A 56,673-nucleotide genomic window follows, 5' to 3' on the forward strand; every position below is an offset into this window, starting at 1 on the left:
GTGCCGGCCGGGCTGGTCAGCGCCATGATGCGCCGCGACGTGCCCCAGTCCCTGAAGGCGCTGCGGCGGGAATGCGAGGGCGGATGAGCGATGTCGAGCGCCAAGGGGAACCGGACGGCCTGATGCTGTTCGACGGCGTCTGTCATCTCTGCGACGGGACTGTCCGCACCGTGCTGGCCTGGGATCGACATGGCCCGATCCGCTTCACCCCGATCCAGTCGATCTACGGACGCGAGTTGGCCCTCGCCCACGGCCTGGACCCCGATACGCCCGAGAGTTTCCTGTTCTTCGACCACGGCCGCCCGCTGCGGAAGACCGCCGCCATCGCCGCCCTGCTGCGCCGCCTGCCCGCGCCCTGGCGCTGGCTGGCCGTGATCGACGGCCTGCCACGAGGCCTGACGGACATGGCCTACGACTGGATGGCGGCCAATCGCTACCGGCTGTGGGGCCGCAGCGACCGCTGCATGGTCCCGACGCCGGAGCAGGGCGCCCGGTTCGTGCTGGACCGTCCCTAGAAGAGGGCCGCCACGCTTTCGGCGCTGTAGGGCTTCTGCAGCACCGGGGCGTCGCGGAAGCGGTCGGGGAAGGCGGCGCTGTCGCCGAAACCGGTGCCGAAGGCGAAGGGCACGCCGGCCGCCTGCAGGGCCTCGGCGACCGGGAAGCTGGTCTCCTGGCCGAGATTGACGTCCAGGATGGCGAACGGCGGCAGGGCCTCGGCCAGGGCGTCCATCGCCTGGCCGACGCTGGAGGCCACGGTGACCTGCTTGACGCCCAGCCGGGTCAGCATGTCCTCGAGATCCAGCGCGATGATCATGTTGTCTTCCAGCACCAGCATCGTCTCGGGCGCGCGGACCGGCGTGTCGGTGCGGCGCGGCTGGGTCACGGCGGCGGTGACGCCCTCGGTGGTGACATAGCGTCCGGGGATGCGGATCCGGGCCTGGAAGCCCTCGGGCCGGTAGTCCAGCGCCACCTCGCCGTTCAGGTCGTGCGGGATCGAGTGCTCGATGATCGTCGAGCCGAAGCCCCTGCGGGTCGGCGCCTTGACGGGCGGGCCGTCCTTCTCGCGCCAGTCGATGATCAGGTCGCCCTTGGCGTCGCGCGACCAGTCGATCGTCACCTGGCCGCGCTGGTCGCACAGGGCGCCGTACTTGGCCGAGTTGGTCATCAGCTCGTGGATGACCAGGGACAGGATCGAGAACGCGTCCGGCGCCAGGGCGGTCGGGGCGCCGTTCAGCTTCACGCGCTCGGCCTTGGTGGAGAGATAGGCCTCGGCCTCGGCGGTGATCAGGTCGGAAAGGGCGCCGGGGCCCCACTGGTGGCGGGTGATCTGGTCGTGGGCCCGGGCCAGGGCCTGGACGCGGCCGCCGACCACCTCGGCGAACTCCTCGACGCTGGAGACGCCGGCCCGGCTCTGGCTGATCAGCCCCCGGATCAGGCCGAGGATGTTGCGCACCCGGTGGTTCAACTCGGCGATCAGCAGTTCCTGGCGCTGGTTGGCGCGCTGGCGCTCTTCGTCGGCCAGGTCGGTCAGGCGGAAGACGATCTCCAGCAGGCTGGCGCGCATGCTCTCGGCCAGCGACCGCTCGACCGTGGTCCAAGGCCGGCTCTGGCCGCGCACGGTCTCTTCCCAGGCCTCGAAGCTCTTGCGCGGGGTCAGGCGGTCGCCCAAGGGCCCCACCTGGACCAGCTTGGCCGGCTTGCCCGCCCAGACCACCGTCTTGGCCTCCTCCTTGCGGAAGAAGATCAGGTAGTCGCGCGGGGCCCGCGACAGCGGCACGGCCATCATGCCGGCGGCCTTCTCCGACCAGGCGGCGGCCGACGGCAGCAGGGCGCTGATATCGTTGGTGGCGAACACCGAGTGGGTGTCCTTGTCGCGCAGCACCCGGACCAGGGTGTGGACGTCGCTGGCGTCGGGCGTGGAGTCGCGCAGGGTCAGCCGCCCCTCCAGCCACAGGGCCAGGCCGTCGCAGCTGACCAGGCGGCAGAGGTCGTCGAGATAGGGGCTGAGGCTGTCGGCGCCGGCATTGGCCTTCACCACCGCGTTCATCATGCGGTCGTGCAGGTTGCGGGCCTCGGCCATGCGCCGGGTCTCGATCTCGCGCTCGCGGCTCTCCAGGTTCAGCGAGAACAGCTGGCCAAACAGCTCGGCGGCCGTGCGGCGCTCGTAGCTGATGTGCTTGGGCGCGTAGTGGTGGCAGGCGAACAAGCCCCACAGCTTGCCGTCGCGCAGGATCGAGATCGACAGCGAGGCGGCCACGCCCATGTTGCGCAGGTACTCGATGTGGATCGGCGAGACGGCGCGCAGCATGCTCATCGACAGGTCGACGGGCTCCCCCGAGGGGCTGACCTGCGGGATGATCGGCGAGATCTCGGCGTCGACGTCGGCGATGATCCGCAGCCAGCTGCGCTCGTAGAGGGCGCGAGCCTGGACCGGGATGTCCGAGGCCGGATAGCGCTGGCCCAGGAACGAGCCGATGCCCGGCCGCACCGACTCGGCGATCACCTCGCCGGCGCCGTCGTGCGCGAAGCGATAGACCATGACCCGGTCGAACTCTGTCAGGGCCCGCACCTGACGGGCGGCCTCGTGACAGAACTCCTCGAAGGTCGGGCGCGCGGCGATGCGCGTGGTCATCGAACGGACCGCCGAAGCAGGCTCGATCAGAGTGTCGGGATGGCTGGGCTCGCCCTCAATGATCAGCAGGCGGCCGGAATAGTGCAGGGCGAGGTCGAAATCCTCGCCGCCGTCGACCAGGGGCTGGCCGAACATGCGCTCCACCGCATCGGCGCCACGCATCACCTGCAGGCGACCGCGGATGTTGTGGATCGCGTGACCGCTCATCACCTGGGTCAGCGGCCGGCCCAGCAGGTCCGCCGCCGCCACGCCCAGATAGCGCAGGCTGGTCGTCGAGGCGTGGACCACGACCCAGTCGGAATTGACGGCCAGCAGCACGCCGAACGGCTGGACCGAGCCTAGGATGTGGATCGGCTCCCGGTCACAGTTCGTCAGGTCGACCTCAAACCCGGACATGGGCGCCAGTTCGGACATTCAGGCTTCCAGGTGAAGGGGCCAACCTCTCGAACGCGTCCGAGAAACATCGGAACCCATATCGCGCTCCGGCCTCGGCCGCGTCTGTCCGAAACCCGACTTTGGGTATCGCTTCCAGCCAAGCCACGAAGGATCGCCACAGCTCCTGGCCCTCGCCATGGGTCAGATAGGCCAGCGGCAGGCCGGCGTCGGCGCCGCGCACCTGGCGGGCCAGGAACCGCGCGCCCAACCTCGAGCCCTCCAGCACATAGAGCAGGCCGGCGGCGAAATCGCGGTCGGGAACCGTGGCCGACGCGAACGGCGGCGCCTCCAGCCCCAGGGCCGCGAGATCGCGGGCCAGGCCGGCGCGGCGGGCGCGGTGCGCCCAGTCCGGCAGCCACTCGGCGACGCCTGCCCGCTCCAAGGCCAGTTCCAGCGGCGCCAGGGCGGCGGCCGACGCCGAAAGGAAAGCGCCATAGCCCAGGGGCGTCTCGATGCGCCAGCCGGCCACGGTGGCGTCCAGCGCCGCGTGACTTTCGGTGGTCGCCGCACGCAGGCGGTCGCGGAGCGAGATGTCGGACAAGCTTTCCCCCGGTACGCACGACCCTACGGCGGGGGCGAAACGACCAACTGTAACACAAGCGGAGTTCAATGGTTCCATCCGCACATGACAGCTCGGTAAGGTTTACCCGCGTTCGAGCGGTGCTAGGGTCGCGCCACACTTTCCAGGAGACCTTCGCGCATGATCCGCACCGCCAAGCTCGCCCTCGTGGCGGCCGCCCTTTCGACGACGGCGCTGTCACCCCTGGCCATGGCGGCGACGAAGGCCAAGCCCAAGCCCGCGGCCGCGGCGCCGGCGGTCTCGGCCATCAAGGTTCCGCCGATCGTCTATCAGCAGCGCGTGCTGGCCAACGGCCTGAAGGTCTACACGTCGCGCGACGCGACCACCCCGAACGTGTCGGTGCAGGTCTGGTACGGCGTCGGCTCCAAGGACGATCCGCACGGTCGTTCCGGTTTCGCGCACCTGTTCGAACACCTGATGTTCAAGGCCACGCGCAACATGCCCAACGAGACGCTGGACCGCCTGACCGAGGACGTCGGCGGCTTCAACAACGCCTCCACCTGGGACGACTTCACCAACTACTACGAGGTGGTGCCGGCCAATCACCTGGAGCGCCTGCTGTGGGCCGAGGCCGACCGCCTGAAGTCGCTGGTCATCGACGACGCGGTGTTCGCCTCCGAGCGCGACGTCGTGAAGGAAGAGCTTCGCCAGCGCGTGCTGGCCGATCCCTACGGCCGCTTCTTCGCCCTCTCGATCCCGCAGCAGTCGTACACGACCCACCCGTACCAGCGGCCGGGCATCGGCTCGATCGAGGAGCTGGACGCGGCCACGGTCGACGACGTCCGCGCCTTCCACCAGACCTATTATCGTCCGGACAACGCGGCCCTGATCATCGTCGGCAACTTCGACCAGGCCAAGCTGGACGCGATGATCGACCAGTACTTCGCGCCGATCGCCAAGCCGGCGGGCGACATCCCGAAGGTCACCGTGGTCGAGCCGGCCCGCACCGGTCCCAAGACCGTCAACACCTATGGCCCCAACGTGCCGCTGCCGGCCCTGGCCATCACCTGGCAGGCCCCGGCCGCCGCCGACAAGGACACGCCAGCCCTGGCGGTGCTGGACGCCGTCCTGTCGGCCGGCAAGTCCTCGCGGCTCTATGACAGCCTGGTCTACGAGCAGAAGATCGCCCAGCAGGTGTTCTCCAGCGCCCCGAACAACGCCCAGCCGGGCCTGTTCTACGTCGGCGCCATCATGGCCGGCGGCAAGACGGTGGCCCAGGGCGAGACGGCCCTGCGCGCCCAGGTCGCCCGCGTCCGCGACGGCCTGGTCACGCCCGCCGAACTGGCCGAGGCCAAGGCCGGTCTGCTGGCCGACGCCGTCCGCCGCCGCGAGGAGATCGACGGTCGCGCCTTCGCCATCGGCTACGCCCTGGAGACCGAGGGCGACGCCGCCACGGCCAACACCAGCCTGGCCAAGCTGCAGGCCGTCACCGCCGCCGACATCCAGCGCGTCGCCCGCAAGTACCTGGCCGACGACCGCCGCACGGTGATCCGCTACCTGCCCGAGAAGGACCGCCCGGCCGGCGAGAAGGACGTCACGCCCCCGATCCCCAAGGTCGCCTCGGTCAAGTACGACGGGCCGGTCACGACCCTGGCGCCCGAGGGCGATCGCGAGAAGATTCCGGCCGTCGCCGCGCCGGTTCCGGCCGCGCTGCCGACCCCGGCCGAGAAGACCCTGGCCAACGGCCTGCGGGTCATCGTCGCCAAGTCCAGCGACCTGCCGCTGATCACCGCCGACCTGACCGTGAAGGGCGGGGCGAGCTCCGACCCGGCCGGCCTGGCGGGGACCTCCAGCCTGACCTCGGAGCTGCTGACCGAGGGCACCACCAGTCGCTCGGCCACCCAGATCGCCCGTGAGACCGAGGCCCTGGGCGCCAATCTGGAAGCCGGCTCGGGCTGGGAGGCCGCCTCGCTGACGCTCAGCGTCACGGCCAACAACGCCGCCCCGGCCATGACCATCATGGCCGACGTGGCCCAGCACCCGGCCTTCTCGACCGAGGAGCTGGACCGCGTCCGCACCGAGACCCTGGACGGCCTGTCGGTCTCGTACCAACGCCCGGGCTCCCTGGCGGCCTTCGCCACCGCGCCGGTGCTGTACGCCGGCTCGGCCTACGGCCACGTGGCCGGCGGCACGCCGGGCTCGCTGCCCAAGGTCAAGCGGACGGACCTGGCCAAGACCCACGCCGCCTACTGGCGTCCGGACAACGCGGTGCTGGTGCTGACCGGCAACCTGAGCCCCGAGGCCGGCTTCGCCCTGGCCGAGAAGGCCTTCGGGTCGTGGAAGAAGCCCGCCACGCCGCCACCGGCTCCGCCGGCCGCCCCGAGCGGCTACCAGCCGCGCAACCTGGTCATCGACCTCCCCGGCACCGGCCAGGCGGCCGTGGTGCTGGCCAAGCCGGCCATCACCCGCGCCGACCCGAACTACTACCAGGGCGTCGTGGCCAACACGGTGCTGGGCGTCGGCTATTCCTCGCGCCTGAACCAGGAGATCCGCATCAAGCGCGGCCTGTCGTACGGCGCCGGCTCCAGCCTGACGCCGCAGGGACGCTTCGGCGGCTTCTCGGCCCGGGTGCAGACCAAGAACCCCTCGGCCGGCGAGGTCGTCACCCTGACCCGCGCCGAGCTGACCCGCCTGGCCGCCGAGCCGGCCTCGGTCGGCGAACTGGCGGCGCGCAAGTCGGTGCTGGTCGGCGGCTTCGGCCGCGACCTCGGCACCTCGGAGGGCCTGGCCAACATCCTGGGCAACCTGGCCGTCTACGGCGTGCCGCTGACCGAGATCCAGAGCTACGCCGCCAAGGTCGAGGCCGTGACGCCCGCCGAGGTCCAGGCCTTCGCCAAGGACAAGCTGGACCCGGCCCAGATGAGCGTCATCGTCGCCGGCGACGCCAAGGCCATGGGCGCGGACCTGACCAAGGCCGCGCCGAACGCCACGGTGATCCCGGCCGACAAGCTGGACCTCGACGCGGCCAGTCTGCAAAAGTAGGGAAGCTTTAGGTCCCACGATCCGATGAGGTCTCATGGACGAGGTCGACATCGCGATCGTGGGCGCCGGCGCCGCCGGCCTGGCCGCCGCCGAGACCGTGGCCGCCAGCGGCTTGACGGGCGTCCTGCTGGAGGCCCGCGACCGCCTCGGCGGACGGGCCCACACGATCCAGACCGCGATCGGCCCGATCGACCTGGGCTGCGAATGGCTGCACTCGGCCGACCAGAACCCGCTGGTGGCCAGGGTCGAGGCCCTGGGCCTGACCATCGACAAGACCCCGCCGCCCTGGGCCAACATCGCCGACAATCCGGTGTTTAGTCGTAGGGAGCGCGCGGCGTTCGGCGAGGCCTTCCAGGCGCTGGACGCCCGGATCGAGGCGGCCGCGCGCGACGGCGGCCCCGATCGCCCGGCCTCGGACCTGATGGACCCGGACAGCCCCTGGAACCCTTTGCTGAACGCCTTCAGCGCCTTCTACAACGGCGCGGAGTTCGACCAGGTCTCGCTGCACGACTACGCGGCCTATGACGACACCGAGGTCAACTGGCGCGTCGCCGAGGGCTATGGAACGGCCATCGCTCGCCTCGCGCCGAAGGCCCTGCCGACGCGCCTCTCCTGCCCGGTGACGATGATCCGCCACGACGGCCCGCGCGTGACGCTGGAAACGGCGCTCGGCGACGTCTCGGCGCGCGCCGTGATCGTCTGCGTGCCGACGACCATCCTGGCCACCGGAGCGCTCCGCTTCATGCCGGCCCTGGCCGACAAGCTCGACGCCGCCGCCGGCCTGCCGCTGGGCCTGGCCGACAAGGTGTTCCTGACGCTGGACGAGCCCGAGATGTTCCCGCCGGAGACCCAGGTCTACGGCGATCCCCACACCACCGCGACCGGCGCCTACCACCTGCGCCCGCTGCACAGGCCGATCATCGAGGTGTTCCTCGGCGGCGCCCATGCCCGGTCGCTGGAAGGCCAGGGTCCCGGCGCGGCGGCCGCCTTCGCGATCGACGGCCTGGCGGAGGTCTATGGCGGCGAGGTGCGCCGGAAGGTGCATGTGCTGGCCGAGACCCACTGGGCCGGCGATCCGTTCGCCGGCGGCTCGTACTCGCACGCCCTGCCCGGCCACGCGGGCGCGCGAGCCGTCCTGGCCGCGCCGGTCGACCAGCGCCTGTTCTTCGCCGGCGAGGCCTGCAGCCCGAACTTCTTCTCCACCGCCCACGGCGCCTGGCAGACGGGCCAGACGGCGGCGAAGGCGGCGATAGGGGCCCTGACGGGCGGCTAGGCCCTACGTCTTCGCCAGCAGGTCGCGGATCTCGGTCAGCAGCTTCTCTTCCGGCGTCGGGGCCGCCGGCGCCTCGGGAGCCGACTCGGCGGCGTCGGCGCGGCGGATGCCATTGACGACCTTGACCAGCAGGAACACCACCATCGCGACGATGAAGAACTGGATCAGGGTGTTGATGAAGGCGCCGTACTGCACCGAGACCTTCTCGATCGCCTCGGTCGCCGGGTTCTCGGGACGCAGCACCCATTCCAGCTTCGAGAAGTCGAGGCCGCCGGTCAGCAGGCCGATCGGCGGCATGATCACCTGGTCGACCAGGCTCTTGACGATGCCGTTGAACGCCGCGCCGATGATCACGCCGACGGCCAGGTCGATGACGTTGCCGCGGGCGATGAACTCGCGGAATTCCTTGACCACGCTCATGACAAATCCCTCGCTGCCTCGATAAGGAGGCCGGAGGCTGGCGTCATTCGCGCGCCAGGGCAAGCTTCAGGAGAACAGGCTCAAGCCTACTCGTCGCCGTCCGCGTTCAGGCGGGCGCGCAGTTCCTTGCCGCTCTTGAAGAACGGCACGTGCTTGGCGCGGACCTCGACGGCCTCGCCGGTGCGGGGATTGCGGCCGGTGCGGGCGGGGCGCGAGCGGACCGACAGGGCCCCGAAGCCCCGCAGCTCCACGCGACCGCCGTCCTCCAGAGCGCCGATCATGCGCTCGAGAATCACGCCGACCACGCGTTCGACGTCCTTCTGCGTCAGGTGCGGATTTTCATTCGCGAGCCTGGCGATGAGTTCAGACTTGATCATCGATATCCCCGGAACACCCTTGGAGGAGAAGGGCGCGGAGGGGACCTTTGCCCAACGACGGCTGAGTCTTCAAGGGGTTGCGTGCGATTCACGAACGAGGTTCGGTTAATGCACGGCGCGCGGCAGCCGAAAACCTGGACGGTTCCGACACCCGCCGCGCGCCATTCGGAAGACCTCACGAACCCTTCGGCGCGCGGATGATCTCGGCCTCGGCCGCCAGGCGGCGGGCGGCCTTGTTGGCCTCGTCGACCTCACTGAACGGCAGTTCGCGGCCCGTGCTGCGGCTGGTCTGGGTGAATCGCGCCACGCCATCGCTCAAGCCCGCCGTCCGGGCGATGTCGCTATTGGCCACGCGCCCCGACCAGGTCAGGCCCTTCACTGAATAGCCCGCCCCTTTGTTGGGCAGCACGATCTCGACCACGGCGCTATTGTAGGTCGGGAAGGGCGTCATATAAGGCGCATCGGCGTTCGGTCCGGGTTCGCGGCGCGGGAAGGTCATGGCCTTGCCCGATCCTGAACCGGGGAACTTGTATTCCCGGGCGCCGACGTCGTCGTTCATCCGCCAGTCCATCTCGGACGCGCCGGTGATCACCACCTTCCCGACGCCGTCGGGACTGATGTCGAAATCGATCTTCTCGATGGTCAGCCAGCTGTTGCTGCTGGAGAACTGTTGCTTAAGGCCGCGCTCGACATCGGCGCGCGGCGCGGTGCGCAGCGCCCGCGCCATGGCCAGGCCCGCGTCCCCCCGAAAGATCATGCTCATGGTCGTCGGCGCCGGCTTGTCGAGACCGCCCGAGGCGTCGATGCGGATCACGCCTTCGGTGTCCGGCTTGGCCAGCGGCGTCTGGACGATCTCCTCGAGCGACGCCCCCGCCGTGCGCAGCGGCAAGGCCCAGCGGAACGGCGGCGGCCGCAGCCCGTCGATATCGCCCAGGTCGCCCGATCGGGTTCCATCCAGCCAATAGCTCCTATCCCCCAGGCGGGCGCGAACGATCACGTGATTGAACGGCGCGGCCGAAGGCAAGCGCGCGTCCAAGCCGTCGCCGCTGGTCGTGGACACCAATACCGGCTCGGCCTCGACTCCCAATTCGCGAAGAATGGCCAGCAGCAGTACGGTCTTGCCCTTGCAGTCGCCGAAACGCCGCGACCAGGTCTCGTCGACCGAAGCGGGTTTGTAGCCGCCATCGCCCATGCCCAAGAACAGGTAACGGGTCTTGTCCTCGACTAGCTGCAACGCCTTGAAGGCCCGGACCTTGGGGTCCGTGCTGGCGGCGGCGATCCCGGCGATCTCGGCCCGCAGCGACGAGTCGGCCGACAGCTCGGACGCCTTAGCGTAGAGCGGCGCCATGCGGCGAGAAATGTCGTCCCAGCCGGTGTAGGTCGTGGCCTCCAACATGCCCAGGCGCTGGAAGCGAAGTGGCGCTCCGATCGGGGCCTTGGGCGTCCTGGCGGCGGCGACATCGACCAGCAGCTCATTGGTCTTGCCGGACTTGACGACCCTAGGCTCGGGGAAGGCCGTCGAGGCCTTCCAGGTCAGGGGCGTGCCGTCGGCCCACAATACGCGGACTCGATAGCGGCCAACCGCGCCCGTCCAGCCCATACGCTCGAAGTCGTTGGTGCGGCCGCCGACCAGCGGATCGCGGTGCTCGTAGGTCCAAGCCCAGTCGACGATGTCGCCGACCTGCAGGTCCTTGATCTGGATCGAGGCCGTCATGCGACCGTCCAGCATGGCGCGCTCAAGGTTCTTCTCGCGGCGTAGGACCAGCACGTCCTCGCCGTTCTTGAGCAGATCGATGCGCTTGCCGTCACGGACGATGGCCAGGGCGTGGAGCGTGACCTTGTCGCGGACGGGGTCCCAGGTGACGGAGCGCGAACCGCCCTGCAGCGCCTCGGGCTTCAGGATCTTGACGACCCGGCGGTTGTAGAAGGCTGACCCGGTATTGTCGTGCTGGGACTGGTTGTCGTCCAACAGCAGCTGGGTCGAGGGGGCTTGGTCGTCGACTGGCGGGGCCGGGATCTCGGCCACCTGCACCCACTTGGCCGGCGGACCGTAACTGGGCTTTTCATCGGCTCGGGCCGCACCGGCCAGGACGACGACCGACACAGCGGCCAGAGCCGCGAACCTGAAACCCCGCACCCACGCCTCCCCGAACTCAACCTCAGGCAGTTGTGGCAGGGATTTTCCCGAAAGGGAACGGCGCAAAAGAAAACGGCGGCGGGATCGCTCCCGCCGCCGCGACTTCAACTCCGATGGAGCCGAAGACTATTCCTTGGAAGCGCGCTCGCGGAGAGCGGCGCCCAGGATGTCGCCCAGCGAAGCGCCGGAGTCCGACGAGCCGAACTGCTCGATGGCTTCCTTCTCTTCGGCCATTTCCAGCGACTTGATCGACAGCGACACGCGGCGAGCCGCCTTGTCGATGTTGGTGATCTGAGCGTCGACGCGGTCACCCACGGCGAAGCGCTCGGGGCGCTGTTCCTGACGATCGCGCGACAGGTCCGACTTGCGGATGAAGGCGGTCATCGGGGCGTCGTCTTCACCGAAGCGAACTTCGATGCCGCCCGAGGTGACTTCCGTGACGGTGACGGTCACGGTCTGGTTCTTGCGGAAGGTGTCGCCCGACATCGGGTCGCCGGCCAGCTGCTTGATGCCCAGCGAGATGCGTTCCTTCTCGACGTCGACGTCGAGAACCTTCGCCTTGACCACGTCGCCCTTCTTGTAGCGGGCCATGGCTTCTTCGCCCGGGACGCTCCAGTCGATGTCCGACAGGTGGACCATGCCGTCGATGTCGTTGTCGAGGCCGACGAACAGACCGAATTCGGTCGCGTTCTTGACTTCGCCTTCGACGGTCGAGCCGACCGGGTGCGCTTCCAGGAAGGCTTCCCACGGGTTGGCCAGGGCCTGCTTCAGGCCCAGCGAGACGCGACGCTTGGACGGATCGACGTCCAGCACCACCACGTCGACTTCCTGCGAGGTCGAGACGATCTTGCCGGGGTGGACGTTCTTCTTGGTCCAGGACATTTCCGAGACGTGCACCAGGCCTTCAACGCCGGCTTCCAGCTCCACGAAGGCGCCGTAGTCGGTGATGTTGGTGATGCGGCCCGTGAACTTGGCGCCGACCGGGTACTTGGCTTCGACGCCATCCCACGGATCCGACTGCAGCTGCTTCATGCCGAGGCTGATGCGCTGGGTGTCCGGGTTGATCTTGACGATCTGGACCTTCACGGTGTCGCCCACGGCGAGCACTTGGCTCGGGTGGTTGACGCGCTTCCAGCTCATGTCGGTGACGTGCAGCAGGCCGTCGATGCCGCCCAGGTCGACGAACGCACCGTAGTCGGTGATGTTCTTGACGACGCCTTCGCGGATTTCACCCTCTTGCAGCTGCGACACCAGTTCGGTGCGCTGCTCGGCGCGGGCTTCTTCCAGGATGGCGCGACGCGAGACGACGATGTTGCCGCGCGGACGGTCCATCTTCAGGATGGCGAAGGGCTGTTCCTTGCCCATCAGCGGACCGACGTCGCGGACCGGACGGATGTCGACTTGCGAGCCCGGCAGGAAGGCCGAGGCGCCGCCCAGGTCGACGGTGAAGCCACCCTTCACGCGGCCGACGATGGCGCCCATGACGGGTTCGTTGCGGGCGTAGACGCCTTCCAGACGGGTCCAGGCTTCTTCGCGCTTGGCCTTCTCGCGGCTGATGACCGCTTCGCCCATCGCGTTTTCGAGGCGTTCCAGGAAGACCTCGACGGTGTCGCCGGTCTTGATGGTGGCCTTGCCGTTCTCGTCGACGCCGAATTCCTTCAGCTGGACGCGACCTTCGGTCTTCAGACCGACGTCGATGATGGCGAAGTCCTTTTCGATCCCGACGACCTTGCCCTTGACGACGGTGCCTTCCGCGAAGTCGCGGCCGCCCATCGAGTCGTTCAGCAGCGCTTCGAAATCGTCGCGCGTCGGGTTGAAGCTCATATCGTCAGCCATGCTGATCTTTAGTCTCGTAGGTTGGGGGAAGCCCTGTGGTGAGCGCCGCTGGAGAAAGCGGTTCTCGGGATTCCGGATGAAGTGGGTTGTCTGCGGATCCCGCGATGTTCTCTCTATCGCGGCGAGGTCGGCGGTGGATTTGCCCTGAAAGCCAGACCTTGGATCAGGCCTTCCAGCGGGCGCGCGCGTCCTCGACGATACGGCGGGCCGCATCGAAGGCCTGCTCTATAGTCATTTCCGACGTATCGAGCAAGACGGCGTCGTCCGCCTGCGACATCGGCGAGTCCTTACGGCCGCCGTCGCGTTCGTCCCGGCGCAGGATGTCGGCCAGGATTTCCTCGTAGGTGACGCCTTCGCCCTGCCCCACCAGCTGTTTCCAACGACGGTCGGCGCGGATCGCGGCGGTCGCCGTGACGTAGAGCTTAGCCGGGGCCTCGGGGCAGATGACCGTGCCGATGTCGCGGCCGTCGATCACCGCGCCGGGCTCCTGGGCCGCGAAGCGCACCTGGAAGTCGCGCAAGGCCAGGCGGACCGGCGTGTGGACGGCGACGCGGCTGGCCAGCTCGCCGGCGGCGCGGGTGCGCAGCTCGGGACGGTCCAGCTCCGAGGCCTCCAGGGTCTCGGCCGCGGCGGTCGCCGCCGCGACGTCGTCTAGGTCACCGCCCTGCTCGGTCAGCTTCACGCCGACGCCGCGATACAGCAGGCCGCTGTCCAGCACGGGAAAACCGTAGAGCGCGCCCAGTCGGTTGGCGATCGTGCCCTTGCCCGAGGCGGCCGGCCCGTCGACGGCGATCACGAAACCCATGTGTCAGGCCTCGCCCAAGGTCGCCCCAAGCCCGCGCATCAGGTCGGCGAAGGCCGGGAAGCTGGTGGCGATCATGCCGGGCTCGTCCACCGCCACCGGGGCCTGGGCGGCCATGCCCAGGATCAGGTGGCTCATGGCGATCCGGTGGTCGCCGTGGGTCTCGACGGTCGCCCCGCCGCGCGGCGGTTGGCCGGTCCCGCGGACGATGAAGCCCTCCGGCTCTTCCTCGACATCGACGCCGCAGGCCTCGAGGCCCGCCGCCGTCAGGGCGATGCGGTCGCTTTCCTTGACGCGCATCTCGCCGACGCCGCGCATCACCGTCTCGCCGAAGGCGAAGGCGGCCGCGACGGCCAGGATCGGATATTCGTCGATCATCGCCGGGGCGCGCTCGGGCGGGACGACCACGCCCTTGAGCTTGGAATAGCGGGCGGTGACGTCGCCGACCTCTTCGCCGCTGGCGACGCGCCGGTTCGTGATCACCAGGTCAGCGCCCATTTCCTGCAGGGTCGTGAAGAGGCCGGTGCGCAGTTCGTTGAGCATCACGCCCTCGACCGTCACTTCCGAGCCGGGGACGATCAGGCCGGCCACCAGCGGGAACGCCGCCGAGGACGGATCGCCCGGCACGGCCACGTGCGTGCCGGTCAGCTTCTGGCCCTCGGGCAGGCGGATGTGGCGGATGGTCTTGTCGCCGACCTTGCGGTCCTCGACGATCACCTCGGCCCCGAAGGCGCGCAGCATGCGCTCGGTATGGTCGCGGGTGGCTTCCGGCTCGATCACCTCGACGCCGCCCTCGGCGTGCAGGCCGGCCAGCAGCACGGCCGACTTCACCTGGGCCGAGGCCATGGGCAGGGTGTAGTTCAGGCCGCGCAGACCGCCCCCCTTCAGGGTCAGGGGCAGGCGGCCCTTGTCGCGGCCCAGCCAGGTCGCGCCCATGCGGGCCAGCGGATCCAGCACCCGGCCCATCGGACGGCCGCGCAGCGAGCTGTCGCCGGTGAAGGTGGCGCACATGGGGAAGCCGGCGGCCGCGCCCATGATCAGGCGCACGCCGGTGCCGGCGTTGCCGCAGTCGATGACGTCGACCGGCTCCTCGAAGCCGCCCTTGCCCTCGATGCGCCAGCGCCCGACGCCTTCCTGCTCGACCCGCGCGCCGAAGGCCCGCATGGCCCGCGCGGTGGCGAGAACGTCGTCGCCCTCCAGCAGACCCTCGACCGTCGTCGTCCCGGTCGCCAGCGCGCCCAGGATCATCGATCGGTGCGAAATCGACTTGTCACCCGGAGCTCGCACGATCCCTCGCAGAGCGCTTCCGGGGGCGCTCTTCAATCCAGCCGACGACATGCCGAAACCGGCTCCTTAGTATTTGGTGGTTTGCGCGAAGGGGTTTGCTTTTGACAGCGGGCTCTCGCCATGGCAAGTGACCCGCCGCTTTTCCCATCAGGATCAAAGGGTCGCCACCTTGGCCAATCCCGACTTGGGCGCAAAACAAATCTGCCCCAACTGCCAATCGAAGTTCTACGATCTCAACCGCCGCCCGGCCGTCTGCCCCAAATGCGGTGAGCAGTTCGACCCGGAAGAGGCCCTGAAGTCGCGTCGCGTCCGCGCCCGCGCCATCACGCCGGATTACGACTCCGACGATGAAAAGGAGACGCCGGCCCCGAAGGAGGTCGACGGCTACGAGGACGAGGTCGACGAAACCCCGGAAATCGACGAGGCGGCCGAGGCCGACGTCGTCGAGACCGACGACGAGGACGCCGAACCCGGCGCCACGCCGGCGGCCGGTGACGACCTGGGCGTCGATTTCGCCGAGGACGAGGATCTCGCCGAGGACGAGGCCGACGACGTTCCGTTCCTGGAGGACGAGGACGACGAGGACAATCTCGACGACGAGATCGAAGGCCTGCCCGGCGAGGGCGACGACGACTGATCCAGGCGATCGCCTTGATGGATAGCCGGCTTCGGATCCCCGAAACCGGCTATCCACAGGGGTTTGAGGGGCTGCGACACTTTTCTCGAAAAAAGTTCGAGAAGAGGCTTGATCCCAAAAAAATCCCGGACTAGTTTCCGCGCCTCTTCGGGGGGGCGACGCAAGTCGGAAACGCCGAAGAGACCAAGGATTTCCGAGAGTTACCGCAAGGTTCCCCAGGAAAAATTTGGGGCTATAGCTCAGCTGGTAGAGCGCTTGAATGGCATTCAAGAGGTCAGCGGTTCGACTCCGCTTAGCTCCACCATCAAGGCCCGGACGGAAACGTCCGGGCCTTGTCCATTTCTGGGCCTGAATTCTTCACGGCCCCGCTCCCCTCTTGAACCCTCCGTCTACGACCTCCACATCTGGAGCCGTGTCGTGGGGATCTGCGCCGATCCTCGGGTTTGTCTCCGCGAACGAAGTCGCTTGAGCGAGGACTTCGCGATGACCCGGACGATCCTGTTCGACAGCCCCTTCCTGCTGGGCTTCGAGCACACCCGAGACCTGATCGAGCGCGCCGCCAAGGCCGCCTCGGAAAGCTATCCCCCCTACAATGTCGAGCAGGCCGACAACGGCGGCGTGCGCATCACCCTGGCGGTGGCGGGCTTCTCGCCCGAGCAGCTGCAGGTGACGGTCGAGGCGGGTCAGCTGATCGTGGCGGGCAAGCGCGACAGCGCCGACGGGCGTTCGGAGGCCGAGCGGGCCTTCCTGCACCGGGGCATCGCCGCCCGGGGCTTCGTGCGCACCTTCGTCCTCGCCGAGGGCATGGAGGTGACCGCCGCGACCCTGGAGCACGGCCTCTTGCACATCGACCTGGCTCGGCCCGAACCCGAGCGCCTCATCAAGCGCATTCCGATCCGTAGCGCGGGCTGAACAGCCGCGTGGAACCCGTCCCTCCCGGCGCGGCGCTGAACCGGCCGGAGAAAGGCGCGTTCCCTAACCAAGGAGGTGGTCATCATGACGCCTAACACCCACCACGACCCGCTCTTCACGAGCGAAGCCTTCGCGGCCCTCGGCGCGCCCGATCTCGTCTATGTCCGGCCGATCAAGGCCGCCGAGATCCTGGCCGACGTCCCGGAAGGCGTGGAGGACTTCAACCTGTCGCCCGACCAGACCCTGTACGCGGTGTGCCGCGCCGACGGAGCCCGTCTGGCCGTCATGATCGATCGCGACACGGCGATCGCCGCCGCCCTGGCCCACGAACTGGCCCCGGTGTCGGTCCACTAAGCTTGAAACGAAAGAGGGCCCTCACGGGCCCTCCAGAGGCCTCCTAGGCCGCCGTGCTGGTCGCCTCGTGCGTCAGCAGCACATGGATGGCGTCGGCCGAGCGCGCCTGGCGCAGGGCCGAGCGGATTTCGGGCTGGCGCATCATCCGCGCCACCCGGGCTAGGGCCCGCAGATGCTGGGCGTTGGCGTCGCGCGGGGCGAACAGAGCCACCAGCAGGTCCACGGGCTTGTCGTCGAGGGCGTCGAAGGCCACCGGCGCATCCAGGCGCACCATGACCGCGCGGACGCGGTCCAGGCCGTCCAGGCGCGCGTGCGGAATGGCCACGCCCTCGCCCACGCCGGTCGAACCGGCGGCCTCGCGGTCGACCAGGCCCTCTAGCGCGGCGTCGACGTCGACGCCCAGCACGCGGGCGGCGACGTCGGCGACCATGGAAAGAGCCTGGCGCTTGCCGGGAGCGCCGGCGCGCAGCGCCACCGCTCCAGGGTCCAGAAGATCGCCAATGGTCATGGATCTAACGCTCGCTCGTTGTCGACCGCCTTGGCGCCGTCGCCGAGGGTCCGCCGACGACGCCTCCGACCATGGCTGGCCGGTTAGCTCGCGGTTGACCCGTGCCCGTTCAGCGACTTCGTGCGTTCGGGGTCGATCCAGCCGATATTCCCGTCTGGACGCCGGTACACCACGGACAATCCGCCGTGGGCGGCGTTCCTAAACACGATTGCCGGGTAGGCGGTCAAGTCCAGTTCCATGACAGCCATGGAAACGGTCATCGTCTTCACTGCGGCGTGGGTCTCCGCGATGACCATCGCCGCGGGCGCGCCCGTCGGGTGGTCGTTGTCACCAACCCAGTCCTCGTCCTCGATGTCCTCGGCCTCGGGGGCCCGGAGAACGAACATCGAGGCGTTCTCGACCTGCTTGGCCGTGGCGGCCGCCGAGTGGCTCTTCAGCCGCCGCTTGTATCGTCGAATACGGGTGTCGATCTTCGCCAGGGCCGAGTCGAACGCCGCGTGCGCGTCGCCGCCAGAACCGTGGCTGATGAGTTGCTGGCCCGAAGCCAGCTTTACCGAGCAATCGACACGGAAGGCATAGCCATCCTTGCTGACCACGACCTCGGCTGCGCCGCCTCGATCGAAGTATTTCCCAATGCTCAGAGCGATTTCGTCGGAGACTCGCGCTCGCAGAGCCTCACCAACGTCGACATGCTTGCCGGAGACTTGGACTTGCATATCGATACAACGCGCCTGTCAAAGACGGGTGTCAAGCGGCGCCGTAGGTCCTTAAGGAGAGGCCTCTAAGGGCCTCACATGAGCCCCGAAAAGACCCCCATGAGCTTGCGCACGGCGATGATCACGACGTGGGCGCTGACGAACAGCAAGGCCCCGCTTCCCAGCGCCATCAGGTAGCCCAGCAGGGCCAGAACGCCGTCCCGCTGGAGCAGAGCGAGGGCCAGGACGGCGACGGTCGCGCCGGGCGCAAGGTTGCCCAAAGGGATCGGCAGGACCAGCACCAGGGCCAGCAATGTGCAGACCACGCCGATGGCCCGCTCGCCCAGGGGTGCGAACATCGGTCGCAGCCTGGGACGGGTGACTAGCTCCATGCTGCGGACGATCGGGCCAAGCCGCCGGAACAGTCCGCGCAGGTCGTCGCGCTTCAGCGGCTTCTCCACGAGGGCGCGGGGCAGCCACGGCGTGTCGGCGCCCATGGCGATCTGCGGGGCCAGGAACAGGATCGGCAGAGACAGAAGGGTCGAGGACCCCGGCGGCAGCGGCAGGGTGTTCAGCAGGCCGAAAACCAGCAGCATGGCCCCGAACGCGCGGCTGTCGAACGCGGCCAGCATCTCGCCGACCGTGAGGGTGGGGCTGGCGTCCTCGCCGAACCCCTCGATCACGTCCGCCAGACTCTTTTCACTCATCGCGACCCTTCCACCGCTTCGAAACGCGCGGAAGGGGTTCTAGACCGCTTCCTTCATCAGGCGACGACGCTCGACCGACGACGGGATCCGCATGGCTTCGCGATACTTGGCCACGGTCCGACGGGCGATGTCGACCCCGGCGGCCTTGAGAATTTCAACGATGGCGTCGTCGGAGTGGACCTGCGCCTCGGTCTTCTCGGCGTCGACCAGGCCCTTGATCTTGTGACGGACGCTGGCGGCCGAGTGGGCCTCGCCGCCTTCCGACGACTGGATGGCCGAGGTGAAGAAGAACTTCAGCTCGAACACCCCGCGCGGCGTGGCGATGTACTTGTTCGAGGTGACCCGGCTGACCGTGCTCTCGTGCATGCCGATGGCGTCGGCCACGGTCTTCAGGTTCAGCGGGCGCAGATGCTCGACACCGAAGGCCAGGAAGCCGTCCTGCTGGCGGACGATCTCGCTGGAGACCTTCAGGATGGTCTTGGCGCGCTGGTCCAGGCTCTTCACCAGCCAGTTGGCCGTGGCCATGCAGTCAGCGACGAAGGTCTTCTCCTGATCGCTGCGCGCGCCCTTGGAGACGCGGGCGTGGTAGCGCTGGTCGACCAGCACGCGCGGCAGGGTGTCGGTGTTGAGCTCGACATGCCACATGCCGCCCAGGCCCTCGCGGACCATGACGTCGGGCACCAGGGTCTCGGCCGGTTCGCTGTGATAGGCCGCGCCCGGACGCGGGTTCAGCGACCGGATCTCGGCGACCATGTCGCGCAGGTCCTCGTCGTCGACGCCGCAGATCCGGCGCAGGCCGGCCATGTCGCGCTTGGCCAGGAGCTCGAGATTGTCGAGCATCGCCGCCATGCAGGGGTCGTAGCGGTTCAGGTCCTTCAGCTGCAGCGCCAGGCACTCGCGCACGTCGCGGGCGAAGACGCCGACGGGCTCGAAGCCCTGCAGCGTGGCGAGGGTCTCCTCGACCATCTCCAGCTTGCAGCCCAGGCGCGCGGCCAGCTCGATCACGTCCAGGCGCAGGTAGCCGCCCTCGTCGACGGCGTCGATCAGGATCTCGGCGATGGCGTTGCGGGCCGGCGACAGGGCCGCCTGGACCAGCTGCGCGCGCAGGTGGGCGGCCAGGGTCGGAACGTCGGTCAGGGCGCTCTCGTAGCCCTCGTCGCCCTCGAACGAGCCGCCGCCGCCAGCGCGCGACCAGTCGATCTGGCCGCCGGCGTGCTCCGCCCCATGGTCGGGGTCCGCGCCGTCGCCCGTGGCGCGCTCGCCTGGCGAGACGTCGTCGGAGGGGGTGTCCAGTTCGCGGCCGGCCGTCGTGTCGGCCACGGCGTCGACCTGGGTCAGGCTGGCGTCGCGCACGGCCTCGACCTCACCCGCCGGCTCGGACTCGCCCTCGTCGCGTTGCAGGAGCGGGTTGCGCTCCAGCTCGGCCTCGACGAAGGCGTCCAGCTCGATGTTCGACAGTTGCAGCAACTTGATGGCCTGCTGCAGCTGCGGGGTGATGACGAGGCCCTGGCCTTGCCGGAGCTCCAGTCGGTGGCTGAGCGCCAATGCGCCCTCCTGACGAACGAATGAACTTTCGAGCGTCATTGAAGGGCTGGTTTGGTTAACGGGTCGCCAACGCCTGCAAATATCGGGCCGGTGCGACCTTCCGTCCCGAAAAATATCGCGACGAGGGTCTTCGCCTTGTCAAAACAAGGACTTGGAGCGCGCTTGGGAGGGGGAAAGGGCGGCTTTCGCCCGTTCCCCGCGCCAATCAGTCACCCAATCTGGGCTCGGAGAAGCTGTCGCCCAGATAGACGCGCTTAACTTCCGGGTTGTCGACGATCTCGCGCGGCGAGCCTTCGAACAGCACCTCGCCGGCGTGGATGATCGAGGCGCGGTCGATGATGTCCAGCGTCTCGCGCACGTTATGGTCGGTGATCAGGATGCCGATGCCGCGGCCCTTGAGGTAGCCGACCACCTCGCGGATGTCGGCGATCGCCAGGGGGTCGATGCCGGCGAAGGGCTCGTCCAGCAGCATGAACGACGGCTCGCTGGCCAGGGCGCGGGCGATTTCCACGCGGCGGCGCTCACCGCCCGACAGGGCGACGGCGGGCGACTTGCGGATGTGGGTGATGCGCAGCTCTTCCAGGATGCTGGTCACCTGTTCGCGGGCCTTGCGCGGATCTTTCTGGCGCATCTCGACCACGGCCATGACGTTCTGCTCGACCGTCATGCCCCGGAAGATCGAGGCTTCCTGCGGCAGGTAGCCGACGCCGAGGCGGGCGCGCTGGAACATCGGCTGGGACGTGATGTTCTCGCCATCCAGATAGATCGCGCCGTAGTCGGCGGCGATCAGGCCCGTGACCATGTAGAAGCAGGTGGTCTTGCCGGCGCCGTTCGGGCCCAGCAGGCCGGCGACCTCGCCGCGCTTCAAGCGCAGGGAGACGTTCTTGACGACCGGACGGTCGCCGAACGACTTGCCCACGGAGTCGACGAACAGGCCGTCCATGTCGTTGGAGGTCAGGGTCATGAAGGGACTCTAGCGCGGGGCGTTCTGGTCGGCGGCGGCCGGCGTGTCGGACGTCTTGCTGTCTTCTTGATAGAACACGGCGCGCACGCGCTTGGGCGAGGCGCGGCCCGGATTGTTGGATTCCAGCTTGGCGTCGTTGGTCTTGGTGTTGACCGTCAGCTTGTCGCCAGTGGTCACGTCCTTGCCCTTCGTGACGACGACATTGCCGGTCAAGACGGCGATGTTGTTGTCGAAGGTGTAGACGGCGTGATCGCCGCGAGCCTGCTGGGCTTCACTGACTAGATAGACCGTGCCCTCGGCTTCCATGCGCTGGGCCGCGCCGCAGTTGTTGTTGGCGTCGCCGCCGGCCTTGCGGGCGCTGTAGATCGTCACCTGCTTGGCGCGCATGCGCGAGCGGTTCTGCAGGATCTCCACGTTGCCGCGGAAGATCGTGATGCACTTGCTGTTGATCGTTTCCTGCTGATCGGCGGACACGTCGATCGGCGCGCTCGAGTCGCCTTGCTGGGCGTGGGCCGCGCCGCTGGCTCCAACGCCAGACAGGATCAACGCGGTCGCCGCCGCAGCCGTCCATCGCTTCATCAGAACCATGTCCTCATCCGTCGCGGCTCGCGTCCGAAGCGAACCTGCGCCATTTCTTTACTGCCGTTCGAACCGCGCGCGAACCCCGCCTCGGAAGACGATGCGATCGCCCTTGTCATATACGGAGTAAGCGCGAGATTGCACCTGTCCGCTGGGACCTTCGCCGTTCATCGTGGTCTCGCCCGTGACATTTCCGGTCTTGGTGTCGACGAACGACTCCTCCGACGCGAAGCGGTAACCGGTGCCATCGTCCAGCCGGACGTCGTCCTTCAGGTTCAGGCTGAAGTCGTCCTGACGGTAGACGCCGTGCTTGGCGGTCATGCGCGTGGGGGTGGGCGAGCCCAGATCCAGGGTCAGGGCCGGGTCGTCCAGGATGATCCGGCGCGGATCGTTGTCGTCGCGGATCGCCGACCGTGCGGTGATCATGAAGCTGCGCCCATCGGTCGACTGGCCGTAGAAGCGCGGCGTGATCAGGCGGATCTCGGTCTTGGCCTCGGTCGGCGGATGGGTCGCGGCCATGTAGGTCCGCCAGCCGACCTGCGAGGCGACGATCAGCAGCAGGATGCCGATGGCTAGCGGCAGGACGATGCGGGCGGCCAGCACGCGGCGCGAGCGGCGGCGCCAGCGCGCGAGGTCGGCGCTCATCGCTCGTCCGGTCATGACCGCGGTCGGGTGCATCCGCTTCCGTCAGCTGTGGGCGAAGATATCGACCTCCTCCCAGCCGGCCAGGTCGAGCGAGGCGCGGTGGGGGAGATAGTCGAAGGCGTGTTGCGCCAGGGCCATTCGGCCCTCGCGTTCCAGCATGATGTTCAGCTTGTGGCGCAGGGCGTGCAGGTGCAGCACGTCCGAGGCGGCGTAGGCGACCTGTTCGGGGCTCAGCGACGGCGCGCCCCAGTCCGACGACTGCTGGACCTTGGACAGCTCGACACCCAGCAGTTCGCGCGTCACGTCCTTCAGGCCGTGGCGGTCCGTATAGGTCCGGGCCAGCTTCGAGGCGATCTTGGTGCAGTAGACGGGCGCGGTCACGACTCCCAGATGGAGTTCGAACATGGCGATATCAAAGCGGCCGAAGTGAAAAAGCTTCAGGATCGCCGGATCGGTCAGCAGCGCCTTCAGGTTCGGGCAATCGTAGCCGGGGCGCTTCAGGCGCACCACGTGGGCGTCGCCGTCGCCCGACGACAGCTGGACCACGCACAGCGGATCGCGCCCCAGGCGCAGACCCATGGTCTCCGAATCGATCGCGATAATGCTGGCGCCGGCGAACACGCCGTCGGGCAGGTCGCCCTCGTGAACGAAATTGGCCAAGTCTCAGAAATCTCCGACAGATCGCGCGCGCGACGCGATCAACCACGCGCCCGTTATAGGCGCGCGTTACTTATACTCACGATGAACGGGATATCTATCCGCCCAGATTTCTGAACTATGGGGGGATTTTGGCGCCACCCCCGCTTCTCGAAAGAAGCTCGGTTAAGGGGTGGTGCCCAGGAGAGGACTCGAACCTCCACGACCTTTCGGTCACTGGCACCTGAAGCCAGCGCGTCTACCAATTCCGCCACCTGGGCCCGCTGTCGCAACCGGTTAGGTCGCCGCGAGGCCGGGACGTTTAGGGAAAGCTTCTGACCGCGTCAACAGGCAAAAAACGACAAATCGTGATTTCGTTGCGAACAAGGCCAGGGTCGTCTAATTCCCCCGGTTATCGCGGTAGAGTCATCGCATGCGACGAGGAATGAAGATGCAGGGTCTGGTCACGGTGTTCGGCGGCTCCGGTTTCGTGGGCGGCCAGGTCGTGCGGGCGCTCGCCAAGGCGGGCTACCGGGTGCGGGTGGCCGTGCGCCAGCCGAACCTGGCCTATCGCATGCGCATGCTGGGCGACGTCGGCCAGATCGAGGTCTTCCAGGCCAATGTCCGCAATCCGGCCTCGGTGGCCCGCGCCCTGGACGGGGCCGAGGCCTGCGTGAACCTGGTGGGCGTGCTCTGGGAGAGCGGCCGCCAGAAGTTCCAGTCGCTGCACGCCATGGCCGCCAAGACCGTGGCCGAGGCCGCCGCCAAGGCCGGCGTCAAGCATCTCGTCCATGTCAGCGCCCTGGGCGCCAAGGCCGATTCGACCTCTAAGTACTTCCGCACCAAGGCCGAGGGCGAGGCCGCCGTCCGCGACGCCTTCCCGGGCGCGACGATCGTGCGTCCGTCGCTGGTGTTCGGCGTCGACGACAAGTTCTTCAACAAGTTCGCCCAGATCGCTGCCCTGGCCCCGGTCATGCCGCTGGTCGGCGCCGACACCCGCGTCCAGCCGATCTTCGTCGGCGACGTGGCCGCCGCGATCGCCAAGATCGTCGCCAACCCGGCGGCCGTGGGCGTGACCTACGAGCTGGGCGGCCCGACCGTCTACACGATGCGCGAGATCCAGCAGCTGATCCTGACCGAGACCGGCCGCAACCGCCCCCTGGCCGCGCTGCCGTGGCCGGTGGCCTCGCTGATCGGCTCGCTGGGCGACCTGGTCGCCGGCGTTCTGCCGCCGCCGCTGACCAGCGACCAGGTCGAGATGCTGAAGACCGACAATGTCGCCGAAGGCGGCCTGCCGGGGCTGGCCGAGGTCGGCGTGGTCGGAACGTCCGTCGAGGCCGTGGTCCCGACCTATCTCTACCGTTACCGCAAGGGCGGCCAGTACGCCGAGACCCCGGCGGGCGCGTTCTAGGGGCTTACGCCGAACCGGAACGAAGAAGGGCGAACGCCGCGCGGCGTCCGCCCTTTTTGTTTCGGCTCCCTCGCCGCTGGCTCAGTGGCGCAGGTACAGCACCGCCAGGCCGCCGACGCCGACGACGATCCGCCACCAGGCGAACGGCGCGAAGCCGCGCTTGCCGACGAAGTCGAGCATGTACTTCACGACCACCAGACCCGACAGGAACGACACGACGAAGCCGATGGCCACTACGCCGACATGGCCGGCGTCCAGGGCGTCGCGGTTCTTGAAGACGTCCAGGGCGAAGGCTCCGACCATGATCGGGATGGCCATGAAGAAGCTGAACTCGGCGGCGGCCCGGCGCTCGATGCCGAACAGCATGGAGCCGACGATGGTCGAGCCCGAGCGCGAGACGCCCGGCACCAGCGACAGGCACTGGAACAGGCCCACGATCAGCGCCTTGTGCAGCGGCAGGGTCATGGCGTCGTGGTCGACGGCCGGCGGAGCCTTCTTGTCGATGAACAGCAGGATGACGCCGCCGATCAGCAGCGACCAGCAGATGATCAGCGGGCTCTCGAACAGGAACTTCTTGATCACGTCGTGCAGCAGCAGGCCGGCCGCGAAGGCCGGGGCGACGGCGACGATGACGCTGAGCGCGAAGCGGCGCGCCTCGGGCTTGGTCGGCAGGCCGATCAGCACGCCCCACAGCTTCTGGAAGTAAAGGGCCACCACCGCCAGGATCGCGCCCAGCTGGATCAGCACGATGAAGGTGTCCCACGCCGGATCCTTGAGGCCCATGGCCTCCTTGGTCAGCAGCAGATGGCCGGTGGACGAGACGGGAATGAACTCCGTCAGCCCCTCGACCAGACCCAGAATGATAGCGCTCAACCAGTCAGGCATTTCTTGGCTCCAAACCCGCGTCTGGCGTGCGCCTGACATGGTAAACAGGTCGTAAATCCATAAAGTGGACTAATTTACCCATCTCTTGCGAGTCGCTCTCAAAGACCACGCCCGAAACAGGGATATATAAGTCTATAAATTTGACCAACACATTCTTATTGCGCTGAAGAGTCCGTATGAGGCCGGCCTGAGCAATTTTTCTCCTACTGGAGAGACGGGGAAAGTCGCATGGCCGAACGCATGCTGAAATTCATCTCGGTGGCCCGCAAGACGCCCGAAAAGCGTGCGGCCGCCGAACGTTCGGGCGACTTCCACGAGATCTACGCCGACTTCATCGACGCCAAGGCGACCGAGCAGGCCTCGCGTTGCTCGCAATGCGGCGTGCCGTTCTGCCAGACCCACTGCCCCCTGCACAACAACATCCCCGACTGGCTGCGGATGACGGCCGAGGGCCGCCTGGAAGAAGCCTACGCCCTGTCGCAGGCGACCAATTCCATGCCGGAAGTCTGCGGCAGGATCTGCCCCCAGGACCGCCTGTGCGAAGGTAACTGCGTCATAGAGCAGTCGGGTCACGGCACCGTGACGATCGGCTCGGTCGAACGCTACCTGACCGACAAGGCCTGGGAGAACGGCTGGGTGAAGCCGCTGGTCGCCGGTGAAGCGCGCGGCCAGTCGGTCGGCGTGATCGGCGCGGGCCCCGCCGGCCTGGCCGCCGCCGAGAAGCTGCGCGAGGCCGGCTACGACGTCACCGTCTACGACCGCCACGACCGCGCCGGCGGCCTGCTGATCTACGGCATCCCCGGCTTCAAGCTGGAGAAGGACGTCGTCGAGCGCCGCACCCAGCGCCTGGCCGACGGCGGCGTCGTGTTCAAGCTCGGCTTCGAGGTCGGCAAGGACGCCACTCTGGAGGATCTGCGCGCCAAGCACGACGCAGTGCTGATCGCCGTTGGCGTCTACGCCGCGCGCGACCTGACCGTCCCGGGCGGCGGCAGCAAGGGCGTGGCTCCCGCCCTCGACTATCTGATCGCCTCGAACCGCGTGGGCCTGGGCGACACCGTCGCGGCCTACGAGTCCGGCGAGCTGAACGCCGAGGGCAAGGACGTGGTCGTGGTCGGCGGCGGCGACACCGCCATGGACTGCGTGCGCACGGCCATCCGCCAGGGCGCCAAGTCAGTCACCTGCCTCTATCGCCGCGACAAGGCCAACATGCCCGGTTCGATGCGCGAAGTGGCCAACGCCGAGGAAGAGGGTGTCACCTTCGAATGGCTGGCCGCCCCGCGCGCCCTGTCGGGCGAGGCCGAGGCCGTCACCGGCGTGCGCGCCATCCGCATGCGCCTGGGCGCCCCGGACGCCTCGGGCCGCCAGAGCCCCGAGGAGATCCCCGGCGGCGACTTCGACCGTCCGGCCCAGCTGGTTCTGAAGGCCCTGGGCTTCGAGCCGGAGAACCTGCCCGAGCAGTGGTCGGCGCCGGACCTGAAGGTCACCCGCTGGGGCACGGTCAAGGCCGACGTCCGCAACCAGATGACCAATCTCGACGGCGTGTTCGCCGCCGGCGACATCGTGCGCGGCGCCTCGCTCGTCGTCTGGGCGATCAAGGACGGCCGCGACGCCGCCGACGCCATCCACCGTTACCTGCAGGCCAAGGTCGGCGCGCCCGCGCTGATCGCGGCGGAATAAGAAAGAGGAGCCCAAGACCATGAGCGAGATGGACCTCTATCTGAAGAACCGCCAGGCCCTGATCGACGGCCACGCCTACGATCCCTCGACCGAGCGCGACGCGTGCGGCGTGGGCCTGGTCTGCGCCATCGACGGCCAGCCGCGCCGCGAGGTCGTCGAACTGGCGATCAAGGCCCTGAAGGCCCTGTGGCACCGGGGCGCGATCGACGCCGACGGCAAGACCGGCGACGGCGCCGGCGTGCTGGTCAGCGTCCCGCAGGACTTCTTCATCGACCAGGTGCGCCGCACCGGCCACGCCCTGCGCCAAGGCCCGATCGCCGTCGGCCAGATCTTCCTGCCGCGCACGGACCTGGGCGCCCAGGAGGCCTGCCGCACGATCGTGGAGGCCGAAGCCCTGCGCTTTGGCTTCTACATCTATGGCTGGCGCCAGGTGCCGGTCGACACCTCGGTGATCGGCGAGAAGGCCAACGCCACCCGTCCCGAGATCGAGCAGATCATGCTGGCCGCCCCGGCCGGCCTGGACGGCGAGGCGCTGGAACGCGCCCTGTTCCTGTGCCGCAAGCGCACCGAAAAGCGCGTCCACGCCCAGAACATCAGCGACTTCTACATCTGCTCATTCTCGGCCAAGTCGCTGATCTACAAGGGCATGTTCCTCGCCGAGCACATCGACGAGTTCTATCCCGACCTGAAGGACGACCGCTTCGCCGCGGCCGTGGCGATCTTCCACCAGCGCTATTCGACCAACACCTTCCCGCAGTGGCGCCTGGCCCAGCCCTTCCGGATGCTCGCCCACAACGGCGAGATCAACACGATCAAGGGCAACATCAACTGGATGAAGTCCCACGAGATCAAGATGGCCGCCCAGGCCTTCGGCGAGTTCGGGGACGACGTGAAGCCGGTGATCCAGCCGGGCGGCTCGGACAGCGCCAACCTCGACAACACCTTCGAGGTGCTGGTGCGCGCCGGCCGTGACGCGCCGATGGCCAAGGCCCTGCTGGTGCCGGAAGCCAGCAACCCGAAGATGAAAGAGCCCCACAAGGCTCTCTATTCCTACTGCAACGCCGTGATGGAGCCCTGGGACGGTCCGGCCGCCCTGTGCGCCACCGACGGCCGCTGGGTCGTGGCCGGCAAGGACCGCTCGGGCCTGCGCCCGCTGCGCGTGGCCTATACCGACGACGGTCTGGTGATCATGGGCTCGGAAGCCGGCATGTGCGGCGTCGAGGAAGCCCGCATCACCCGCAAGCTGGCGATCTCGCCGGGCCGCATGCTGGCCATCGACCTGGCCGAAGGCCGCCTCTACGGCGAGGACGAGATCATCGACGAGCTGGCCGGCCGCCACCCCTATACGGAGTGGCTGGGCAACATGGTCGATCTCGAGAAGGAGATCGCGCCCGGTCCCGAGCCGCGCAAGTACGGCCGCGAGGAGCTGACCCGCCGCCAGGCCGCCGCCGGCTATTCGCTGGAAGACCTGGAGATGATCCTCGCCCCCATGGTCGAGGACGGCAAGGAAGCTGTCGGCTCGATGGGCGACGACACGCCGCTGGCGGTGCTGTCGGAGAAGTACCGTCCGCTCAGCCACTTCTTCCGCCAGAACTTCAGCCAGGTGACCAACCCGCCGATCGACCCCCTGCGGGAAACCGGCGTGATGAGCCTGAAGACCCGGTTCAAGAACCTTGGCAACATCCTGGCCCAGGACGCCGCGCAAGCGGATGTGTACGTGCTGGAAAGCCCCGTGCTGACCACCGGCATGTACATCCGCATCCACGAGCTGCTGGGTGAGAAGAACGTCGCGGTCATCGACTGCACCATGCCCCTGCCGGCGCCGGAGGCCCGGGCCGGCGACGCCCTGCGCGCCAACCTCGACCGCATCCGCGCCGAGGCCGAGGACGCCGTGCTGCGCGGCTGCGGCGCCATCGTCCTGACCGACGAGGCCAGCGACGAGGACCGCGTCGGCCTGCCGATGATCCTGGCCACCGGCGGCGTCCACGCCCACCTGGTGGCCAAGGGCCTGCGCTCGTACGTGTCGATCGTCGTCCGCTCGGCCGAGTGCCTGGACACCCACTATTTCGCGGTGCTGGTCGGCGTCGGGGCCACGGCGGTCAACGCCTACCTGGCCCAGGAAAGCTTCCAGGACCGCCTGGAGCGCGGCCTGGCGGGCGACCGGACGCTGCGCGACGTCTGCCTGAACTTCAAGGGCGCCATCGAGGGCGGCCTGCTGAAGATCATCTCCAAGATGGGCATCAGCGTCATCAGCTCGTACCGCGGCGGCTACAACTTCGAAGCCGTCGGCCTGTCGCGCGCCCTGGCCGCCGAGTTCTTCCCCGGCATGCCCTCGCGCATCTCGGGCATCGGCCTGGCCGGCATCGAGAGCAAGACGGTCGAACTGCACCGCAAGGCCTGGGGCCTGACGGCCGTGACCCTGCCGGTCGGCGGCCTGTACAAGGCCCGTCGCTCGGGCGAGGCCCACGCCTTCGAGGCCCGGCTGATGCACACCCTGCAGACGGCCTGCGACACCGGCGACTACGAGCTCTATCGCCGCTGGAGCAACGGCCTGCGCACGCAGAAGCCGATCCAGCTGCGCGACCTGCTCGACTGGCGCTCGGACCGCAACCCGATCGCCACCGACGACGTCGAGAGCGTCAACGAGATCCGCAAGCGCTTCGTGACGCCCGGCATGAGCCTGGGGGCCCTCAGCCCCGAGGCCCACGGCGCCCTGAACATCGCCATGAACCGCATCGGCGCCCGCTCGGTGTCGGGCGAGGGCGGCGAGGACAGCGCGCGCTACAAGCCGCTGCCCAACGGCGACAACCCCAACAGCGCCATCAAGCAGGTCGCCTCGGGCCGTTTCGGCGTCACCGCCGAATACCTGAACCAGTGCGTCGAGCTGGAGATCAAGGTCGCCCAGGGCGCCAAGCCCGGCGAGGGCGGCCAGCTGCCTGGCTTCAAGGTCACCGAGATGATCGCCCGCCTGCGTCACTCGACGCCGGGCGTGATGCTGATCAGCCCGCCGCCGCACCATGACATCTACTCGATCGAGGACCTGGCTCAGCTCATCTATGACCTGAAGCAGATCAACCCGATCGCGCGGGTCACGGTGAAGCTGGTCGCGGCCACCGGCATCGGCGCCATCGCCGCTGGCGTGGCCAAGGCCAAGGCCGACGTGATCCTGGTCGCCGGCGGCGTCGGCGGCACGGGCGCCTCGCCCCAGACCTCGGTGAAGTACGCCGGCGGTCCGTGGGAGATGGGCCTGTCGGAAGCCAACCAGGTGCTGACCCTGAACAACCTGCGCCACTCCGTCGTCCTGCGGGCCGACGGCGGCATGCGCACGGGCCGCGACATCGTCATCGCCGCCATGATGGGCGCCGAGGAGTTCGGCATCGGCACCGCCTCGCTGGTGGCGATGGGCTGCATCATGGTCCGCCAGTGCCACTCCAACACCTGCCCCGTGGGTGTCTGCACCCAGGACGAGGCCCTGCGCGCCAAGTTCACCGGCACGCCGGACAAGGTCATCAACCTCTTCACGTTCATCGCCGAAGAGGTGCGCGAGATCCTGGCCGGTCTGGGCTTCAAGAGCCTGCAGGAAATCGTCGGCCGCACTGACCTGCTGGCCCAGGTCAGCCGCGGCGGCGAGCACCTCGACGACCTCGACCTGAACCCGCTGCTGGTCCGCGCCGATCCGGGCGCGAACAAGCCGTACAACACGGTCGTCGGCCGCAACGCGGTGCCGGACACGCTGGACGCCCAGATCGTCCGCGACGCCGCGCCGCTGCTGGAGCGCGGCGAGAAGATGCAGCTGACCTACACGGTCCGCAGCACCGCCCGCACCATCGGCACGCGCACGTCCAGCCACATCGTCCGCAAGTTCGGCATGAAGGGCCTGCCCGCCGGCCACCTGACCGTCCAGCTCAAGGGTTCGGCCGGCCAGAGCCTGGGGGCCTTCGCGGTCCAGGGCCTGCGCATCGAGCTGACCGGCGAGGCCAACGACTATGTCGGCAAGGGCCTGTCGGGCGCGACGATCGTGATCAAGCCGGCGCGGGGCCTGGCGGCTCCGGAGACCAACGCCCTGATCGGCAACACCGTGCTGTTCGGCGCCACCTCGGGCCGGCTGTTCGCGGCGGGCCAGGCCGGCGAGCGCTTCGCCGTCCGCAACTCCGGCGCCACCACGGTGGTCGAGGGCTGCGGCGCCAACGGCTGCGAATATATGACCGGCGGCCAGGTGGTGATCCTGGGCCCGACGGGCAGCAACTTCGGGGCCGGCATGACCGGCGGCATGGCCTTCGTGCTGGACCAGCACGACCGGTTCGAAGCCAATATCAACCCCGAGAGCATCGTCGTGCAGCGCCTGGCCTCGCCCTACTGGGAAGGCGTGCTGCGTTCGCTGATCGCCGAGCACGCCCGCGAGACGGACTCGGTCTTCGCCGCCACCCTGCTGCGCGACTGGGACCGCGTGCGCGACCAGTTCTGGCAGGTCTGCCCGAAGGAGATGGTCAGCCGCCTGCCCCAGCCGCTGGCGGCGGAAGAGGCCGTGCACGAACGGGCCTGATCGCCCGACGACCTGAAGAACGAGACCGCCGCGAGGGCCAAGCCTTCGCGGCGGTTTTCGTTCAGGCGGCCGCCTTGGCCTCCAGCAGCTTGAACGTCGCCCGCGCCCGGGCCACCGCCACGCCGTCCGCTCGCACCGTCGCCTCGGCGAAGCAGATCGAGCGGCCCAGCTTGACGAAGTCGGTGTCGAACTCGAGCCATTGGCCCAGCTTGGCCGAGCCCAGATAGTCCAGGGTCAGGGACACCGTGACCAGGCCGCCGGCCGGCTGGCGCGCGGCGGCGAGGTTCGCGGCGAGCGAAAGCCCCATGGCGTTGTCGGCCAGGGCGGCGAGGAACCCGCCATGCGGCATGCCCCGCGAATTGCAGTGCGCCTCGCGCACCCGGGTCCCCAGCACCAGCCGATCCGGCGCGGATCGTGCGAACAGCGGCTCCCACGGATCGGTGACCGGGCTCTTGCGGACGTGCGGGGAGAAGCCCTCGGGGATGTCGTCCATAACCGTCTCGCCTGATTTCAAACAGTTGTTTTAATCTAGCATTGATCGCCCTCTTGCGCGAGGGGCTGTCGTATCGCGTGATGCGAAGCGGCTGAACGAAACGGGGCCGTTCGACATTCCATGTCCATGCGCGCCTTCGCCCACCTGCTGGACCGCCTGTCCCTGACCAGCTCGCGCAACGCCAAGCTGACCCTGATCGCCGACCACCTGCGCCAGACGCCGGACCCCGACCGGGGCTACGCCCTGGCGGCCCTGACCGGGGCGCTGTCGTTCAACGCCGCCAAGCCGGCCTTTATCCGCAAGGCGGTCGAGGCGCGGATGGACGCCCAGCTGTTCGCCTGGTCCTACGACTATGTCGGCGACCTGGCCGAGACTGTCGCCCTGGTCTGGCCGGCGAAACCCGGCGCCAACCGGCCGCCGGAGCTGTCCGAGGTGATCGAGGCCTTGCATTCGGCTTCGCGGACAGAGGTCCAGAGGCTGATCGAGGGCTGGCTGGACGCCCTGGACCCGGATGGCCGCTGGGCGCTCTTGAAGCTGATGACCGGCGGATTGAGGGTCGGGGTCTCGTCGCGGCTGGCCAAGCAGGCCTGCGCCAACCTGGGCGGTGTCGAGATCGGCGAGATCGAGGAGATCTGGCACGCGATGGCGCCGCCCTATGGCGACCTCTTCGCCTGGCTGGAGGGCCGCTCCGAGCGCCCTTCGCCCGACGCGCCGGGGCGCTTCCGGCCGGTGATGCTGGCCCAGCCGATCGACGAAGAGGTCGACTTCGCCAAGCTGGATCCCGCCGACTATGTCGCCGAGTGGAAGTGGGACGGCATCCGCGTCCAGGCCGTCAGCGAGCGCGGCCAGCGGCGGCTCTACACCCGCACCGGCGACGACATCTCGGCCAGCTTCCCCGATGTGGTCGAAGCCCTGGACTTCGAGGGGGCGATCGACGGCGAGCTGCTGGTCCTGCGCGACGGCGCCCTGGCCCCGTTCGGCGATCTGCAGCAGCGGTTGAACCGCAAGACCGTCGACGCCAGGCAGCTGGCGACCTTCCCGGCCGGTATCCGCGCCTACGACCTGATGCTGGACGGCGAGACGGACCTGCGGTCCCTGCCCTTCGTCGAGCGGCGCGCGCGGCTGGAAGCGTTCGTGGCGCGGCTGAAGACCTCGCGCATCGACCTCTCCCCGCTGCAGCCGTTCGAGACCTGGGCGGAACTGGCCGCCCTGCGCCTGGACCCGCCCGAGGGCGACGCGCGGCTTTCGGAAGGCCTGATGCTGAAGCGGCGCGACAGCGTCTACGAACCCGGCCGCCCCAAGGGCCCGTGGTTCAAGTGGAAGCGCGACCCGCACCTGATCGACGCGGTGCTGATGTACGCCCAGCGCGGCCACGGCAAGCGGTCCAGCTTCTATTCCGACTACACCTTCGGCGTCTGGCGCGAGGACGACGAGGGCCGGCGCAGCCTGACCCCGGTCGGAAAGGCCTATTTCGGCTTCACCGACGAGGAGCTGAAGCAGATCGACAAGTTCGTCCGCGACCACACGATCGAACGCTTCGGTCCCGTGCGCTCGGTGCGGGCCGACCTGGACTTCGGCCTGGTGTTCGAGGTCGCGTTCGAAGGCCTGCAGCGCTCGGGCCGCCACAAGTCGGGCGTGGCCATGCGCTTCCCGCGCATCAACCGCATCCGCTGGGACAAGCCGTCGAGGGAGGCGGACGAGCTTTCGACTCTCGAGGCGATGCTGGACTAGTGGGCGGCCGCGGGAGCCTGGGCGGGGTGGCCGGTCTGGAACAGCTTGCCCTTTTCGGTGGCCAGCACCGTCAGGAGGCCCGCCAGCCCGAAGCCCATGAAGCCCAGGGTCAGCGGCACCGTCGTGCCGTCATAGAGCTGGCCGATGAGGAAGCCGAACACCGCCCCGCCGATCGTCGTGATGAAGCCCTGGATCGAGGCGGCCGCGCCGGCCACATGGCCCAGCGGCTCCATGGCGATGGCTCCGAAGTTCGACATCACCAGGCCGAAGCAGAACATCATCGCGGCCTGCAGCAGGGCGAAGGTCAGCAGGGTCTCGTGGCCGGTCTTGGCCACCACCGCGTGGACGCCGGCGACCGCGACGAAGCCGATCAGGGCCCAGTGCGAGACCTTGCGCATGCCCAGCTTCCCGACGATCCGCGAATTGAGCAGGGACGAGACAGCCATGGTTCCGGCGATGCCGGCGAAGACCAGCGGGAAGATGTCGCCGGCGTGCAGCACTTCGGCGAACACCTGCTGGGCCGAATTCAGGAAGCCGAACAGGCCGCTCAGCACCAGGGCGGCGGCCAGGGTGTAGCCCATGGCGATCCGGTCGGTCAGGGCGATCTTGAAGGCCGAGCTGACCCCGCTGATCGAGATCGGAATGCGGTCTTCCGGATGCTGGGTCTCGGGCAGCTTGATCGCCGCCCACGCCATGACGATGAGGCCAAAGATCGACAGCACGCCGAAGATCCAGCGCCACGAGGCGAACAGCATGATCGCCTGGCCCAGCGAGGGCGCGATGATCGGGGTGGCCAGGAAAACGATGAAGGCCAGCGACATCACCCGCGCCATCTGGCGGCCGGCGTAGCAGTCGCGGACGATCGACACCGACAGCACCCGCGTCGAGGCCGCGCCCAGGCCGGTCAGGAAGCGGGCGACCAGCAGCATCTCGAACGAGGTGGAGAAGGCGCAGAGGGCGGCGAAGGCCGTATAGAGCGCCAGACCGACCATCAGCACCGGCTTGCGGCCATAGCGGTCGGCCAGCGAGCCATAGGCCAGCTGGGCGACGCCGAAGCCAAGCAGGTACGAGGTGATCACCCACTGGCGGGCGTTGGGATCGTGCACGCCTAGCGCCTCGCCGATGTTGGGCAGGGCCGGCAGCATCGAGTCGATGGCCAGGGCGTTGGTCGCCATCATCGCCGCGATCAGGGCGACGAACTGGCCGAAGCCCATGCCGGGATGCGGCGACGGGTTGGTGTCGGACATGGATCTTCTCGCGTGGGCTGACGCCCCAGCCACGAGACGTGTCCCGCGCGATATAGGGGTTGGCGCAGGCGACGCCACCCCCAAAAGCCGCCGATCAGCCGTTGAAGGCCCGGATCGCGTCGATGATCTTCTGCTGGTCAGCCGCGCCCAGATACGGGTGCATCGGCAGGGCCAGCACCGTCTCGGCCTTGGCCTCGGTGACCGGCAGGCCGCCGGCGCCGCGCGGGAAGTGGGCGTAGGGCGCCTGCACGTGCATGGGGACGGGATAGTAGACCGCCGTCGGCACGCCTTGCGTCTTCAGGTGGGCGGCCAGGCCATCGCGGTTCTGGTGCTCGATCACGTACTGGGCCCAGACCGAGACGCCGCCGTCGATCACGGCCGGGGTCGAGATCACCGCGCCCTTCAGGCCCTCGGCGTACCGGTCGGCCACGACCTGACGCAGCTGGATCTCCTCGGCGAAGAGGGCCAGCTTCTCGATCAGGATCGCGGCCTGGATCGTGTCGAGGCGCGAGTTCATGCCGATGCGGGTGTTCAGGTATTTCGGATCATGGTCGAAGGTCTTGCCTTCCAGGTCCGGGCCCACCGCCTTGCCGTGGACGCGGTAGCTGTCCATCAGGTCCCACAGCACGGCGTCATTGGTCAGCACCGCCCCGCCATCGCCGTAGCAGCCCAGCGGCTTGGCCGGGAAGAAGCTGGTGGTGGCCACGTCGGCCCAGTGCAACGGATGCTGGCCGTTCAGGGTGCAGCCGAAGCCCTGGGCGCTGTCGGCGATCAGCTTCAGGCCTTCGCGGTCGCAAATGGCCTTGATCGCCGGATAGTCGGCGGGTTGGCCGAACAGGTCGACGGCGATGACCACCTTCGGGGACAGGCGGCCCTCGGCCTTCACTGCGGCGATGGCGGCGTCCAGCTTGGCGGGGTCCAAATTGTAGGTGTCGGGCAGCACGTCGACAAAGACGGGCGTCGCGTCGACCCACGGCACGACTTCCGGCGTCGCGGCGAAGGTGAAGGACGGGCAGAACACCGCGTCGCCCCGGCCCACGCCCCAGGCCATCAGCGGCAGGGCGATGGCGTCGGTGCCGTTGGCGCACGACAGGGCCAGCCTGGCCTGGCCGAATTCCGCTAGCTTGGCCTCGAACTCGCGGACCTGTGGGCCCATGACATAGGCGCCGCTGTCCAGCACCTTGGCGATGGCCGCGTCGATCTTGTCGCGGATCCGGCGCTGCTGCGCGGCGAGGTCGATGAAGGGCATGCTCATGGCGCGGGCTCTTATGCCGGGTTCGTGACGATTTCGAGCCAATTGGTGTAACCGACTGTTTCCGGCTTCAAGCGGAACCGCAGGCTCATCCTGTCGTTGACCGATGAGCGCGGGGGCGCCTATCGAGAACTCCATGCAGACCAAGCCCAGTATCATCCCGGCGGATGCTTCCCTGCCGTCGCTCGCCAACGTGAAGGCTGACGAGACCATGCTCGGACACTTCCTCGACTGGCTGGGCAAGCTGGCGGTGAACCTGGTGGTCGCCGCGCTGATCCTGGCCGTCACCTTCTGGCTGGCCGGCCTGGCCGCGCGGTTCATGCGCCGGACCCTGGCCCGGGTTCACCGCAACGCGCCGGATCCGACCCTGGAAAGCTTCAGCGCCTCGCTGGCCCGCTACGCCGTCATCGCCGTCGGCCTGGTGGCGGTGCTGCAGCAGCTGGGCGTGCAGGCCACCTCGATCATCGCCGTGCTGGGCGCGGCCTCGCTGGCCATCGGCCTGGCCCTGCAGGGCGCCCTGTCGAACGTGGCGGCCGGGGTGATGATCCTGCTGTTCCGCCCCTACCGCGTCGGCGACGTCATCGAGACCTCGACCCGCAACGGCACGGTGAAGTCGCTGGACCTGCTGTTCACCGAGATCGCCACCCCCGACAACGTCAAGGTGATGATCCCCAACAGCAAGGTGTTTGGCGACGTGATCCTGAACTACTCGACCCACCGCAACCGGCGGGCCGACGTGCTGTTCAAGGTCCCGCTAAAGACCGACCTGATGATGGTCCTCAAGCGCCTGCGCGAGCGGGCCGAGAGCGATCCGCGCATCCGCAAGGACCCGGCGGTGATGATCGAGGTGACGGACCTTTCCGAGGTCTACGCCCAGGCCGCCATCCGCGCCTGGACCTCGGCCGCCGACTTCGGTCCCGTCAAGACCGACCTGATGCTGGCGGCGCACCTTCTGGCCGAGGATCCGGCCCGCGTCGACCTGCCGCCGCCGCGCCCGACCAAGGCCAAGGATCCCTCGCCGGCCATGCCGGGCGAGGGCGAGCACCATCACCTGCTCAGCCTGATAAAGCCGCGTCGAGGTCGGAAATCAGGTCCCGGCAAGACTCAATCCCCACCGAAAGCCGGATGAGCCCGTCCGAGATGCCCAGCGCCGCGCGCTGATCGGCTGGGATCGAGGCGTGGGTCATGATCGCCGGATGCTCGATCAGGCTCTCGACCCCGCCCAGGCTCTCGGCCAGGGTGAACAGTCGCGTACGCTCCAGCATCCTGCGCGCGGGGACCAGGCCGCCCTTCACGTCGGCCGAAATGATGCCGCCGAAACCGCCGGTCATCTGGCGCTTGGCCAGCCCATGCTGCGGATGGCTTTCCAGACCCGGATAGATCACCCGCTCGATGGCCGGATGCTGCTCAAGCCAGCGGGCGATCTCCAGCGCACTGTCGCAGGCGCGCTGCATGCGCAGGGCCAGAGTCTTGACGCCTCGCAGCGCCAGGAAGCTGTCGAACGGTCCCAGCACCCCGCCGACGGCGTTCTGCAGGAACTTCATCTGGTCGGCCAAGTCGGGGTTGTCGCCAACCACCGCCACGCCCGCGACCACGTCGGAGTGGCCGTTCAGGTACTTGGTGGCCGAGTGCATGACGACGTCGAAGCCCAGCTCCAGCGGCCGCTGGATGTAGGGACTGGCGAAGGTGTTGTCGGCGACGGTGACCAGGCCGTGCTTTTTCGCGAGCGCGGCGATGGCCGCGAGATCGGCCAGCCGCAGCATCGGGTTGGTCGGGGTCTCCACCCAGATCATCCGTGTCGCGGGCGTGATCGCCGCCTCGACGGCCGACAGGTCGGCCATGTCGACGAAGCTGAAGGTCAAGCCGGCCGAGCGCTTGCGCACCTTGTCGAACAGCCGGAACGAGCCGCCATAGAGGTCGTCGCTGGCGATCACGTGCGCGCCGCTGTCCAGGGTTTCCAGGATGGTCGAGGCGGCCGCCAGGCCCGAGGCGAAGGCGAAGCCGGCCGTGCCGCTCTCCAGGTCGGCGATGCAGCGCTCGAAGGCGAAGCGGGTCGGATTATGGCTGCGGCTGTACTCGAAGCCCTTGTGCTCGCCCGGGCTGGTCTGGGCGTAGGTCGAGGTGGCGTAGATCGGGACCATCACCGCCCCGGTGGTCGGGTCGGGATACTGGCCGCCGTGGATGGTCCGCGTGGCGAAGTCCAGGCGGTTCTTGCCGGGGATGTCGGTCATGCGTGTCCTTCAGGCGCTCAGGCGCAGGTGGTTGATCAGATCAACCCGGGTGATGACACCTAGGAACTCCTCGCCGTCCACGACAAGGGCCACCTCGTCGCGATCGAACACCTCGGGCAGGTCGTCGACCGACTGGTGGGCCTGGAGGGTCTTCACCGCGCGGGTCATGGCCTGGCCGACGGGCGTCTTGAAGCGCTGGGTGCGATGGTCGTCGTGGCCCTCGACCGCCGCCAGGATGTCGCTCTCGTCGAGGATGCCCACCAGTCGCCCATGATCGACGACCGGCAGCTGGCTGATGTCGGACGAGCGCATGCGGTTGTAGGCGGTCAGCAGGGTGTCGTCAGGCCCGATGGCGACCACCCCGCCCTCGGCGTAGCGCTTGGCGATCAGGTCGCGCAGGTCGCCGTGCATCTCGCGCCCGTCGAAGCCGTGCGCGGCCAGCCACAGGTCGTTGAACATCTTGGTCAGGTACTTCGAGCCCGTGTCGCAGACGAGGGTCACCACCCGCTGCGGCGTGGTCTGCTCGCGGCAATAGCGCAGCGCCGCCGCCAGCAGGCAGCCCGAGGACGAGCCGGCCAGGATGCCTTCCTTGCGCAGCAGCTCGCGGGCCGTGCCGACGCTCTCGCGGTCGCTGATCGCATAGGCCTTGGAGACCAGGTCCATCTGGGCGTTGGCCGGGATGAAGTCCTCGCCGATGCCCTCGACGATCCAGCTGCCGGCCTCGCCGAAGGTCCCGGTCTCGACATAGTCGCGCAGGATCGAACCCTCGGGATCGGCCAGCACCATCTTCGTCTTCGGCGAATGGGCCTTCATGTAGCGGCCCACCCCCGTCAGGGTGCCGCCAGAGCCGACCCCGACGACGATGGCGTCGATGTCGCCGTCCATCTGGGCCAGCAGCTCGGGACCGGTCGTCGTCTCGTGGGCCAGCGGGTTGGCCGGGTTCTCGAACTGGTTGGCGTAGAGCGCGCCGGGGATCGACTGGGCCAGGCTCTGGGCCATGTCCTGGTAGTATTCGGGATGGCCCTTGCCGACGTCGCTGCGGGTCAGGCGCACGTCCACGCCCATGGCCCGCAGGTGCAGGATCTTCTCCCGCGCCATCTTGTCGGGGACGATCAGGATCAGCTTGTAGCCCTTCAGCGTGGCGACCTGGGCCAGGCCGAGGCCCGTATTGCCGGCCGTCGCCTCGATGATCGTCCCGCCGGGCTTCAGGCGGCCGTCGGCCTCGGCCGCCTCGATCATCGCGCGGGCCACGCGGTCCTTGATCGAGCCGCCGGGGTTCTGGTTCTCGAGCTTGAGGAAGAGCCGGCAAGGGCCGGTGTCCAGATGCTTGACCTCGACCATCGGCGTGCGGCCGATCAAGTCCAGGGCGGAACCGGCCACCATGGGCAGGCTTGACGCGGGAAACTGGGATTTAGGGTCGTTCATGGCGCAGCTCCGCAGGCCAGACGAAACGTTTTCCCTAGCTAGGCCTGTTTCGCGAACGAAGGGAAGGGGTGTCTGGTCGTCCGCCGCCCGGGGATCGTTCGGGATTTACGAAGGACTACGCCCCTCCTAGCCTCGCTTCATGACCGTCGCCTTCGCCGCCGAGTTCGAGGATCTGTTTCGCGCGACCTATCGCGTCGCCGTCCGGCGCGTGCGCGACAAGCGCGAGCGGCTGTCGCCCGAGACCGTGGCCCTGCTGGATCATCTGGCGGCCGCCGGCCCGCTGACCGCCGGCGAACTGGCGCGGCATGTCGATCGCGCGCCCAGCACGCTCAGCGAGATGGTCGAGCACCTGGTCGACAAAGCCCTGCTGGCGCGCGACCGCGACCCCACCGACGCTCGCCGCAGCCTGATCTGGCTTACGGACGCGGGCCAGGCCGCCCTGATCGAGGCGCGTAACGTCCTCGACCTCGACGTCCTGGCGCGGGCCGCCGCCGAACTCACGCCCGAGCAGCGGCAGGCGCTGATTGATCATTTCCGGGCCTTCGTCGCCCAGTTGAAAGGAGCCCGTCCATGAGCCACGCCTGCGAAAGCTGCGGCATGCCGATCGAGTCCGGCCCCTACTGCCAGCACTGCGTCGACGAGACGGGGGCCCTGCAGGACTTTCCGACGCGCTTCGAACGGATGGTGCAGTGGCAGGAACGGCGCGGCAGCCCACGCGCGGAAGCCGAGCGGGAGACGATCGTCTACATGGCCGGAATGCCGGCCTGGAAGGACCATCCGGAGGTGCTGGCGCGCCTGTCGGCCCAGAAGCCAGACTAAGGGATCAGGCGGTTCCCAGCGTGCCGCGCTGGCTGAGCCATTCGCTGGCGAACTTGCGGCTGAGGCCGGCGTCCTCGAACACCACCTTACGCAGCTGGCCCAGTCGCTCGGGCGTGTCGTGGACGATCACGAACGGAAAGCCGTTGGCCGAGAGGAAACCCTGGAGGAATCGCGAGAAGCGGTCGGCCTCTTCGGGGCCGGCCAGACGGACTTCGGTCTCGGCGGTCTTCAGAACCATGCGTGTGGCCCTCCGTTGACGGACCAAGCTTTAACGCACGAGTTCGCGTTTGCGAACCACCTTCGCCGTTGCGAAATAAACTGTGATCACCTGGTCGCCCCCCGGGCGAGTTTCGGACCCGCCCGGAACGCTGAAATGCTTACGGAATAACCGTTACAGGCCCGCCGACCTCGGGATCGGCGCCTAGAGGATCGACTGACCGGTGGAGGCCCAGTCCTTGAGGAACTGCTCCAGGCCCTTGTCGGTCAGGGGGTGCTTGTAGAGGTCGCTGAACACGGCCGGCGGGATGGTGACGACGTCGGCGCCGACGATGGCGGCCTCCTTGACGTGGGCGGCGTTGCGCACCGAGGCGGCCAGGATCTCGGTCTCGTAGCCGTAGTTGTCGTAGATCGTGCGGATGTCGCGGATCAGGTCCATGCCGTCGAAGCCGTAGTCGTCCAGGCGGCCGATGAACGGCGAGACGAAGGTCGCGCCGGCCTTGGCGGCCAGCAGGGCCTGGGTCGGCGAGAAGCACAGGGTGACGTTGGTCTTGATCTCTTCGTCGGCGAAGGCGGCGCAGGCGATCAGGCCGTCACGGGTCAGCGGGATCTTCACCACCACGTTCGGGGCGATGGCGGCCAGCTTCTTGCCCTCGGCGATCATGGCCTCGGCCGTGGTGGCGGCCACCTCGGCGCTGATCGGGCCAGGGACGATGTCGCAGATCTCGGCGATCACTTCCAGCATCGGACGGCCCGACTTGGCGATCAGGGTCGGGTTGGTCGTCACGCCGTCGATCAGGCCGGTCGTGGCCAGGTCGGCGATGACCTTGGTGTCGGTGCTGTCGAGGAAGATCTGCATGGGTCTCTTGCGCTGTATTTTCTGGAAAAGTTGGGCCCCGGTTTATCGCGAGCAGGCCCGCGGCGCTAGCGCTTAGCCCGCCAAACCACCCTTCACCAGGCGATCGGCCGTCCGTTCGACCGCCACCCGCCAAGGTTCGGGCTCGAAACCGAACACGGCGCGCAGCTTGCCTGTATCCAGCGGCGAGCGTGGCGGGCGCGGCGCGGGCTCGGCGAAGGCGGCCTGGGTGGTGGCCTCCAGCCGCGCCCGGGTCAGCGGATCGCGGTCGATCGCAGCCCTGGCGAAGTCGAAGCGGCTGGCCTCGCCGGCGTTGGCGAAGTGGAACAGGCCGAACGCGGGATCACCGGCGGGCGCGGCGGCCCAGCGCGGCGCGGTCGCGATCAGGAAATCGGCCAGGACCTCGCCGTCGGTCGGCGTTCCGAACTGGTCGGCCACCACCTTCAGCAGCTCGCGCTCGCGGGCCAGGCGCAGCATGAAGCTGACATAGTTTCGGCCGTAGCGGGAAAAGACCCACGAGATCCGCAGGACAACCGAGCGCGGATGGGCCAGCACCGCCTGCTCGCCGGCCAGTTTCGAGCGGCCGTAGACATTGATCGGCCGGGGCTCGTCGGTCTCGACATAGGCGCGGTCGGTCAGGCCGTCGAACACCGCGTCGGTCGACAGGTGCGCGAACGGCAGGCCGCGCTCGGCGCAGGCCCTGGCCATCTCCCCTGGCGCGATCGCGTTGACGGCGAAGGCCTCGTCGGGTCGCGCCTCGGCCGGGTCGACCTGGGTGAAGGCGGCGGTGTTCAGAACGAGGTCGCAGTCGGCGGCCAGGATGGCGGCGCGGACGGCTTCAGGCCTTTCCAGGTCGCATTCGGCGCGAGACAGGGCGACAATCTCCGCGCGTCCACGCGCCGCCGCCTGGACGGCGGTGGCGACCTGTCCGGTCCTGCCGAACTGCAGGATCCTCATTTCAATTCGGGGACGCGATCGCCCAGCACCTGGGCGACGAACGCCCGCAGGTTGCCGCCCTTGAACAGATAACCCGGCATGCCCGCGCGGTTGCCGGCCTCGATGTCGATGTGACGGTCGCCGATGATCACCGCCTCCTCCGGCTGGAGGTTCCACTCGGCAAGGCCGCGCAGGACCATACCCGGATTGGGCTTGCGGTCGGGATGGTCGGCGACGCGATAGGCCTCGACGATCGCCGTCTCGTGGAAGGGCGAATAGTAGAAGGCGTTGATCTGCCCTCCGAACTCCGCCAGCTGGTCCTGCATGGCGTCGTGGAACCGGTCCATCGCCGCCTCGTCGAAATAGCCGCGGCCGATGCCCGACTGGTTGGTGACGACCAGCACCTTCAACCCGGCCTTGGTCATCGCCGCCACCGCCTCGCGGGCGCCGTCGATCCATTCCAGCCGCGCCGGATCGAACACATAGCCGTGGTCGATGTTCAGCACGCCGTCCCGATCCAGGAACACGGCCTTCAGGGGCGGAGCAACGGGCGCGTCGGTCATGGCTTGAGCACTACTCCGGGCGGCGTCGAATCGCCAGACCGCCATCTTGGCCTGGACACGGGATAAGCTCTAGAAGGGGGCGCCTCTGGGAGCCCAAGATGACGAACGCCTTCGCCGACGCCGCACGCCTGCGCGACCGCCTCAAGACCTGGGCGACCGAGGCCGCCTATCCGCTGTGGTGGGAGACGGGCGCGGATCACGGAAAAGGAGGCTTCTTCGAGAAGCTGGACCTGGACGGCGTTCCCGTCGACGGTCCGCGCCGCGGCCGCGTGCTGCCCCGCCAGATCTATTCGTTCGCCATCGCCGGCGACCTGGGCTGGACCGGCCCGTGGCGCGAGGCGGTCGAGCACGGCCTGTCGTTCTATCTGTCGCGCTATCGTCGTCCGGACGGCCTGTTCCGCACCCTGATCGGCCCCAATGGCGAGAGTCTGGACGAGACCGCCGATCTCTACGACCAGGCCTTCGCCATGTTCGCCCTGGCCGCCGTGGCCAAGGTCCTGCCGGCCCGCGCCGCCGAGGCCAAGGCCATCGCGGTCGAGGTGCGCCAGACGCTGATCGCCGAGCGCAAGCATCCCGTGGCCGGCTTCCACAACTTCAACCCGCCGACCGCGCCGCTGCAGTCGAACCCGCACATGCACCTGTTCGAAGCCATGCTGGCCTGGAACGACGTCGACGACGATCCGGCCTGGCGCGCCCTAGCCGACGAGATCGCCCAGCTGGCGCTGTCGAAGTTCATCCAACCGGAAAGCGGCCAGCTGCGCGAATTCTTCGACCTGGACTGGAACGCCGCGCCGGGCGTCGAGGGCCGGATCTGCGAGCCGGGCCACCAGTTCGAGTGGGGTTGGCTACTGCTGCGCTGGGGCAAGCTGGCCGGGCGTCCCGACGCCACGGCCGCCGCCCTGCGGATGATCGACGACGCCGAAACCAAGGGCGTCGACCTGGCGCGCGGCGTGGCCATCAACGCCCTGCTGGACGACTTCTCGATCCACGACAACGGCGCGCGCCTGTGGCCGCAGACCGAACGGATCAAGGCCGCCGTCCTGGCCGCCGAGACCACGGGCGACGCCAAGTACTGGGACATGGCCGCCGCCGGCGCCGAGGGTCTGCTGGCCTATCTGCGCACGCCGATCCCAGGCCTGTGGCGCGACAAGTATCAGCCCGACGAGACCTTCGTGGAGGAGCCGGCGCCGGCCAGCTCCTTCTACCACATCGTCCTGGGGATCCTGGAAATGGACCGGGCGGTCAGCGCGGCCAGCGCCTAGCGCGGCTTGGTGACCAGCAGCGTGGCGGCGCCGATGGCGCGGGCCCGCGCCTCGGCTTCCAGCGGAATGATGGCGCCGGCGGCGTAGACGTCGCCGTCGATCTCCAGCACGCCTTCCAGAAGCTGCACGGTCGAGACCGGCAGGACGACGGTCTCGCCGGCCGGCGCGCGGCGCAGCTCGACGTCGAAGCCGTCGGTCGAGACCAGGGTCTCGATCCCGTTCGGCTGGGCGCTCTTGCGGGAAGCGATCGAACGGCCCCTGGCCTTGAGGCCGTCGACCAGGGTCTTCACCGCCTGGCTGTCCTTGCGGTGGCAGACCAGGACGGCGTCCGGCTCGGCCACCACGACGATGTCGCTGACCCCGATCACCCCGACATAGGGACCGGTCGTGCGGACGAGGACGTTGGACGCGCCCTGCAGGTCGACGTCGCCGTCCTGGGCGTTGCCCTCGGCGTCGCGGGTCGAGGCCTCCCAGATGGCGTCCCAGGCGCCCAGGTCCGACCAGGCGAAGGCGGCGGGAACGACCGCCGCCTTCTGGGTGCGCTCCATCACCGCGTAGTCCAGCGAGATCTTCTTGGCCTGGGCGAAGGTCTCGCGATCCAGGCGGCCGATGCCGGCCTCCAGCTCCAGGAGAGCGACCGTGGCCTTGGCGGCGGCGGCGACCGTCGGCTCGAACGCCTCGAACTCGCCCAGCAGGGTGGCGGCCTTGAACGCGAAGTTGCCGCTGTTCCAGAGATAGCCTTCCAGCAGATAGCGCTCCGCCGTCGCCTGGTCGGGCTTCTCGACGAAGGCGGCGACCGATCGCACCGAGCCGTCCAGCAGCGCCTCACCCGGACGGATGTAGCCGAAGCCGGTGGCCGGCACGGTGGGCTGCACGCCGAAGGTGACGATCAGGTCGCTCTCGGCGGCCTTGGCCGCGGTGACGGCCGCCTCGCCGAAGATCTCGGGCTGGGCGATGTAGTGGTCGGCGGCCAGCATCAGCACGACGCCGTCCGGGTCCTGGCGCTCGACATAGGCGGCGGCGGCGGCCACGGCCGGAGCGCTGTCGCGCGCCTCGGGCTCGACCAGGATGGTCACCCAGGTGTCGATCTCGGCCGTCTGCTGGGCCACGTAGTCGACCATGGATTCGCCGGTGACGATGACGATCTCGGCGACGCCGGGGATGTTCTTCACCCGCAGCACCGTCTCCTGGAACGAGGAGCGCTCGCCGACCAGCTTCAAGAACTGCTTGGGCTGGTCGCTCCGGGACGCTGGCCAAAGCCGCGTGCCCGAGCCGCCACAGAGGATAACCGGATAGATCGCGGCCAAGAGTAACCTCAGACTGACAAGCGCCCCGCTCGACGGGGGGATATCGCGAAGCGCGCGGGAAACAAAAGCTTTTTCGCCCCGCGCCCGGACGTCAGCTTGGCATGTTGGCGTGCAGTTCGGCCAGCCAGGCGTCTGCGGTCGCGTCCGACGGCATCCGCCAGTCGCCGCGCGGTGACAGGGCGCCGCCGGACGAGATCTTCGGACCGTTCGGCACGGCCGAGCGCTTGAACTGGTTGGCGAAGAACCGCTTCAGGAACAGCTCGAGCCATTGCTTGATCTCGGCCAGGTCGTAGGCGCGGCGGGCGCTCGCGGGCAGGCCGACCGGCCAGCCGCCCTTGTCCGCGTCATGCCAGGCGCTCCAGGCCAGGAAAGCGATCTTGGACGGCGCCATGCCGTAGCGGGTCAGGTAGTAGAGATTGAAGTCCTGCAGGGCGTAGGGGCCGACGAAGCTCTCGGTGGCCTGGACTTCCTCGCCCGGCACCAGCTCCGGCGAGATCTCGGTGGCCAGGATGTCCTCCAAGAGGGCCGTGGTCGTCGCGTCGACTTCGCCGGAATGGGCGACGAAGCGGATCAGGTGCTGGATCAGCGTCTTGGCCGCCCCGCAATTGGGGTTGTAGTGGCTCATGTGGTCGCCGACGCCGTAGGTGCACCAGCCCAGGGCCAGTTCCGACAGGTCGCCGGTGCCGACCACCAGGGCGGCGTTGTGGTTGGCCAGGCGGAACAGATAGTCGGTGCGCAGGCCCGCCTGCACGTTCTCGAACGTCACGTCATAGACCGGCTCGCCCCGCCCGAACGGGTGGTCGAGGTCCTTCAGCATCTGGGTCGCGGCCGGGCGGATGTCGAGTTCGGCGGCGGTCACCCCCATGGCCCGCATCAGCGCCCAGGCGTTGTCCTTGGTCCGATCTGAGGTGGCGAAACCCGGCAGGGTGTAGGCCAGGATGTTGGCGCGCGGCAGGCCCAGCTGGTCGACCGCCTTGGCGGCCACCAGCAGCGCCTGGGTGGAGTCGAGGCCGCCCGAAATGCCGATGACCAGCTTCTTCAGGCCGGAGGCCTCCAGACGCCGGGCCAGGCCCTGGACCTGAATATTGTAGGCCTCGTAGCAGTTCTCGCGCAGCTTGGCGGGGTCGGACGGCGTGAACGGGAAGCGCTCGATCCCGCGCGCCAGGGCCAGGTCGCCCTTTGGCGGCGCGAAGGCGAACGGGACCACGCGGAACGGGATCTTGGCTGGGTTAAGCGCCATGGCGTCGCCGAAGCTGCCGACCCGCATGCGCTCCTGGCGGATGCGCTCGACGTCGACGTCGGCGAAGGTCCAGGCCGGGCCGGTCGAGAACCGCGCGGTCTGCGCCAACAGGGCGCCCATCTCGTGGATGTCGACATGGCCGTCCCAGGCCAGGTCCGTCGAGCTCTCGCCCGCGCCGGCGGCCGAATAGACATAGGCCGCGATCATCCGCGACGACTGGCTGGCGCACAGCAGGCGGCGGGTCTCGGACTTGCCGATGGTGATGTTGCTGGCCGACAGGTTCAGCAGGATCTCGGCCCCGGCCAGGGCCTGGGCGGTGCTGGGCGGGGTCGGCGTCCAGACGTCCTCGCAGATCTCGACGCCTATGGTGAAGGGTGTCGGGCCGCCGGCCCGAAACAGGACGTCCGTCCCGAACGGAACGGCCTGGCCGGCCAGGGCCAGGGTCCTGCCCGTGACGCCCGCGCCCGGCGTGAACCAGCGGCGCTCGTAGAACTCGCGATAGTTGGGCAGGAAGCTCTTGGGGACCACGCCCAGCACCTGGCCTCCCTGGATCGCCACGGCGGTGTTGTAGAGCCGCCCGCCGTCGCGCAGCGGCGCGCCGACGACGATCAGGGGCGAGAGCGCCTTGCTCTCCGTCGCCAGGGTCGTGATCGCGGCCTCGGCGGCGTCCAGCAGCACCTCCTGCTGCAGCAGGTCGTCGATCGTGTAGCCAGTCAGGCCCAGCTCCGGGAACACGATGACCGCCACGCCGGCCTCGTGCGCCTCGCGCGCCAGGGCCAGGACGCTCCGGGCGTTCGCCGCCGGATCGGCCAGTTTCACCTTCGGAACCGCCGTCGCCACGCGGACGAAACCATGGCGGTAGGGCGAGAAGAACGACGGACTACCCAAGGAACCGGCCTTTCAGGGTTATGCTGAAATTGAGCATAAGTCTGGCTCCAGCTATAGCGCCTGCGGACGATGTTGCATAGCGCCCACGACGGGCGTTCGCAGGCCCGAATATGCCGCTGTCGCGGGTTGACCCCTCCGGGTTCCCATGCGACCTGCCCCCTCGCGCAGCCCTGCAAAACAAAGACAAGACGGAACTTCCATGCCCGTTTCGCCCATCAAGATGGCCGACGCGATCCGCGTCCTTTCCATGGACGCCGTGCACAAGGCCAAGTCCGGACACCAGGGCATGCCGATGGGCATGGCCGACGTGGCGACCGTCCTGTGGGGCAAGTTCCTGAAGTTCGACGCGTCCAAGCCCGACTGGGCCGACCGCGACCGCTTCGTGCTGTCGGCCGGCCACGGTTCGATGCTGCTCTATTCGCTGCTTCACCTGACCGGCTTCAAGGCCGTGACGATGAAGGAGATCGAGAACTTCCGTCAGTGGGGCTCGCTGACCCCCGGTCACCCCGAAGTCCACCACACCCCCGGCGTCGAGACCACGACCGGCCCGCTGGGCCAGGGCCTGGCCACGGCCGTCGGCATGGCCATGGCCGAGGCGCACCTGGCCGGCCGCTTCGGCCACGACCTTGTCGACCACCGCACCTGGGTGATCGCCGGCGACGGCTGCCTGATGGAAGGCGTCAGCCACGAAGCCATCAGCATCGCCGGCCGCCTGCGCCTGAAGAAGCTGACGGTGCTGTTCGACGACAACAACACCACCATCGACGGCGAGGCGACGATCTCCGAGACCGGCGACCAGGTCGCCCGCTTCAAGGCCGCCGGCTGGGCCGTGAAGGTCGTCGACGGCCACGACCACGGCAAGATCGCCGCCGCCCTGCGCTGGGCGACCAAGCAGGACCGCCCGACCATGATCGCGTGCAAGACGCTGATCTCGAAGGGCGCGGGTCCCAAGGAAGGCGATCCCCACAGCCACGGCTACACCCTGTTCGACGACCAGATCAAAGCCGCCCGCCAGGCGATGGGCTGGGACGCCGCGCCATTCACCGTGCCGGACGACATCGCCAAGGCCTGGAAGAGCGTCGGCCGTCGCGGCGCCAAGGTCCGCAAGGCCTGGGAAGCCAAGCTCGGCGCCTCGATCCACGCCAGCGACTTCACCCGCGCCATGAAGGGCGAGCTGCCGGCCAACGCCTTCGAAGCCGTCGACGCCCACATAGCCAAGGCCCTGGAAACCAAGCCGGTCAACGCCACCCGCGTCCACTCCGGCGCTGCCCTGGATCACCTGATCCCGGCGATCCCGGAGATGATCGGCGGTTCGGCCGACCTGACCGGTTCGAACAACACCCTGGTCAAGGGCATGGGCGCCTTCGACGCCCCTGACTACAACGGCCGCTACGTCCACTACGGCGTACGCGAGTTCGGCATGGCCGCGGCCATGAACGGCATGTCGCTGCACGGCGGCGTGATCCCGTACTCGGGCACCTTCCTGGCCTTCGCCGACTACAGCCGCGCGGCCATCCGCCTGGGCGCGTTGATGGAGACCCGCGTCATCCACGTGATGACCCACGACTCCATCGGCCTGGGCGAGGACGGCCCGACCCACCAGCCGGTCGAGCATGTCGCATCCTTGCGCGCCATTCCGAACCTGCTGGTCTTCCGCCCGGCCGACGCGGTGGAAGCCGCCGAGTGCTGGAAGGTCGCCCTGCGAAGCCAGCGCACGCCGTCGGTCATGACCCTGTCGCGCCAGAAGACCCCGCACGTCCGCACGACGGGCGGCGATCTCTCGGCCAAGGGCGCCTACGAGCTGCTGGCCGCCGAGGGCGGCGAGGCTGAGGTGACGATCTTCGCCTCGGGCACCGAGGTCGGCGTCGCCGTGGCCGCGCGCGACATCCTGCAGGCCAAGGGCAAGCCGACCCGCGTCGTCTCGACCCCCTGCTGGGAGCTGTTCGACAAGCAGGACGCCGCCTACCAGGCCTCGGTCATCGGCACGGCGCCCGTCCGTGTCGCTGTCGAGGCCGGCATCCGCATGGGCTGGGAACGCTTCATCGGCGAAACCGGCAAGTTCGTCGGCATGAAGAGCTTCGGCGCCTCGGCCCCGTTCGAGGTGCTGTACCAGAAGTTCGGCATCACCGCCGAAGCCGTCGCCGAAGCGGCCGGCGCCTGACCCGGAAGGGGTGGAGCTAGAACTCCACCCCCACCCGCAGGATCGCCACCAGGGCGTGGCCGACGCCGCCGTCGGCGCCCGGGTTCTTCACATATTGCAGGTCGGGCTGGATCGTCACCGGCCCGATCTTGTCCGAATAGGTCACCTCGATCGCGCCCTCCGAGCGCGTCAGGCGCTGGCCCGCGTCGAAGGCGTTGTCGCGGAACTTGCCCGACAGGAACGCCTGGTTGACGCCCACCGAGAAGGCGCTGTCGGGACGGCTTTCGAACACCCGCTCGACCAGCACCCCCGCCTGCCAGCCGCCCTTGAAGGCGGTGGTGTCGCCATCCGAAACGCCGAGGCGCGCGAAGGCCGTCGTCTTGCGGACCGCGTCGTCTCCCTCGCCGGTCAGCTGGCGCTCCAGCAGCACATAGGCGCCCTTGGCGGTGGCGTGGACCGGGTCGCCGGTCGGCGTCACCGCGCGGATGTCGTCCTGCTTGTCGGTGTAGCGCCAGGTCCCGAAGGCCACCTTGCCGCGGCCTTGCCAGCCGCCCTCGGCGATCACCAGCACGCCGTTGTCGAACGAGGTGTGGACCCCGCCGGGATCTCCCAGCACGCCGGCATTGGCGTTCAGGACGGCGGCCTGGGCGTAGACGTGCGCGTTCGGCGTCCAGCGGACCCGCGCGGCCAGCGAGGTCGACGGGAAGATCGACGGTCCGTTCGGACCCGTGGCCGCCAGCTCCGAGCCGATGCCGAAGGCCGGGGCGATCAGCAGCCCGGCGCTGTCGTTGGCGTAGAATTCGCTGTTGAGGTCGTAGAGGCCGGCGCGGACCGAGCCCTTGTCGCCGAAGCCCTGCTCGACCCACGCCTCGAACAGGCGGCCGCGCTGACGGGTGACCTCGATGTTGTCGACGCCCTGCAGCGTGCCGGCGTCGTCATTGGGCGTCGCGCCGCTGTTGTTCAACAGCAGGACGTGAACGGTCGCGCCCTTCCAGCCGACGGCCTTGTCCAGGTCGAGGTCGGCCGAGACCTGCAGGTCATCCAGCATCCGGCCGCGCTTGGCCAGGCCGCCGCTGACCGTGCCCGTCACATCGGCCGTGTAGCTGACGCCCAGCTGCAGCGCCGAGCTTTCCCCGGCATGGGCGCGCGTCGCCAGCAGCCCGGCGGCGATGAAGAAGGATCCGGCCGCCAGGCGGTAGGCGAGCTGGTTGGTCTTGGCCCCACTGGCCCTGGATTGGCGCATTCTAGCCCCCGCTGTCCCGACGTTCGATCGGGCGAGGGGGCAATCTCCCGCCGGGCGGGGCGCCAACCGGTAAATCTCCGCTGTGGCGCGTCGTCGCAGACGGATCCGCGCGCCAGGGATTCGGCGTTGCTGCGGCGAGATGACGCTGACGCCCGCACAGAGGGCATGAACGTGCACGGCCAAGCTTGCGCGCGGCGGGGCGCTTCCGGCAGGGTCAGGTGATGTTGGAAAGGTCCTTGGTGGAGCCGAGGGGAATCGAACCCCTGACCTCCTCATTGCGAACGAGGCGCTCTACCATCTGAGCTACGGCCCCAAGGAGCGGCGGAGATACGGCCCTTGAGGCCTCCCGTCAAGCGGGGTTCTCAACCCGCCTTGCCAGCACCCTCCAGGCACGGCAAGAAGCTCTGGCGTCCGGACGGAAAACTCATGGCCCCCATCATCAATCTCGTCTTCTTCATCCTCAACGCCCTGTTGAACCTGCTCTGGTGGGCCATCATCATCTCGGCGGTCCTGAGCTGGCTGTTCGCGTTCGACGTGATCAATCGCCGCAATCAGTTCGTCTACAACGTGGCGACCTTCCTGGATCGCGTCACGGACCCGATTCTAGCGCCTTTCCGCCGCATCATCCCGTCGATCGGCGGCGTCGACATCAGCCCGATCATCGTCCTGCTGCTGCTGCGGGGCGTCCAGATCTTCATCCTGCCCGCGCTGCAGAACACCCTTCTGAACGTTCTTGGCTGAGGTCCTGGCCGTTCGCCTGACGCCGCGTGGCGGCCGCGACGCGATCGACGGCTGGGCGGCGGACGCGGACGGCCGTCCCTACCTGAAGGTGCGGGTGGCCAGCCCGCCCGTCGACGGGGCCGCCAACGCCGCCTTGCTGGCCTTCCTGGCCAAGACCCTGAAAATTCCCCGCTCGGCCGTCCGCCTCGCCGCCGGCGACACCGCCCGCCTCAAGCGCCTGGAGCTGGACGGCGTCACCGCCGAGGACCTGGCGCGCGCCTTCGGTCCGCGCCCCTAGCGTCACGAGGGGCAAATCCTTGCCGATTCGATCCGTCACGCAGCCCAGCGCGCACGATCCTGCCCACCTCAAATCGGGCCAAGCCATTGACGTGACGGCGTTCTTTTACTTCCCTGTAGCCGTTCGCGACTAGCCTGGTCGTGAGCGGGGACCGGGGGGTCCCGGGGGCAAGGGCGTCCATGACCAGGACCGAGGAGCAGAAGGACATGGCTCGCGCCGCCGCCTCGCGGCGCGCGAACAGCTACCTGCGTCTCGGCGCCACCCTGGCCATCATGGGGCTACTGCAGATCTATGTCGGCGAGTCCTGGGGCTGGCTCTGGGGCCTCGCCTACACCCTGTGTCACCTGTTCGAGCTGTGGGCCACCCAACCCCTGGTGACCGGCGTCCACGCGCCCGTCTGGCGGCGATGGATGGCCTTCGTCGCGCCCTTCGCCACCTCGGCCGCGTTCGGCGCCCTGTCCGTTCCCCTGTTCGCCTCCCACATCCGCTTCGCGCCCACCCTGGGCGGCATGCTGCTGGCCGGCGCGCTTCTGAACGTGGTGGTGGTCAACGCCGGCAGCCGCTCGACCACGCTCATGGCCGCCGCGCCGCACGCCTTCTACCTGCTGATCGCCCCGTTCATCGCCAAGGCCGCCAATCCCGGGGCCAACCTGGCCGACGTGCTGTGGTTCGGCGCGCTCCTGATGATCACCTCGGTCACGGTCGCCAGCCGGACCCTGAACACCGCGCTAAAGGCCGAGGCCGACGCCAAGGCCGAGGCCGAGCAGCGGCGCTACGAGGCCGAGGAGGCCGTCGCCGCCAAGTCGGCCTTCGTGGCCATGATCAGCCACGAGCTGCGCACCCCGATCAGCGCCATCCTGGCCGGGGCGGCCCGCCTGCACAGCGAGGTTCCCGAGGCCAGCTCCAAGATCCACGCCCAGTTGATCGCCGACGCCGGCGGCCTGATGCGCGCCCTGCTCAACGACCTGCTGGACTTCTCGCGCCTGGAAGCGGGCCGCATGCACGTCGAGCAGGCGCCGTTCAATCTGCGCCAGGCCCTGTCGGACACCCTGCGGCTGTGGCGCCCCGAGATCGCCCGCAAGGGCCTGAAGCTGAAGGTGAAGGGGGCGGCGAGCCTGCCGCGCTGGGTCGCCGGCGATGTCACGCGCCTGAAGCAGGTGCTGAACAACCTGCTCAGCAACGCCATCAAGTTCACCGAGCGCGGCGAGATCACCGTCGTGCTGAGCGCCCAGCCGACGCCTGAACGGGTGCTATTGTCGATCGAGGTGATCGACACCGGGCCGGGTATTCCCGACGCCCTGCTGGCCCGCCTGTTCACGCCCTTCGACCAGTTGCACGCGGCCGTGGTGCGCCAGCACGGCGGGTCGGGCCTGGGCCTGGCGATCAGCCGCGAACTGGCCCGGCTGATGGGCGGCGACCTGACCGCCGCAAGCGCTCCCAAACACAGCCATGAGGGCCACGGCGCCCGCTTCACCCTGACCGCCACCCTGGGCCTGGCCGAGGCGCCGCGCGTCGAGGAGCCCGACCTCTCGATCACCGGCCTGCGGGTGCTGGTGGTCGACGACCACGTGGTCAACCGGCGCGCCATCGAACTCGTCTTGCAGCCGTTCGGCGTCGAGGCCACCCTGGCCGAGTCCGGCGAAGAGGGCCTGGAGCTGCTGGCTTCGGAGGCGTTCGACGCGGTGCTGATGGACGTCTACATGCCCGGCATGGACGGTCGCGAGGCCACCCGCCGCCTGAGGGCCGGTTCGGGCCCCAACCGGAATGTCCCAGTGATCGCCGTCACCGCCTCGGCCACGCCCAAGGACTGGGAAGCATGCGCCGCCGCCGGCATGAACGGCCACGTGGCCAAGCCCATCGATCCGGCCGAGCTGTTCGGAGCCCTGGCTCAGGCGCTGGCGGGCGGCGCCCCGGTCGCGACGTCGGACGGCGCGGCGGCCTGATCCAGCACCGCCCGCAACCGCGCGGTCAGCGCCGGCTCATCCTTGAAGTCGCACTCCCACACCACCTCGACCCGCCAGCCCGCCGCCGCGAGCGCCGCCGTCGAGCGCTCGTCGCGGGCGACGTTGCGGGCGACCTTGGCCAGCCAGTAGTCGCGATTGGCCTTGGGGACCCGCGAACCCCGGGCGCAGTCGTGGCCGTGCCAGAAGCAGCCATGGACGAAGAAGGCCAGCTTGCGGCCCGCCATCACCAGGTCGGGATTGCCGGGCAGGTCCTTGCGGTGCAGGCGATAGCGCGCGCCCAGGCCGGTCAGGATACGGCGTAGCGCCCTTTCCGGCGTGGTGTCCTTGCTCTTGACCCTGGCCATGACGGCCGAGCGCTTCTCCTTGTCGTAGACGTCGGTCAAGGCGCTCGGCCCGGTATGACGGTCAGAGCCCCTCGAACAGGGCCGTGGACAGGTAGCGTTCGGCGAAGCTGGGGATGATCGCCACGATCAGCTTGCCGGCGTATTCGTCGCGCAGGGCCAGGTCGAAGGCCGCCGTCAGGGCCGCGCCGGAGCTGATGCCGACCGGCAGGCCCTCGGTAGCCGCCGCGCGGCGGGCCATGGCGAAGGCGTCGTCGTTCGACACCTGGACGATGTCGTCGATCACGCCGCGATCCAGCACGCCCGGCACGAAGCCGGCGCCGATGCCCTGGATCTTGTGCGGGCCGGGCGCGCCGCCCGACAGCACCGGCGAGGCCTCGGGCTCGACCGCCACCATCTTCAGGCCGGGCTTGCGGGCCTTCAGCACCTGGCCGACGCCGGTGATCGTGCCGCCGGTGCCGACGCCCGAGACCACGGCGTCCACGGCCCCGGCCGTGTCGTTCCAGATCTCCTCGGCGGTCGAGACGCGGTGGATCAGCGGGTTGGCGGTGTTCTCGAACTGTTGGGGCATCACCGCGCCGGGCGTGGCGTCAATCAGCTCCTGAGCGCGCGAGACGGCGCCGCGCATGCCCTTCTCGGCCGGGGTCAGCTCCAGCTTGGCGCCGAGCAGCAGCAGCATCTTGCGGCGCTCGATCGACATGCTCTCGGGCATGACCAGGATCAGCTTGTAGCCCTTGGCGGCGGCCACGAAGGCCAGGGCGATGCCGGTGTTGCCCGAGGTCGGCTCGATGATGGTCGCGCCGGGCTTCAGCAGCCCCTTGGCCTCCAGCGACTCGATCATGGCCACGCCGATGCGGTCCTTGACCGAGGCGATCGGGTTGAAGAACTCGAGCTTGGCGACGACCTCCCCCTTGGGCTTCAGCTCGGCCGTCAGGCGCGGCAGGCGCACCAGCGGCGTGTCGCCGATCGTATCGATGATCGAGTCGTAGATCTTGCCGCGACCGGCGCGCTTGAAGCGCGAAGCGTCATAGAGGGAGGAAGCGTCGTCCATAGCAGCACCCAGGGAGCGTTAGGTTGCGGAAAGCGGCCGCACCCTAGCCCTCCAAACCCCAGCTGTCAGGGGGTCATTCAGCGGCGAGGCTTGCAGTTTTGCTATCGAGCAAGGGCTCCAGAAGGCTTTCCGCCAGCCAGCGTACGGCCGGGACCGCCACGCCGTCGCCGATCACCTGCAGACCGGCCGTCTGGGAGCGCGGCAGCCGATAGCTGTCCGGCAGGCCCATCAGGCGCGCGCCCTCGCGCGGGGTGACCAGGCGCGAGCGGACCTGGCCGTTCTCGATGGCCAGCAGGGTCTGGCGCGAGGAGCCGCCGCGCGGGGTGCGCAGGCAGCCGGCCACGCCGTCGAACCGCACCTCGGCCCGCTGGTCGCCGCCGCGCATGCGCCGGAACACCGCTCCGACCGCGCGTTCCCCCGACCGGATCCGCAGCTCGACCGCCTCGCGGTGGCTGTCGGCCATCAGGGCCAGCAGGGCGTCGGTGCGCTCCTGCGGGTTCCAGGTCACGGCCTCGTCGGGCTCGAGCACCACGGCGAGGTCGGTGTTGCGGGCCGGCGGCGAGGGCACGCCCCACCAGATCCAGCGATCCTTCAGGTCGTCGGGCAGGCGGGCGGCGGCCTCGCGCACGGCGCGGGTGTGGAAGGCGCTGGGCCCCTCCAGGTCGCCGGTCGGCAGGCGGGTGGCGACCACGAAGACGCGGGGCCGCGACTGCGGCACGAAGGCGCTGGCGTCGATCTCGACCGCCCCGAAGCGATAACCCTCTTCCGAGAGCGCGCCGCACAGGGCGGTGAAGTCGTCGCCGTGGTGCGAGGTCAGCAGGCCGACCACATTCTCGATGACGATCAGCGGCGGGGCGCGACCTTCGGCCGACATCGCCTTCATCAGAGTCCAGAAGCCGAAGAAGGCCGAGGACTTGCCGCCCGCCAGGCCCGCCCGCGCGCCGGCCAGGCTGAAGTCCTGACAGGGGCTGGAGGCCCAGGCCAGGTCGGC

General features: G+C 68.7%; 50 protein-coding genes, 3 tRNA genes and 1 pseudogene (2 of these 54 running past the window's edge). 20 read left to right on the plus strand and 34 right to left on the minus strand.

What is annotated here, in order from left to right; all coding sequences use genetic code 11:
- Together K8940_RS22775 and K8940_RS22780 are read left to right on the plus strand one after the other, a co-directional pair.
- Positions 1-87: the end of an SRPBCC family protein gene (locus tag K8940_RS22775; protein ID WP_223395957.1), read on the plus strand. 471 nt of this gene lie to the left of the window's left edge; 87 of the gene's 558 nt are visible here — the last part of the coding sequence; the start codon falls outside the window, past its left edge; the stop codon is at positions 85-87.
- On the plus strand, positions 72-515 hold the full coding sequence (locus tag K8940_RS22780) for a thiol-disulfide oxidoreductase DCC family protein (protein WP_223392312.1): 444 nt from the start codon (positions 72-74) through the stop codon (positions 513-515). The genes K8940_RS22775 and K8940_RS22780 overlap by 16 nt, the downstream gene beginning before the upstream one ends.
- Here the strand turns inward: K8940_RS22780 and K8940_RS22785 are convergent.
- Both K8940_RS22785 and K8940_RS22790 read right to left on the minus strand, forming a co-directional pair.
- A complete protein-coding gene (locus tag K8940_RS22785; protein WP_223392313.1) occupies positions 512-3,046 on the minus strand; it encodes an HWE histidine kinase domain-containing protein in 2,535 nt (844 codons plus the stop codon). The two genes, K8940_RS22780 and K8940_RS22785, sit on opposite strands and share 4 nt — an antisense overlap.
- Positions 3,015-3,608: a biliverdin-producing heme oxygenase gene (locus K8940_RS22790; RefSeq protein WP_223392314.1), complete on the minus strand. Its 594-nt coding sequence runs from the start codon at positions 3,606-3,608 to the stop codon at positions 3,015-3,017. Before K8940_RS22790 ends, K8940_RS22785 begins: the two co-directional genes overlap by 32 nt.
- A gap of 159 nt (positions 3,609-3,767) precedes the next feature.
- On the opposite strand from K8940_RS22790, the gene K8940_RS22795 reads away from it, so the two are divergent.
- Together K8940_RS22795 and K8940_RS22800 are read left to right on the plus strand one after the other, a co-directional pair.
- Positions 3,768-6,629 (plus strand): M16 family metallopeptidase, encoded by a 2,862-nt coding sequence (locus K8940_RS22795; RefSeq protein ID WP_223392315.1) that lies wholly within the window; start codon positions 3,768-3,770, stop codon positions 6,627-6,629.
- A gap of 34 nt (positions 6,630-6,663) precedes the next feature.
- A complete protein-coding gene (locus K8940_RS22800) occupies positions 6,664-7,902 on the plus strand; it encodes a flavin monoamine oxidase family protein (protein ID WP_223392316.1) in 1,239 nt (412 codons plus the stop codon).
- A 3-nt stretch (positions 7,903-7,905) separates the two neighbouring features.
- On the opposite strand, the gene mscL is transcribed toward K8940_RS22800, so the two are convergent.
- The 6 genes from mscL to aroA all read right to left on the minus strand — a co-directional run bounded on the left by mscL (position 7,906) and on the right by aroA (position 14,812).
- A complete protein-coding gene (gene mscL, locus K8940_RS22805; RefSeq protein ID WP_223392317.1) occupies positions 7,906-8,322 on the minus strand; it encodes a large-conductance mechanosensitive channel protein MscL in 417 nt (138 codons plus the stop codon).
- A gap of 86 nt (positions 8,323-8,408) precedes the next feature.
- Positions 8,409-8,699 carry an integration host factor subunit beta gene (locus K8940_RS22810; RefSeq protein WP_004617135.1) on the minus strand — a complete coding sequence of 97 codons (291 nt, stop codon included), beginning with the start codon at positions 8,697-8,699 and terminating at the stop codon, positions 8,409-8,411.
- 175 nt (positions 8,700-8,874) lie between these two features.
- A complete protein-coding gene (locus K8940_RS22815; RefSeq protein ID WP_223392318.1) occupies positions 8,875-10,836 on the minus strand; it encodes a DUF3857 domain-containing transglutaminase family protein in 1,962 nt (653 codons plus the stop codon).
- Positions 10,837-10,962: 126 nt separating this feature from the next.
- Entirely contained in the window at positions 10,963-12,672 is a 1,710-nt protein-coding gene (gene rpsA / locus K8940_RS22820; protein ID WP_223392319.1) for a 30S ribosomal protein S1, read from the minus strand.
- Between the two features lie 163 nt (positions 12,673-12,835).
- Positions 12,836-13,477, minus strand: coding sequence for a (d)CMP kinase (gene cmk, locus K8940_RS22825; protein ID WP_223392320.1), 642 nt, complete (start codon positions 13,475-13,477; stop codon positions 12,836-12,838).
- A 3-nt stretch (positions 13,478-13,480) separates the two neighbouring features.
- Positions 13,481-14,812 carry a 3-phosphoshikimate 1-carboxyvinyltransferase gene (gene aroA, locus K8940_RS22830; protein ID WP_223392321.1) on the minus strand — a complete coding sequence of 444 codons (1,332 nt, stop codon included), beginning with the start codon at positions 14,810-14,812 and terminating at the stop codon, positions 13,481-13,483.
- 118 nt (positions 14,813-14,930) lie between these two features.
- On the opposite strand from aroA, the gene K8940_RS22835 reads away from it, so the two are divergent.
- The 4 genes from K8940_RS22835 to K8940_RS22850 all read left to right on the plus strand — a co-directional run bounded on the left by K8940_RS22835 (position 14,931) and on the right by K8940_RS22850 (position 16,664).
- On the plus strand, positions 14,931-15,398 hold the full coding sequence (locus tag K8940_RS22835; protein ID WP_223392322.1) for a TIGR02300 family protein: 468 nt from the start codon (positions 14,931-14,933) through the stop codon (positions 15,396-15,398).
- Positions 15,399-15,626: 228 nt separating this feature from the next.
- Positions 15,627-15,702, plus strand: a tRNA-Ala gene (locus tag K8940_RS22840).
- Positions 15,703-15,881: 179 nt separating this feature from the next.
- On the plus strand, positions 15,882-16,310 hold the full coding sequence (locus K8940_RS22845) for an Hsp20 family protein (protein ID WP_223392323.1): 429 nt from the start codon (positions 15,882-15,884) through the stop codon (positions 16,308-16,310).
- 84 nt (positions 16,311-16,394) lie between these two features.
- Entirely contained in the window at positions 16,395-16,664 is a 270-nt protein-coding gene (locus K8940_RS22850; protein WP_223392324.1) for a DUF1150 family protein, read from the plus strand.
- A gap of 43 nt (positions 16,665-16,707) precedes the next feature.
- Here K8940_RS22850 and ptsN read toward each other — a convergent pair whose 3' ends face one another.
- From ptsN to K8940_RS22895, 9 genes and pseudogenes are all read right to left on the minus strand, one after another.
- Positions 16,708-17,172: a PTS IIA-like nitrogen regulatory protein PtsN gene (ptsN, locus tag K8940_RS22855; protein ID WP_223392325.1), complete on the minus strand. Its 465-nt coding sequence runs from the start codon at positions 17,170-17,172 to the stop codon at positions 16,708-16,710.
- 83 nt (positions 17,173-17,255) lie between these two features.
- Entirely contained in the window at positions 17,256-17,888 is a 633-nt protein-coding gene (gene hpf, locus K8940_RS22860) for a ribosome hibernation-promoting factor, HPF/YfiA family (protein WP_223392326.1), read from the minus strand.
- A 74-nt stretch (positions 17,889-17,962) separates the two neighbouring features.
- Positions 17,963-18,574 carry an exopolysaccharide biosynthesis protein gene (locus tag K8940_RS22865; RefSeq protein WP_223392327.1) on the minus strand — a complete coding sequence of 204 codons (612 nt, stop codon included), beginning with the start codon at positions 18,572-18,574 and terminating at the stop codon, positions 17,963-17,965.
- Positions 18,575-18,613: 39 nt separating this feature from the next.
- Complete coding sequence (rpoN, locus tag K8940_RS22870; RefSeq protein ID WP_223392328.1) at positions 18,614-20,119, minus strand: RNA polymerase factor sigma-54; 1,506 nt, start codon at positions 20,117-20,119, stop codon at positions 18,614-18,616.
- A 205-nt stretch (positions 20,120-20,324) separates the two neighbouring features.
- A complete protein-coding gene (lptB, locus tag K8940_RS22875; RefSeq protein ID WP_223392329.1) occupies positions 20,325-21,083 on the minus strand; it encodes an LPS export ABC transporter ATP-binding protein in 759 nt (252 codons plus the stop codon).
- A gap of 9 nt (positions 21,084-21,092) precedes the next feature.
- Positions 21,093-21,662, minus strand: coding sequence for an LptA/OstA family protein (locus tag K8940_RS22880; protein WP_223395958.1), 570 nt, complete (start codon positions 21,660-21,662; stop codon positions 21,093-21,095).
- 57 nt (positions 21,663-21,719) lie between these two features.
- Positions 21,720-22,383, minus strand: a pseudogene (gene lptC, locus K8940_RS22885) (LPS export ABC transporter periplasmic protein LptC).
- Positions 22,350-22,967, minus strand: a complete 618-nt coding sequence (locus K8940_RS22890; protein ID WP_223392330.1) for a ribonuclease D — start codon at positions 22,965-22,967, stop codon at positions 22,350-22,352. The pseudogene lptC and the gene K8940_RS22890 overlap by 34 nt, the downstream one beginning before the upstream one ends.
- 170 nt (positions 22,968-23,137) lie before the next feature.
- A tRNA-Leu gene (locus tag K8940_RS22895) sits at positions 23,138-23,224 on the minus strand.
- Positions 23,225-23,394: 170 nt separating this feature from the next.
- On the opposite strand from K8940_RS22895, the gene K8940_RS22900 reads away from it, so the two are divergent.
- Entirely contained in the window at positions 23,395-24,354 is a 960-nt protein-coding gene (locus tag K8940_RS22900; protein ID WP_223395960.1) for a complex I NDUFA9 subunit family protein, read from the plus strand.
- Between the two features lie 81 nt (positions 24,355-24,435).
- Here the strand turns inward: K8940_RS22900 and K8940_RS22905 are convergent, their stop codons facing one another.
- Positions 24,436-25,239 carry an undecaprenyl-diphosphate phosphatase gene (locus tag K8940_RS22905; RefSeq protein WP_223392331.1) on the minus strand — a complete coding sequence of 268 codons (804 nt, stop codon included), beginning with the start codon at positions 25,237-25,239 and terminating at the stop codon, positions 24,436-24,438.
- 228 nt (positions 25,240-25,467) lie between these two features.
- Here K8940_RS22905 and K8940_RS22910 point away from each other — a divergent pair, with 228 nt between their 5' ends.
- Positions 25,468-26,916: an NAD(P)-dependent oxidoreductase gene (locus K8940_RS22910; protein ID WP_223392332.1), complete on the plus strand. Its 1,449-nt coding sequence runs from the start codon at positions 25,468-25,470 to the stop codon at positions 26,914-26,916.
- A gap of 19 nt (positions 26,917-26,935) precedes the next feature.
- On the plus strand, positions 26,936-31,459 hold the full coding sequence (gltB, locus tag K8940_RS22915) for a glutamate synthase large subunit (RefSeq protein ID WP_223392333.1): 4,524 nt from the start codon (positions 26,936-26,938) through the stop codon (positions 31,457-31,459).
- 61 nt (positions 31,460-31,520) lie between these two features.
- Here gltB and K8940_RS22920 read toward each other — a convergent pair whose 3' ends face one another.
- Positions 31,521-31,952, minus strand: a complete 432-nt coding sequence (locus K8940_RS22920; protein WP_223392334.1) for a PaaI family thioesterase — start codon at positions 31,950-31,952, stop codon at positions 31,521-31,523.
- A gap of 120 nt (positions 31,953-32,072) precedes the next feature.
- On the opposite strand from K8940_RS22920, the gene K8940_RS22925 reads away from it, so the two are divergent.
- Positions 32,073-33,683: a cisplatin damage response ATP-dependent DNA ligase gene (locus tag K8940_RS22925; protein ID WP_223392335.1), complete on the plus strand. Its 1,611-nt coding sequence runs from the start codon at positions 32,073-32,075 to the stop codon at positions 33,681-33,683.
- On the opposite strand, the gene K8940_RS22930 is transcribed toward K8940_RS22925, so the two are convergent.
- On the minus strand, positions 33,680-34,897 hold the full coding sequence (locus K8940_RS22930; RefSeq protein WP_223395962.1) for a multidrug effflux MFS transporter: 1,218 nt from the start codon (positions 34,895-34,897) through the stop codon (positions 33,680-33,682). The genes K8940_RS22925 and K8940_RS22930 overlap by 4 nt on opposite strands.
- Before the next feature lie 127 nt (positions 34,898-35,024).
- Positions 35,025-36,185 (minus strand): DegT/DnrJ/EryC1/StrS family aminotransferase, encoded by a 1,161-nt coding sequence (locus K8940_RS22935; protein ID WP_223392336.1) that lies wholly within the window; start codon positions 36,183-36,185, stop codon positions 35,025-35,027.
- Between the two features lie 133 nt (positions 36,186-36,318).
- On the opposite strand from K8940_RS22935, the gene K8940_RS22940 reads away from it, so the two are divergent.
- Positions 36,319-37,311 (plus strand): mechanosensitive ion channel family protein, encoded by a 993-nt coding sequence (locus K8940_RS22940; protein WP_223392337.1) that lies wholly within the window; start codon positions 36,319-36,321, stop codon positions 37,309-37,311.
- Here the strand turns inward: K8940_RS22940 and K8940_RS22945 are convergent.
- A complete protein-coding gene (locus K8940_RS22945) occupies positions 37,238-38,413 on the minus strand; it encodes a trans-sulfuration enzyme family protein (protein WP_223392338.1) in 1,176 nt (391 codons plus the stop codon). The genes K8940_RS22940 and K8940_RS22945 overlap by 74 nt on opposite strands.
- A 9-nt stretch (positions 38,414-38,422) precedes the next feature.
- Complete coding sequence (locus K8940_RS22950) at positions 38,423-39,838, minus strand: pyridoxal-phosphate dependent enzyme (RefSeq protein ID WP_223392339.1); 1,416 nt, start codon at positions 39,836-39,838, stop codon at positions 38,423-38,425.
- 139 nt (positions 39,839-39,977) lie between these two features.
- Here K8940_RS22950 and K8940_RS22955 point away from each other — a divergent pair, with 139 nt between their 5' ends.
- Together K8940_RS22955 and K8940_RS22960 are read left to right on the plus strand one after the other, a co-directional pair.
- Positions 39,978-40,412: a MarR family winged helix-turn-helix transcriptional regulator gene (locus K8940_RS22955; RefSeq protein WP_223392340.1), complete on the plus strand. Its 435-nt coding sequence runs from the start codon at positions 39,978-39,980 to the stop codon at positions 40,410-40,412.
- A complete protein-coding gene (locus K8940_RS22960; RefSeq protein ID WP_223392341.1) occupies positions 40,409-40,657 on the plus strand; it encodes a hypothetical protein in 249 nt (82 codons plus the stop codon). The genes K8940_RS22955 and K8940_RS22960 overlap by 4 nt, the downstream gene beginning before the upstream one ends.
- 4 nt (positions 40,658-40,661) lie before the next feature.
- On the opposite strand, the gene K8940_RS22965 is transcribed toward K8940_RS22960, so the two are convergent.
- The 4 genes from K8940_RS22965 to K8940_RS22980 all read right to left on the minus strand — a co-directional run bounded on the left by K8940_RS22965 (position 40,662) and on the right by K8940_RS22980 (position 43,228).
- Entirely contained in the window at positions 40,662-40,895 is a 234-nt protein-coding gene (locus K8940_RS22965; protein ID WP_223392342.1) for a hypothetical protein, read from the minus strand.
- Positions 40,896-41,078: 183 nt separating this feature from the next.
- Positions 41,079-41,732, minus strand: a complete 654-nt coding sequence (fsa, locus tag K8940_RS22970; RefSeq protein WP_223392343.1) for a fructose-6-phosphate aldolase — start codon at positions 41,730-41,732, stop codon at positions 41,079-41,081.
- A 72-nt stretch (positions 41,733-41,804) separates the two neighbouring features.
- Positions 41,805-42,686: a dTDP-4-dehydrorhamnose reductase gene (gene rfbD / locus K8940_RS22975; protein ID WP_223392344.1), complete on the minus strand. Its 882-nt coding sequence runs from the start codon at positions 42,684-42,686 to the stop codon at positions 41,805-41,807.
- Positions 42,683-43,228 carry a D-glycero-alpha-D-manno-heptose-1,7-bisphosphate 7-phosphatase gene (locus tag K8940_RS22980; RefSeq protein WP_223392345.1) on the minus strand — a complete coding sequence of 182 codons (546 nt, stop codon included), beginning with the start codon at positions 43,226-43,228 and terminating at the stop codon, positions 42,683-42,685. Before K8940_RS22980 ends, rfbD begins: the two co-directional genes overlap by 4 nt.
- A gap of 98 nt (positions 43,229-43,326) precedes the next feature.
- Between K8940_RS22980 and K8940_RS22985 the strand changes: the two genes are divergently transcribed.
- On the plus strand, positions 43,327-44,490 hold the full coding sequence (locus K8940_RS22985; RefSeq protein ID WP_223392346.1) for an AGE family epimerase/isomerase: 1,164 nt from the start codon (positions 43,327-43,329) through the stop codon (positions 44,488-44,490).
- Here the strand turns inward: K8940_RS22985 and K8940_RS22990 are convergent.
- Both K8940_RS22990 and K8940_RS22995 read right to left on the minus strand, forming a co-directional pair.
- Positions 44,487-45,797 carry a mannose-1-phosphate guanylyltransferase gene (locus tag K8940_RS22990; RefSeq protein WP_223392347.1) on the minus strand — a complete coding sequence of 437 codons (1,311 nt, stop codon included), beginning with the start codon at positions 45,795-45,797 and terminating at the stop codon, positions 44,487-44,489. The two genes, K8940_RS22985 and K8940_RS22990, sit on opposite strands and share 4 nt — an antisense overlap.
- 91 nt (positions 45,798-45,888) lie before the next feature.
- Positions 45,889-47,925, minus strand: coding sequence for an NAD(+) synthase (locus K8940_RS22995; protein ID WP_223392348.1), 2,037 nt, complete (start codon positions 47,923-47,925; stop codon positions 45,889-45,891).
- 199 nt (positions 47,926-48,124) lie between these two features.
- Here K8940_RS22995 and tkt point away from each other — a divergent pair, with 199 nt between their 5' ends.
- On the plus strand, positions 48,125-50,086 hold the full coding sequence (gene tkt, locus K8940_RS23000) for a transketolase (protein ID WP_223392349.1): 1,962 nt from the start codon (positions 48,125-48,127) through the stop codon (positions 50,084-50,086).
- Positions 50,087-50,102: 16 nt separating this feature from the next.
- Here tkt and K8940_RS23005 read toward each other — a convergent pair whose 3' ends face one another.
- Together K8940_RS23005 and K8940_RS23010 are read right to left on the minus strand one after the other, a co-directional pair.
- The gene (locus K8940_RS23005; RefSeq protein ID WP_223392350.1) at positions 50,103-51,308 is read right to left on the minus strand and encodes a carbohydrate porin; all 1,206 of its coding nucleotides are present in this window, start codon (positions 51,306-51,308) and stop codon (positions 50,103-50,105) included.
- Positions 51,309-51,545: 237 nt separating this feature from the next.
- Positions 51,546-51,621 (minus strand) — tRNA-Ala (locus K8940_RS23010).
- A gap of 113 nt (positions 51,622-51,734) precedes the next feature.
- Here K8940_RS23010 and K8940_RS23015 point away from each other — a divergent pair.
- From K8940_RS23015 to K8940_RS23025, 3 genes are all read left to right on the plus strand, one after another.
- Positions 51,735-52,049, plus strand: a complete 315-nt coding sequence (locus K8940_RS23015) for a YggT family protein (protein WP_223392351.1) — start codon at positions 51,735-51,737, stop codon at positions 52,047-52,049.
- A complete protein-coding gene (locus tag K8940_RS23020) occupies positions 52,042-52,326 on the plus strand; it encodes a DUF167 family protein (protein ID WP_223392352.1) in 285 nt (94 codons plus the stop codon). The genes K8940_RS23015 and K8940_RS23020 overlap by 8 nt, the downstream gene beginning before the upstream one ends.
- Positions 52,327-52,505: 179 nt before the next feature.
- On the plus strand, positions 52,506-54,269 hold the full coding sequence (locus K8940_RS23025) for an ATP-binding protein (protein ID WP_223392353.1): 1,764 nt from the start codon (positions 52,506-52,508) through the stop codon (positions 54,267-54,269).
- On the opposite strand, the gene K8940_RS23030 is transcribed toward K8940_RS23025, so the two are convergent.
- The 3 genes from K8940_RS23030 to K8940_RS23040 form a co-directional block, all read right to left on the minus strand.
- Positions 54,215-54,673 (minus strand): very short patch repair endonuclease, encoded by a 459-nt coding sequence (locus K8940_RS23030; RefSeq protein ID WP_223392354.1) that lies wholly within the window; start codon positions 54,671-54,673, stop codon positions 54,215-54,217. The two genes, K8940_RS23025 and K8940_RS23030, sit on opposite strands and share 55 nt — an antisense overlap.
- A 22-nt stretch (positions 54,674-54,695) precedes the next feature.
- On the minus strand, positions 54,696-55,682 hold the full coding sequence (gene cysK / locus K8940_RS23035; RefSeq protein ID WP_223392355.1) for a cysteine synthase A: 987 nt from the start codon (positions 55,680-55,682) through the stop codon (positions 54,696-54,698).
- A gap of 73 nt (positions 55,683-55,755) precedes the next feature.
- A protein-coding gene (locus tag K8940_RS23040; protein WP_223392356.1) for a DNA cytosine methyltransferase crosses the window boundary here: on the minus strand, positions 55,756-56,673 show its 3' portion. The gene runs 207 nt beyond the window's last position; only the last 918 of its 1,125 coding nucleotides appear in the window; its start codon lies beyond the right edge, outside the window — the gene reads right to left on this strand; the stop codon is at positions 55,756-55,758.

The organism is Caulobacter segnis, assembly GCF_019931575.1.
GTDB lineage: Bacteria > Pseudomonadota > Alphaproteobacteria > Caulobacterales > Caulobacteraceae > Caulobacter > Caulobacter segnis_C.

Bases quoted from the DNA above. Each gene is read 5' to 3' on its own strand.
- K8940_RS23005 (WP_223392350.1), bottom strand. From the start codon at position 51,308: ATGCGCCAATCCAGGGCCAGTGGGGCCAAGACCAACCAGCTCGCCTAC.
- K8940_RS22865 (WP_223392327.1), bottom strand. From the start codon at position 18,574: ATGAGTGAAAAGAGTCTGGCGGACGTGATCGAGGGGTTCGGCGAGGAC.
- K8940_RS22935 (WP_223392336.1), bottom strand. From the start codon at position 36,185: ATGAGCATGCCCTTCATCGACCTCGCCGCGCAGCAGCGCCGGATCCGC.
- gltB (WP_223392333.1), top strand. From the start codon at position 26,936: ATGAGCGAGATGGACCTCTATCTGAAGAACCGCCAGGCCCTGATCGAC.
- K8940_RS22780 (WP_223392312.1), top strand. From the start codon at position 72: ATGCGAGGGCGGATGAGCGATGTCGAGCGCCAAGGGGAACCGGACGGC.
- aroA (WP_223392321.1), bottom strand. From the start codon at position 14,812: ATGTCGTCGGCTGGATTGAAGAGCGCCCCCGGAAGCGCTCTGCGAGGG.
- fsa (WP_223392343.1), bottom strand. From the start codon at position 41,732: ATGCAGATCTTCCTCGACAGCACCGACACCAAGGTCATCGCCGACCTG.
- K8940_RS22845 (WP_223392323.1), top strand. From the start codon at position 15,882: ATGACCCGGACGATCCTGTTCGACAGCCCCTTCCTGCTGGGCTTCGAG.
- ptsN (WP_223392325.1), bottom strand. From the start codon at position 17,172: ATGACCATTGGCGATCTTCTGGACCCTGGAGCGGTGGCGCTGCGCGCC.
- K8940_RS22925 (WP_223392335.1), top strand. From the start codon at position 32,073: ATGTCCATGCGCGCCTTCGCCCACCTGCTGGACCGCCTGTCCCTGACC.
- K8940_RS22985 (WP_223392346.1), top strand. From the start codon at position 43,327: ATGACGAACGCCTTCGCCGACGCCGCACGCCTGCGCGACCGCCTCAAG.
- K8940_RS22920 (WP_223392334.1), bottom strand. From the start codon at position 31,952: ATGGACGACATCCCCGAGGGCTTCTCCCCGCACGTCCGCAAGAGCCCG.
- K8940_RS22910 (WP_223392332.1), top strand. From the start codon at position 25,468: ATGGCCGAACGCATGCTGAAATTCATCTCGGTGGCCCGCAAGACGCCC.
- mscL (WP_223392317.1), bottom strand. From the start codon at position 8,322: ATGAGCGTGGTCAAGGAATTCCGCGAGTTCATCGCCCGCGGCAACGTC.
- K8940_RS22850 (WP_223392324.1), top strand. From the start codon at position 16,395: ATGACGCCTAACACCCACCACGACCCGCTCTTCACGAGCGAAGCCTTC.
- K8940_RS22795 (WP_223392315.1), top strand. From the start codon at position 3,768: ATGATCCGCACCGCCAAGCTCGCCCTCGTGGCGGCCGCCCTTTCGACG.
- K8940_RS22945 (WP_223392338.1), bottom strand. From the start codon at position 38,413: ATGACCGACATCCCCGGCAAGAACCGCCTGGACTTCGCCACGCGGACC.
- K8940_RS22900 (WP_223395960.1), top strand. From the start codon at position 23,395: ATGCAGGGTCTGGTCACGGTGTTCGGCGGCTCCGGTTTCGTGGGCGGC.
- K8940_RS22980 (WP_223392345.1), bottom strand. From the start codon at position 43,228: ATGACCGACGCGCCCGTTGCTCCGCCCCTGAAGGCCGTGTTCCTGGAT.
- hpf (WP_223392326.1), bottom strand. From the start codon at position 17,888: ATGCAAGTCCAAGTCTCCGGCAAGCATGTCGACGTTGGTGAGGCTCTG.
- K8940_RS22785 (WP_223392313.1), bottom strand. From the start codon at position 3,046: ATGTCCGAACTGGCGCCCATGTCCGGGTTTGAGGTCGACCTGACGAAC.
- K8940_RS23025 (WP_223392353.1), top strand. From the start codon at position 52,506: ATGACCAGGACCGAGGAGCAGAAGGACATGGCTCGCGCCGCCGCCTCG.
- K8940_RS22880 (WP_223395958.1), bottom strand. From the start codon at position 21,662: ATGAAGCGATGGACGGCTGCGGCGGCGACCGCGTTGATCCTGTCTGGC.
- K8940_RS22940 (WP_223392337.1), top strand. From the start codon at position 36,319: ATGCAGACCAAGCCCAGTATCATCCCGGCGGATGCTTCCCTGCCGTCG.
- tkt (WP_223392349.1), top strand. From the start codon at position 48,125: ATGCCCGTTTCGCCCATCAAGATGGCCGACGCGATCCGCGTCCTTTCC.
- rfbD (WP_223392344.1), bottom strand. From the start codon at position 42,686: ATGAGGATCCTGCAGTTCGGCAGGACCGGACAGGTCGCCACCGCCGTC.
- K8940_RS22965 (WP_223392342.1), bottom strand. From the start codon at position 40,895: ATGGTTCTGAAGACCGCCGAGACCGAAGTCCGTCTGGCCGGCCCCGAA.
- cmk (WP_223392320.1), bottom strand. From the start codon at position 13,477: ATGGGTTTCGTGATCGCCGTCGACGGGCCGGCCGCCTCGGGCAAGGGC.
- K8940_RS22955 (WP_223392340.1), top strand. From the start codon at position 39,978: ATGACCGTCGCCTTCGCCGCCGAGTTCGAGGATCTGTTTCGCGCGACC.
- K8940_RS22810 (WP_004617135.1), bottom strand. From the start codon at position 8,699: ATGATCAAGTCTGAACTCATCGCCAGGCTCGCGAATGAAAATCCGCAC.
- K8940_RS22950 (WP_223392339.1), bottom strand. From the start codon at position 39,838: ATGAACGACCCTAAATCCCAGTTTCCCGCGTCAAGCCTGCCCATGGTG.
- lptB (WP_223392329.1), bottom strand. From the start codon at position 21,083: ATGACCCTGACCTCCAACGACATGGACGGCCTGTTCGTCGACTCCGTG.
- K8940_RS22800 (WP_223392316.1), top strand. From the start codon at position 6,664: ATGGACGAGGTCGACATCGCGATCGTGGGCGCCGGCGCCGCCGGCCTG.
- cysK (WP_223392355.1), bottom strand. From the start codon at position 55,682: ATGGACGACGCTTCCTCCCTCTATGACGCTTCGCGCTTCAAGCGCGCC.
- rpsA (WP_223392319.1), bottom strand. From the start codon at position 12,672: ATGGCTGACGATATGAGCTTCAACCCGACGCGCGACGATTTCGAAGCG.
- K8940_RS22960 (WP_223392341.1), top strand. From the start codon at position 40,409: ATGAGCCACGCCTGCGAAAGCTGCGGCATGCCGATCGAGTCCGGCCCC.
- K8940_RS22905 (WP_223392331.1), bottom strand. From the start codon at position 25,239: ATGCCTGACTGGTTGAGCGCTATCATTCTGGGTCTGGTCGAGGGGCTG.
- K8940_RS22930 (WP_223395962.1), bottom strand. From the start codon at position 34,897: ATGGGCTTCGGCCAGTTCGTCGCCCTGATCGCGGCGATGATGGCGACC.
- K8940_RS23015 (WP_223392351.1), top strand. From the start codon at position 51,735: ATGGCCCCCATCATCAATCTCGTCTTCTTCATCCTCAACGCCCTGTTG.